At 70.1% G+C, this 53,702-nt stretch carries 60 protein-coding genes (1 of these 60 running past the window's edge); 42 read left to right on the top strand and 18 right to left on the bottom strand.

Annotation, left to right across the window (positions count from 1 at the left end; translation table 11 throughout):
- Window positions 1–1,283, top strand: the 3' portion of a protein-coding gene (locus DES41_RS15065) for an amidase family protein (protein WP_114468495.1). 304 nt of this gene lie to the left of the window's left edge; 1,283 of the gene's 1,587 nt are visible here — the last part of the coding sequence; the start codon falls outside the window, past its left edge; the stop codon is at window positions 1,281–1,283.
- 21 nt (window positions 1,284–1,304) lie between these two features.
- On the opposite strand, the gene DES41_RS15060 is transcribed toward DES41_RS15065, so the two are convergent.
- Window positions 1,305–1,928, bottom strand: coding sequence for a Crp/Fnr family transcriptional regulator (locus DES41_RS15060; protein WP_114468494.1), 624 nt, complete (start codon window positions 1,926–1,928; stop codon window positions 1,305–1,307).
- A gap of 39 nt (window positions 1,929–1,967) precedes the next feature.
- Window positions 1,968–2,576 (bottom strand): IMPACT family protein, encoded by a 609-nt coding sequence (locus tag DES41_RS15055; protein ID WP_114468493.1) that lies wholly within the window; start codon window positions 2,574–2,576, stop codon window positions 1,968–1,970.
- 171 nt (window positions 2,577–2,747) lie between these two features.
- Here DES41_RS15055 and DES41_RS15050 point away from each other — a divergent pair, with 171 nt between their 5' ends.
- The 8 genes from DES41_RS15050 (at window position 2,748) to DES41_RS15015 (ending at window position 8,534) form a co-directional block, all read left to right on the top strand.
- Window positions 2,748–3,134: a RidA family protein gene (locus DES41_RS15050; protein WP_114468492.1), complete on the top strand. Its 387-nt coding sequence runs from the start codon at window positions 2,748–2,750 to the stop codon at window positions 3,132–3,134.
- A 61-nt stretch (window positions 3,135–3,195) separates the two neighbouring features.
- Window positions 3,196–4,182 (top strand): Bug family tripartite tricarboxylate transporter substrate binding protein, encoded by a 987-nt coding sequence (locus tag DES41_RS15045; RefSeq protein WP_114468491.1) that lies wholly within the window; start codon window positions 3,196–3,198, stop codon window positions 4,180–4,182.
- Window positions 4,183–4,242: 60 nt separating this feature from the next.
- Window positions 4,243–5,043 carry an ABC transporter permease gene (locus tag DES41_RS15040; protein WP_245965720.1) on the top strand — a complete coding sequence of 267 codons (801 nt, stop codon included), beginning with the start codon at window positions 4,243–4,245 and terminating at the stop codon, window positions 5,041–5,043.
- A gap of 2 nt (window positions 5,044–5,045) precedes the next feature.
- On the top strand, window positions 5,046–5,999 hold the full coding sequence (locus DES41_RS15035; RefSeq protein ID WP_114468490.1) for an MlaD family protein: 954 nt from the start codon (window positions 5,046–5,048) through the stop codon (window positions 5,997–5,999).
- Entirely contained in the window at window positions 5,996–6,655 is a 660-nt protein-coding gene (locus DES41_RS15030; RefSeq protein WP_211332986.1) for a hypothetical protein, read from the top strand. Before DES41_RS15035 ends, DES41_RS15030 begins: the two co-directional genes overlap by 4 nt.
- A gap of 135 nt (window positions 6,656–6,790) precedes the next feature.
- Window positions 6,791–7,465 (top strand): CsgG/HfaB family protein, encoded by a 675-nt coding sequence (locus DES41_RS15025; protein ID WP_114468488.1) that lies wholly within the window; start codon window positions 6,791–6,793, stop codon window positions 7,463–7,465.
- Window positions 7,462–7,857, top strand: a complete 396-nt coding sequence (locus DES41_RS15020) for a DUF4810 domain-containing protein (RefSeq protein WP_114468487.1) — start codon at window positions 7,462–7,464, stop codon at window positions 7,855–7,857. Before DES41_RS15025 ends, DES41_RS15020 begins: the two co-directional genes overlap by 4 nt.
- Window positions 7,854–8,534, top strand: coding sequence for a DUF799 domain-containing protein (locus DES41_RS15015; protein ID WP_114468486.1), 681 nt, complete (start codon window positions 7,854–7,856; stop codon window positions 8,532–8,534). Before DES41_RS15020 ends, DES41_RS15015 begins: the two co-directional genes overlap by 4 nt.
- Before the next feature lie 8 nt (window positions 8,535–8,542).
- Here the strand turns inward: DES41_RS15015 and DES41_RS15010 are convergent, their stop codons facing one another.
- Window positions 8,543–9,304: a flagellar hook protein gene (locus DES41_RS15010; RefSeq protein ID WP_114468485.1), complete on the bottom strand. Its 762-nt coding sequence runs from the start codon at window positions 9,302–9,304 to the stop codon at window positions 8,543–8,545.
- Between the two features lie 147 nt (window positions 9,305–9,451).
- On the opposite strand from DES41_RS15010, the gene DES41_RS15005 reads away from it, so the two are divergent.
- A complete protein-coding gene (locus DES41_RS15005; protein ID WP_114468484.1) occupies window positions 9,452–9,889 on the top strand; it encodes a YciI family protein in 438 nt (145 codons plus the stop codon).
- A 187-nt stretch (window positions 9,890–10,076) separates the two neighbouring features.
- Here DES41_RS15005 and DES41_RS15000 read toward each other — a convergent pair whose 3' ends face one another.
- Entirely contained in the window at window positions 10,077–12,935 is a 2,859-nt protein-coding gene (locus DES41_RS15000; RefSeq protein ID WP_114468483.1) for an autotransporter family protein, read from the bottom strand.
- A gap of 367 nt (window positions 12,936–13,302) precedes the next feature.
- Here DES41_RS15000 and DES41_RS14995 point away from each other — a divergent pair, with 367 nt between their 5' ends.
- From DES41_RS14995 to DES41_RS14985, 3 genes are read left to right on the top strand one after another with little or no spacing between them, the layout of a single operon-like run.
- Window positions 13,303–13,758 (top strand): metallophosphoesterase family protein, encoded by a 456-nt coding sequence (locus DES41_RS14995; protein ID WP_114468482.1) that lies wholly within the window; start codon window positions 13,303–13,305, stop codon window positions 13,756–13,758.
- Window positions 13,755–14,261 (top strand): GNAT family N-acetyltransferase, encoded by a 507-nt coding sequence (locus DES41_RS14990; protein WP_114468481.1) that lies wholly within the window; start codon window positions 13,755–13,757, stop codon window positions 14,259–14,261. The genes DES41_RS14995 and DES41_RS14990 overlap by 4 nt, the downstream gene beginning before the upstream one ends.
- A gap of 1 nt (window position 14,262) precedes the next feature.
- Window positions 14,263–14,625: a YfeK family protein gene (locus tag DES41_RS14985; RefSeq protein WP_114468480.1), complete on the top strand. Its 363-nt coding sequence runs from the start codon at window positions 14,263–14,265 to the stop codon at window positions 14,623–14,625.
- Window positions 14,626–14,670: 45 nt separating this feature from the next.
- Here the strand turns inward: DES41_RS14985 and DES41_RS14980 are convergent, their stop codons facing one another.
- Window positions 14,671–16,668 carry a patatin-like phospholipase family protein gene (locus DES41_RS14980; protein ID WP_114468479.1) on the bottom strand — a complete coding sequence of 666 codons (1,998 nt, stop codon included), beginning with the start codon at window positions 16,666–16,668 and terminating at the stop codon, window positions 14,671–14,673.
- A gap of 156 nt (window positions 16,669–16,824) precedes the next feature.
- Here DES41_RS14980 and DES41_RS14975 point away from each other — a divergent pair, with 156 nt between their 5' ends.
- From DES41_RS14975 to DES41_RS14940, 8 genes are all read left to right on the top strand, one after another.
- Complete coding sequence (locus tag DES41_RS14975; protein WP_114468478.1) at window positions 16,825–18,012, top strand: GNAT family N-acetyltransferase; 1,188 nt, start codon at window positions 16,825–16,827, stop codon at window positions 18,010–18,012.
- 96 nt (window positions 18,013–18,108) lie between these two features.
- Entirely contained in the window at window positions 18,109–19,236 is a 1,128-nt protein-coding gene (locus DES41_RS14970) for an MlaE family ABC transporter permease (protein ID WP_114468477.1), read from the top strand.
- A 192-nt stretch (window positions 19,237–19,428) separates the two neighbouring features.
- Window positions 19,429–20,238: an ABC transporter ATP-binding protein gene (locus tag DES41_RS14965; RefSeq protein ID WP_245965719.1), complete on the top strand. Its 810-nt coding sequence runs from the start codon at window positions 19,429–19,431 to the stop codon at window positions 20,236–20,238.
- 1 nt (window position 20,239) lies between these two features.
- Complete coding sequence (locus tag DES41_RS14960) at window positions 20,240–21,244, top strand: MlaD family protein (protein WP_114468475.1); 1,005 nt, start codon at window positions 20,240–20,242, stop codon at window positions 21,242–21,244.
- Window positions 21,244–21,885, top strand: coding sequence for an ABC-type transport auxiliary lipoprotein family protein (locus tag DES41_RS14955; RefSeq protein ID WP_245965718.1), 642 nt, complete (start codon window positions 21,244–21,246; stop codon window positions 21,883–21,885). Before DES41_RS14960 ends, DES41_RS14955 begins: the two co-directional genes overlap by 1 nt.
- Window positions 21,886–21,937: 52 nt before the next feature.
- Entirely contained in the window at window positions 21,938–22,216 is a 279-nt protein-coding gene (locus DES41_RS14950) for a type II toxin-antitoxin system prevent-host-death family antitoxin (RefSeq protein WP_114468473.1), read from the top strand.
- Between the two features lie 2 nt (window positions 22,217–22,218).
- On the top strand, window positions 22,219–22,536 hold the full coding sequence (locus DES41_RS14945) for a CcdB family protein (RefSeq protein WP_114468472.1): 318 nt from the start codon (window positions 22,219–22,221) through the stop codon (window positions 22,534–22,536).
- A gap of 18 nt (window positions 22,537–22,554) precedes the next feature.
- A complete protein-coding gene (locus tag DES41_RS14940) occupies window positions 22,555–22,932 on the top strand; it encodes a hypothetical protein (protein WP_147282859.1) in 378 nt (125 codons plus the stop codon).
- Window positions 22,933–22,945: 13 nt separating this feature from the next.
- Here the strand turns inward: DES41_RS14940 and DES41_RS14935 are convergent, their stop codons facing one another.
- Genes DES41_RS14935 through DES41_RS14915 form a run of 5 tightly spaced genes read right to left on the bottom strand, consistent with a single transcriptional unit; the run spans window position 22,946 to window position 27,888 of the window.
- Window positions 22,946–23,368, bottom strand: coding sequence for a PPC domain-containing DNA-binding protein (locus DES41_RS14935; protein WP_425466367.1), 423 nt, complete (start codon window positions 23,366–23,368; stop codon window positions 22,946–22,948).
- A gap of 4 nt (window positions 23,369–23,372) precedes the next feature.
- On the bottom strand, window positions 23,373–23,927 hold the full coding sequence (locus DES41_RS14930) for a 3-hydroxyanthranilate 3,4-dioxygenase (protein WP_114468470.1): 555 nt from the start codon (window positions 23,925–23,927) through the stop codon (window positions 23,373–23,375).
- Between the two features lie 9 nt (window positions 23,928–23,936).
- Entirely contained in the window at window positions 23,937–24,740 is an 804-nt protein-coding gene (locus DES41_RS14925) for an aspartate dehydrogenase (RefSeq protein WP_114468469.1), read from the bottom strand.
- Window positions 24,737–25,714: a dihydrodipicolinate synthase family protein gene (locus tag DES41_RS14920; RefSeq protein WP_245965717.1), complete on the bottom strand. Its 978-nt coding sequence runs from the start codon at window positions 25,712–25,714 to the stop codon at window positions 24,737–24,739. The genes DES41_RS14925 and DES41_RS14920 overlap by 4 nt, the downstream gene beginning before the upstream one ends.
- Entirely contained in the window at window positions 25,708–27,888 is a 2,181-nt protein-coding gene (locus DES41_RS14915) for a xanthine dehydrogenase family protein molybdopterin-binding subunit (protein ID WP_114468468.1), read from the bottom strand. Before DES41_RS14915 ends, DES41_RS14920 begins: the two co-directional genes overlap by 7 nt.
- Window positions 27,889–28,021: 133 nt before the next feature.
- Between DES41_RS14915 and DES41_RS14910 the strand changes: the two genes are divergently transcribed.
- Window positions 28,022–30,547 (top strand): ATP-binding protein, encoded by a 2,526-nt coding sequence (locus DES41_RS14910; protein ID WP_114468467.1) that lies wholly within the window; start codon window positions 28,022–28,024, stop codon window positions 30,545–30,547.
- A 70-nt stretch (window positions 30,548–30,617) separates the two neighbouring features.
- Here the strand turns inward: DES41_RS14910 and DES41_RS14905 are convergent, their stop codons facing one another.
- The gene (locus DES41_RS14905; protein WP_114468466.1) at window positions 30,618–31,586 is read right to left on the bottom strand and encodes an alpha/beta hydrolase; all 969 of its coding nucleotides are present in this window, start codon (window positions 31,584–31,586) and stop codon (window positions 30,618–30,620) included.
- A gap of 222 nt (window positions 31,587–31,808) precedes the next feature.
- Here DES41_RS14905 and DES41_RS14900 point away from each other — a divergent pair, with 222 nt between their 5' ends.
- On the top strand, window positions 31,809–32,069 hold the full coding sequence (locus DES41_RS14900; RefSeq protein ID WP_114468465.1) for a hypothetical protein: 261 nt from the start codon (window positions 31,809–31,811) through the stop codon (window positions 32,067–32,069).
- Between the two features lie 3 nt (window positions 32,070–32,072).
- Here the strand turns inward: DES41_RS14900 and DES41_RS14895 are convergent, their stop codons facing one another.
- Entirely contained in the window at window positions 32,073–32,642 is a 570-nt protein-coding gene (locus DES41_RS14895; protein ID WP_114468464.1) for a GNAT family N-acetyltransferase, read from the bottom strand.
- A gap of 12 nt (window positions 32,643–32,654) precedes the next feature.
- Window positions 32,655–32,870, bottom strand: a complete 216-nt coding sequence (locus tag DES41_RS14890) for a DUF2917 domain-containing protein (RefSeq protein ID WP_147282858.1) — start codon at window positions 32,868–32,870, stop codon at window positions 32,655–32,657.
- Between the two features lie 82 nt (window positions 32,871–32,952).
- Between DES41_RS14890 and DES41_RS14885 the strand changes: the two genes are divergently transcribed.
- The 3 genes from DES41_RS14885 (at window position 32,953) to DES41_RS14875 (ending at window position 34,990) form a co-directional block, all read left to right on the top strand.
- Window positions 32,953–33,897: a LysR substrate-binding domain-containing protein gene (locus tag DES41_RS14885; RefSeq protein WP_114468462.1), complete on the top strand. Its 945-nt coding sequence runs from the start codon at window positions 32,953–32,955 to the stop codon at window positions 33,895–33,897.
- A gap of 2 nt (window positions 33,898–33,899) precedes the next feature.
- A complete protein-coding gene (locus DES41_RS14880) occupies window positions 33,900–34,400 on the top strand; it encodes a DNA-deoxyinosine glycosylase (RefSeq protein WP_114468461.1) in 501 nt (166 codons plus the stop codon).
- 68 nt (window positions 34,401–34,468) lie between these two features.
- Window positions 34,469–34,990: an Mpo1 family 2-hydroxy fatty acid dioxygenase gene (locus DES41_RS14875; RefSeq protein WP_114468460.1), complete on the top strand. Its 522-nt coding sequence runs from the start codon at window positions 34,469–34,471 to the stop codon at window positions 34,988–34,990.
- Here DES41_RS14875 and DES41_RS14870 read toward each other — a convergent pair whose 3' ends face one another.
- Window positions 34,991–35,737 carry an SDR family oxidoreductase gene (locus DES41_RS14870; RefSeq protein WP_114468459.1) on the bottom strand — a complete coding sequence of 249 codons (747 nt, stop codon included), beginning with the start codon at window positions 35,735–35,737 and terminating at the stop codon, window positions 34,991–34,993.
- A 135-nt stretch (window positions 35,738–35,872) separates the two neighbouring features.
- Between DES41_RS14870 and DES41_RS14865 the strand changes: the two genes are divergently transcribed.
- The 4 genes from DES41_RS14865 to DES41_RS14850 are packed head-to-tail and all read left to right on the top strand — an operon-like array spanning window position 35,873 to window position 38,475.
- Window positions 35,873–36,562: a dienelactone hydrolase family protein gene (locus DES41_RS14865; RefSeq protein ID WP_114468458.1), complete on the top strand. Its 690-nt coding sequence runs from the start codon at window positions 35,873–35,875 to the stop codon at window positions 36,560–36,562.
- A 2-nt stretch (window positions 36,563–36,564) separates the two neighbouring features.
- Window positions 36,565–37,437, top strand: a complete 873-nt coding sequence (locus DES41_RS14860) for an amidohydrolase family protein (protein ID WP_114468457.1) — start codon at window positions 36,565–36,567, stop codon at window positions 37,435–37,437.
- A 19-nt stretch (window positions 37,438–37,456) separates the two neighbouring features.
- Window positions 37,457–37,804 (top strand): RidA family protein, encoded by a 348-nt coding sequence (locus DES41_RS14855; protein ID WP_114468456.1) that lies wholly within the window; start codon window positions 37,457–37,459, stop codon window positions 37,802–37,804.
- Window positions 37,805–37,827: 23 nt separating this feature from the next.
- Window positions 37,828–38,475, top strand: a complete 648-nt coding sequence (locus tag DES41_RS14850) for a glutathione S-transferase family protein (protein ID WP_114468455.1) — start codon at window positions 37,828–37,830, stop codon at window positions 38,473–38,475.
- On the opposite strand, the gene DES41_RS14845 is transcribed toward DES41_RS14850, so the two are convergent.
- Together DES41_RS14845 and DES41_RS14840 are read right to left on the bottom strand one after the other, a co-directional pair.
- Window positions 38,444–39,619: a heavy metal sensor histidine kinase gene (locus DES41_RS14845; RefSeq protein ID WP_114468454.1), complete on the bottom strand. Its 1,176-nt coding sequence runs from the start codon at window positions 39,617–39,619 to the stop codon at window positions 38,444–38,446. The two genes, DES41_RS14850 and DES41_RS14845, sit on opposite strands and share 32 nt — an antisense overlap.
- Window positions 39,594–40,271: a heavy metal response regulator transcription factor gene (locus tag DES41_RS14840; protein WP_114468984.1), complete on the bottom strand. Its 678-nt coding sequence runs from the start codon at window positions 40,269–40,271 to the stop codon at window positions 39,594–39,596. The genes DES41_RS14845 and DES41_RS14840 overlap by 26 nt, the downstream gene beginning before the upstream one ends.
- Window positions 40,272–40,633: 362 nt before the next feature.
- On the opposite strand from DES41_RS14840, the gene DES41_RS14835 reads away from it, so the two are divergent.
- The 3 genes from DES41_RS14835 to DES41_RS14825 all read left to right on the top strand — a co-directional run bounded on the left by DES41_RS14835 (window position 40,634) and on the right by DES41_RS14825 (window position 43,995).
- A complete protein-coding gene (locus DES41_RS14835; protein WP_114468983.1) occupies window positions 40,634–41,674 on the top strand; it encodes a porin in 1,041 nt (346 codons plus the stop codon).
- 265 nt (window positions 41,675–41,939) lie between these two features.
- Window positions 41,940–43,490: a hypothetical protein gene (locus DES41_RS14830; protein ID WP_114468453.1), complete on the top strand. Its 1,551-nt coding sequence runs from the start codon at window positions 41,940–41,942 to the stop codon at window positions 43,488–43,490.
- Between the two features lie 94 nt (window positions 43,491–43,584).
- Window positions 43,585–43,995: a DUF2325 domain-containing protein gene (locus DES41_RS14825; protein ID WP_245965716.1), complete on the top strand. Its 411-nt coding sequence runs from the start codon at window positions 43,585–43,587 to the stop codon at window positions 43,993–43,995.
- 4 nt (window positions 43,996–43,999) lie between these two features.
- Here the strand turns inward: DES41_RS14825 and DES41_RS14820 are convergent, their stop codons facing one another.
- Window positions 44,000–45,097, bottom strand: coding sequence for a magnesium transporter CorA family protein (locus DES41_RS14820; RefSeq protein ID WP_114468451.1), 1,098 nt, complete (start codon window positions 45,095–45,097; stop codon window positions 44,000–44,002).
- Between the two features lie 8 nt (window positions 45,098–45,105).
- A complete protein-coding gene (hemB, locus tag DES41_RS14815; RefSeq protein ID WP_114468450.1) occupies window positions 45,106–46,122 on the bottom strand; it encodes a porphobilinogen synthase in 1,017 nt (338 codons plus the stop codon).
- A 245-nt stretch (window positions 46,123–46,367) separates the two neighbouring features.
- On the opposite strand from hemB, the gene DES41_RS14810 reads away from it, so the two are divergent.
- The 9 genes from DES41_RS14810 to DES41_RS14770 all read left to right on the top strand — a co-directional run.
- A complete protein-coding gene (locus tag DES41_RS14810) occupies window positions 46,368–46,796 on the top strand; it encodes a CopD family protein (RefSeq protein ID WP_114468449.1) in 429 nt (142 codons plus the stop codon).
- A gap of 21 nt (window positions 46,797–46,817) precedes the next feature.
- Window positions 46,818–47,936: a VanZ family protein gene (locus tag DES41_RS14805; RefSeq protein WP_114468448.1), complete on the top strand. Its 1,119-nt coding sequence runs from the start codon at window positions 46,818–46,820 to the stop codon at window positions 47,934–47,936.
- A complete protein-coding gene (locus tag DES41_RS14800; RefSeq protein WP_114468447.1) occupies window positions 47,933–48,271 on the top strand; it encodes a (2Fe-2S) ferredoxin domain-containing protein in 339 nt (112 codons plus the stop codon). The genes DES41_RS14805 and DES41_RS14800 overlap by 4 nt, the downstream gene beginning before the upstream one ends.
- 3 nt (window positions 48,272–48,274) lie before the next feature.
- Window positions 48,275–48,916 carry an alpha/beta hydrolase gene (locus tag DES41_RS14795; RefSeq protein WP_114468446.1) on the top strand — a complete coding sequence of 214 codons (642 nt, stop codon included), beginning with the start codon at window positions 48,275–48,277 and terminating at the stop codon, window positions 48,914–48,916.
- Window positions 48,917–48,975: 59 nt separating this feature from the next.
- Complete coding sequence (locus tag DES41_RS14790; protein ID WP_114468445.1) at window positions 48,976–50,136, top strand: D-alanyl-D-alanine carboxypeptidase family protein; 1,161 nt, start codon at window positions 48,976–48,978, stop codon at window positions 50,134–50,136.
- A 158-nt stretch (window positions 50,137–50,294) separates the two neighbouring features.
- On the top strand, window positions 50,295–50,672 hold the full coding sequence (rpsL, locus tag DES41_RS14785; RefSeq protein WP_114468444.1) for a 30S ribosomal protein S12: 378 nt from the start codon (window positions 50,295–50,297) through the stop codon (window positions 50,670–50,672).
- Between the two features lie 163 nt (window positions 50,673–50,835).
- The gene (gene rpsG / locus DES41_RS14780) at window positions 50,836–51,309 is read left to right on the top strand and encodes a 30S ribosomal protein S7 (protein ID WP_114468443.1); all 474 of its coding nucleotides are present in this window, start codon (window positions 50,836–50,838) and stop codon (window positions 51,307–51,309) included.
- An 83-nt stretch (window positions 51,310–51,392) separates the two neighbouring features.
- Window positions 51,393–53,495, top strand: a complete 2,103-nt coding sequence (fusA, locus tag DES41_RS14775; RefSeq protein ID WP_114468442.1) for an elongation factor G — start codon at window positions 51,393–51,395, stop codon at window positions 53,493–53,495.
- 112 nt (window positions 53,496–53,607) lie between these two features.
- Window positions 53,608–53,702: GTP-binding protein (locus tag DES41_RS14770; RefSeq protein WP_043579567.1), on the top strand; the 95-nt coding region annotated here is incomplete at its 3' end.

Raw genomic sequence — 53,702 nt, 5'->3', positions numbered from 1 at the left:
AAGGCAAGGGCCCGGTGGGTCCGCTGCACTGCGCGCCCATCGTGCTCAAGGACAACTTCAACACCGCCGACATGCCGACCAGCAGCGGTAACCTGGCGATGAAGGACTCGCGCCCGCGCGCCGATGCGTTCAGCGTTGCCCGCATGCGCGAGGCCGGCGCGCTGATCCTGGCCAAGTCCAACCTGCAGGAGTTCGCGCGCGGCGGCGTGTCGATCAGCAGCCTGGGCGGCCAGGTGCTCAACCCCTATGACCTGACGCGCAACCCCGGTGGCTCCAGCGGTGGCACGGGGGCGGCCATGGCGGCCAACTTCGGCCTGCTGGGAACGGGCAGCGACACGGGCCAGTCGATCCGCTCGCCGGCTTCGGCGAATGCGCTGGTCGGCGTGCGGCCCACGCGCGGCCTGGTCAGCCGCTCGGGCGTGATGCCCAACAGCGCCACGCAGGACGAGATCGGCCCCATCACGCGCACCGTGGCCGATGCCGCGCGCCTGTTGGAGGTGATGGTGGGGTTCGATCCCAAGGACCCGGTCACGGCCCTGGGCGTCGGCAAGCATCCGGCCAGCTACGTGGGCGCACTGCAGGCCGGTGCGCTGAACGGTGCGCGCATCGGCGTGATGGGCAACCTGTACGGGCGCGAGCCGCGCCATGCCGAGGTCAACGCCGTCATGGAACGGGCCATCGCGGCGATGAAATCCATGGGCGCGACCATCGTGCGCTTCGAGCTGCCGGAGTACGACAAGCTGTCGACCCTGGTGGCGACCGACCGCTACGAGGCCCGCACCGTGTTCGACCAGTACTTCGCCGACCTGGGGCCGGGCCAGCCGGTCACCAGCTTCCGCCAGCTGGTCGATTCGAAGACCGCCTCGCCGGCGATCCAGAAGACGCTGGAGGCGGAGATCGCGGTCGAGAACGGCATGGCCGATCCGGCCTACAAGGACCGCACGCTGAACCGCGAGAAGCTGCGCATCCTGGTGGCCAGCCGCATGGCCGAGCTTGGCATCGATGCCATCCTGTACCCGTTGCAGCGGGTGCTGGTGTCGGCAGCGAACCAGGGCGACCAGCCCGAGCGCAACGGCACGCTGTCCAACGGCACCGGCTTTCCCGCGGTGACGTTTCCGGCCGGCTTTTCCACCCCCACGTCGAGTGCGCCGCTGGGCGTTCCGGTCGGCGCCGAGCTGCTGGCCACCGACTACACCGAGCCGCGCCTGCTGGGCTATGCCTATGCGTTCGAGCAGGCCATGCGGGTGCGCAAGCCGCCGGCCAGCACGCCTGCGCTGAAGTAGCCGGTTCTGGCCCGAAGGGGCTCAGTCCGCGGCAATCTGCTGCAGTTGGGATGGGTCCGGCAGCAACAGCTGCTTGCCGGCCTGCAGCACCAGCCCACGCTCGCGCAGCTGGCGCAGTACGCGGGAGAAGGTCTCGGGCGCCATGCCCAGCTGCGCGGCGATCGTGCGCTTGCGCAGCTGCAGCTCGATGCCCACGCGGCCATCGTCGGCGCGCCGGGCATGTTGCAGCAGCCACTGCGCGCAACGCGCTTCGGCGTCCTGCGCCAGCAGGGCCAGCGTGGCCTCGGTCTGGCGGCGCTGCGCCTGCGCCATGTCGATCAGCATGCGGGCGGCGGCTTCGGGCAGGCCGGCGTGCCAGCGCCGCAGTGCTGCCGCCGGCAGGGTGCGCAAGGCCACGGGCCCATCGGCCACCCAGTCGCATGCAGACGGCTGCTCCAGCAATGCCGAGGCCGCGTCGAGCCAGCACGGCCCCTTGAACTCCACGAGGCGGTGGCGCAGCGCACCGCGCTGCAGCAGGCCGGCGACCACGCGGCCGCTTTGCAGGTACAGGGCGGTCTGGGGCACGGACAGGCGCGCGGCCAGCACTTCGCCGGGTGTTGCCGTGCGGATCGGTGCGTCGAGCAGGAGTGCTACGGACAGTGGCATGGCGCCACTGTGACCGAGACCTTGGACCGGCCCTTTGCGCTAGCGCAAGGAAGGCGTGATGGCGTCGGCGGGCCAGCCGATGCGGCCCTGGCCCAGCGTGGCCAGCCGCGTGCGCAGCGCGGCCTCGGCGTCGCCAGCCACCTCGAAGCGCATGTGCACCAGCGGCCCGTGGTCGACGACGAGGGCGCGTGCCCCGGCCGCGTCGAGCGCGCGGCGCACGCCGCCTTCCAGCGCATAGGGCAGCACACAGGCCAGTGTCTGCCAGCGCACCAGCGTGACCTTTTCGGCCACCAGCAGCGGCTGCGCCACGGCATCGGTGTAGGCGCGCACGAGTCCACCGGCGCCCAGCTTGATGCCGCCGAAGTAGCGCACCACGGTGGCCAGCACACCGTCCAGGTCCTGCTGGCGAAGCACGTGCAGCATGGGCCGGCCCGCAGTGCCGCCGGGCTCGCCGTCGTCCACCGCGGCCGAATCGCCGCCGGCCAGCAGCGCCCAGCAGACATGGGCGGCGCCAGGGTGCGCAGCGCGCAGGGCCGCGACCACGCCCAGCGCCCCGGCGCGGTCGGGCACGGGTTGCACGCAGCCGATGAAGCGGCTCTTCTTGATCACGAGTTCGTGGTGGACGGGGCTGGCGATCGTCTGTGGCATGGACCGAGCTTACCCAGCGCCGGTGCCTGGCCCGGGCAGCGCTGGCCATGCCGGCGCGCGGTCGCGGGTGCCGCATGGAAATGGCGCGGAACCTGCTTGGCCGGTTGCGCTGTTACGCCGACGCCGGACCCTTCCCCGTTCCCACATCCCATTGCCTGAAAGCCCGTTGCCATGCCCAAGCGCGCCATCGCCTCCGACCGGGTCTTCAAGCCCGCCCTCCCGTTCGCACAGGCCACGCTGGCCGGTGGTTTCCTGTTTGTCTGCTGTACCGGCCGCAACCTGGAGGGCCAGTTCGCCGTGGGCGACGTGCAGGCGCAGACCCAGCAGGCCATCGACAACATCCGCACGCTGGTCGAGCAAGCCGGCGGCAGCCTGAGCGACGTGGTCAAGTGCACGGTCTACGTGACCGACCGCGCGAACTGGGCGCCCATGAACGCGGTGTACTTCGCCAACTTCGCAGAAGACCCGCCGCACCGTGTGTCGGCCATCGTCAGCGGCCTGGGTTCGCCCGACTGCCTGGTGGAGATCGACGCGACCGCCTACCTGGGCGCCGACTGAGCCGCCGCGCCGACGCTGCCCGCCGCGCTCCTGATTCACCACCATCCTTGCAGGACCCACCATGCTGAGCCGCCGTTCCTTTCTGCCCCTCATGCTCGCCTTGCCCGCCGCCGCGCAGGCGCAGATCCTGCCGGGAGGCCGGCCGATGCGCTGGGTCGTGCCCTATCCGGCCGGCGGCGCCGCCGACGCCATCGGCCGCAACTGGGCCACGGCCTACACCGCGGCGACGGGACAGTCCGTCGTCATCGACAACCGCGGCGGCGCCAACGGTGCGATCGGCATGCAGGCCGTGAAGGACGGCGCGCCCGACGGCAGCGTGCTGGGCGTGTTGAACGTCTCGCTGTTCACGGCGCTGCCGCTCATGATGGCCAAGCCGCCCTACGACGGCATGCGCGACTTCACGCCGATCGCTCGCCTGGTGACCTCGACTGTGGTGTGCTGCGTGACGCCCGAGCGCGCGAAGAAGAACGGCTGGACCGATTTCCGCAGCCTGCTGCAATGGGCGAAGAAGCCCGGCAACCAGCTCACCAAGGGCTCGGCTGGCAACGGCTCGCCGGCGCACCTGCTGATCGCCACCGTGGCCAAGCGCTCGGGCGCCAACATCATGCACGTGCCCTACCGCGGCGGTGCGCCGGCGCTGACCGACCTGCTGGGCGGGCAGATCGACATGGTGTTCGACTTCATGCCCGCGCTGATGCCGCACATCGCGTCGGGCAAGCTCATCGCCCTGGCGGTCGGGAGCCGCGAGCGCAGCCCTGTCATGCCGGAGGTGCCGGGCCTGGGCGAGTTCGCAGACCTGGGCCTGGGCGATCTTGACCTGCAATCGTGGAACGCGCTGACCGGGCCGGCCAACATGGACCCGGCCGTCGTGCAGTCCATCTTCGAGGGCGTGCAGCGGGCCGCCACGCCGGAGCTCGCGACGCGGCTGAAGACAGCCGGCCTGGTGCTGGCCACCGCCGCCAGCGTGGACGCCACGCGCGCGCTGCTCGCGGCGGACGCGCCGCGCTGGAAGGAGATGGTGCAGACCTCGGGCGCGGTCATCGACTAGGAGATCCAGGCCGGGTGTAGGCGCGGCCGGGCGGGCGGGCCCGCTCGCTATCATCGTCCGATGCCCGCCAGCCTCCCGTTCCCGCCAGCGCCGCTGCTCCCGAGCGGGCGCGTGCGCCGCACGTTGGCCCAATGGTGGGCGGTGCTGCTGTTCGGTGCCGTGGCGGCGGTTTATGCGCTGTCGCCGTCCAGCCACGACGCGCGCAGCCGCGCTGCCACGGCGCGCCTGCTGCACGCCACGAGCTGGCTGGCGCTGCCCTGGTTCGCGCTGCTGAGCGCGTTGATCAGCCTGGCGCTGATCCGCACGCTGGTGGTCACCGCGCAGAGCTATGGGCTGTCGCAGTTCGCGCTCGAGATGGTGGTGCGCGTGCTGGTGCTGGAGTTCGTGCCGCTGGGCGCGGCCCTGTTCGTGCTGCTGCGCGTGGCGCTGGCCGGCGACCTGCTGCCCGCGCCCGATGCGGCGGGCGGCCTGGCGCCGCAGGCCATCGCGGCGCGGCGCTGGCGCCTGGAACTGGTGCCGCGCGTGCTGGCGCTCAGCTTTGCGGTGCTGGCCCTGGCGATCGCCAGCGGCGTGCTGGCGCTGGTGCTGGCCTACACCGTGGTCTATGGCATCTCGCCCTGGGGCTTCGAGGCCTACACGCGCATGGTGGGCCGCGTGTTCGACCCGGCGGTCGGCCTGGCGCTGAGTCTCAAGACCACGCTGTTCGCGCTGACGGTGGCCGTGGTGCCGTTGGCCAGCGCGCTGCAGGAACCGTTGGCGCAGCGTCCGGCCGGCGGCTTTGCGGTGCGCAAAGGCACGCGCCGCGTGCTGGCCGTGCTGGTGCTGCTGCAGGCGGCCTCGCTGGCGCTGAAGTTCCTGTAGCCATGGACGAACTGCACGACGCTCCGCCCCCGCGCAACGTGGGCTTCAAGGCCGGCGTGCTGCTGGCCCTGGTGCTGGTGCTGCTCTGCAGCGCTGCTGCCTACCTGCTCTACGCGCGTGGCGTGTTCGAGGAGACGCAGGAGCTGCGCCTGCTGGCCGAGGATTCGGAGGGCGTGAGCGTGGGCATGGACCTCACCTTCGCGGGCTTTCCGGTGGGCCGCGTGCGCCGCATCGAGCTGGCCGACGATGCCAAGGTGCGCATCGTCGTGGCGGTGGCCACCAAGGACGTCGGCTGGCTGCGCAGCACCAGCATCTACACGCTGGAGCGTGGCCTGGTGGGGGAGGCGCGCTTGCGTGCCTTCACCGGTGTGCTGACCGATCCGCCGCTGCCGCCGGACGCCGAGCGCCCGGTGCTGCGCGGCGACGTGAGCGCCGAGATCCCGCGCCTGGTGGCCACCATGCAGGCGCTGGTCGGCAACCTGGAACGCATGACGCAGGAGGGCGGCAACGTCGATGCCAGCCTGGCCAACCTGCGCACGCTGAGCGATGGACTGAACGGCCGCTACGGCGTGCTGGGCGCGGCCATGGGCGGCGAGGACAACGCGAAAAAGCTGGTCACGGCGCTGGACCGTGCCAATGCGCTGCTCGGCCGCACCGACCAGCTGGTGGGCAACGCCGACCGGCGCCTGTTCGGCGAGAAGGGCATGGCCGACGACGCGCAGTCCACGCTGCGCCAAGTCAACACCTTGCTGACCGAGGCCCGCGCCAGCCTGAAGAAGCTGGACGCGGTGCTCGTCGAAGCCCAGGCCGTGGGGGCCAACGCCCGCGAGGCCACGGCCGACCTGGCACCGCTGCGCGCCGAGGTGGAGCGCAGCCTGCGCCGCGTGGACACGCTGCTCGGCGAGGTCAACCGCAAATGGCCGTTCGCCCGCGAGACGGAGATCGAGCTGCCATGAGGGCGGTCAAGAGGGCGGTCAAGAGGGCGATCATGGGGGCGGCCCTGTTGGCTGTGCTGCTGGTGGCGGGTTGCGCCTCGCGCCCGGCGGTGCCCGATTGGCAGGGCAACGCGCACGGCGCCCTGCAGGCCGCTGTGGCCGCCACGCTGAACGGCGAGGCGCGCGTGGCCGACGCCGAGATGGCGCGTGCGCGCAGCGAGATCGCGCGCACCGGCCAGCCGGCGCTGCTGGCGCGGGCCGAGCTGGTGCTGTGCGCCGCCCGTGTGGCCAGCCTGGACCTGGATGGTTGCCCGGCGTATGCGGCGCTGGCTGTGGACGCTGCGCCGGCAGAGCAGGCCTATGCGGCCTTCCTCTACGGCACAGTGCCACCGGCGCAGGCCGACCTGCTGCCGCCACAGCACCGCGCGTTGGCCGTGGGCGGTTCGCTCGGGGCCGAGCCGCAGGACCCGTTGGCGCGGCTGGTCGGCACGGCGGTGCTGCTGCGCCAGGGCCGGGCGGCGCCGGCCGACGTCGCGGCGGCCGTGCAGGCCGCCTCTGGCCAGGGCTGGCGCCGGCCGCTGCTGGCCTGGCTCGGTGCCCAATTGCGCGGTGCCGAGTCCGCAGGCGATGCGGCAGCGGCGCAAGGCATCCGCCGCCGCATCCAGCTGGTGAACTGAGCGCCCAGCGGCCCGGCGATGCCGCCTGTCTGGCGGCGCATTGCATTCAAGCCGACCGTCAACTTTCCTTGTCTACAATTTATTTCACCGGTCCCTTGCTGACCGGGTTGTGTCTTCTTGAACCGGAGTTTTCCCATGCAACGACGTCTGGCCGTCTCGATGGCTGCTGTGGCCGCGCTGGCCCTGGTGGGCTGCGCCACCGAAAGTTCGCGCACCGTGCAGGTGGCCCAGGTGGCGGCCGCTGCCACGCCCTATGGCGGCCCGCGCGTGCCGGTCGCGGTCGGCAAGTTCGACAACCGCTCCAGCTTCATGCGCGGCGTGTTCTCCGATGGCGTGGACCGGCTCGGCAGCCAGGCCAAGACCACGCTGATCGCGCACCTGCAGCAGTCGCAGCGCTTCTCGGTGCTCGACCGCGACAACATGGCCGAGGCCGCCCAGGAGGCCAAGCTGCAAGGCCAGGCGCAGCAGTTGCGCGGTGCCTCCTATGTGGTCACTGGCGACATCACCGAGTTCGGCCGCAAGGACGTGGGCGACCGCCAGCTGTTCGGCATCCTGGGCCGCGGCAAGGAACAGGTGGCCTACGCCAAGATCACGCTGAACGTGGTCAACACGCTGACCTCCGAGGTGGTGTTCTCGGCCGGCGGCGCGGGCGAGTACGCGTTGTCCAACCGCGAGGTGCTGGGCTTCGGCGGCACCGCGGGTTACGACGCCACGCTCAACGGCAAGGTGCTGGACCTGGCCATGCGCGAGGCGGTCGACGCGCTGGTGACCGGCCGCGACGCCGGCCGCTGGGGCCAGGAGCGCAAGTGAACGCTGCACTGCCGATGTGGCGCGCCCTGCCGCTGGCCGGCGCGCTGTTGCTCACGGCCTGCGCGGCGCCGAACAAGCCGCTGTATTCGTGGGAGGGCTTCCCGCGCCAGCAGTACGAGGTGCTGCAGCGCTCGGGTGCCGATGCCAACGCGCAGATCCTGGCCATGCAGGCCCATGCCGAGAAGGCACGCGCCGCTGGCGCCGCGCTGCCGCCGGGCTTCCGCGCGCACCTGGGCATGCTGCAGCTGTCGGTGGGCGCGGCCGACCAGGCGCGCGCCAGCTGGCAGGCCGAGAAAGTGGCCTTCCCCGAGTCGAGCCCCTACATGGACCAATTGCTCAAGCGGCTCGACGGCGGTGCCGCGGCCCAGCCGACCCCGGGGAAACCGTCATGACCATCCGCCTTGCCAGCTTCGCCAGCGTGGCAGTCGCCGCCGGCCTGCTGCTGCTGACCGGTTGCGCCACCCAGCGCGCGCCCTACGACTACAGCGCCTTCCAGCAGGCCAAGCCGGCCACGCTGCTGGTGCTGCCGCCGCTCAACGATTCGCCCGAGGTCAACGCCACGGCCGGCCTGTGGTCGCACACCACGCTGCCGCTGGCCGAGGCCGGCTACTACGTGCTGCCCGTGGCGCTGGTCGACGAGACCTTCCACCAGAACGGAGTGCAGACCGCGCAGGACGCGCAGGCCATCCCGCCTGCCAAGCTGCGCGAGTTCTTCGGTGCCGATGCTGCGGTCTACCTCAAGATCACGCAGTACGGCACCAGCTACCAGGTGCTGGCCAGCGACACGCGGGTGACGGCGGAGGCCCGCATCGTCGACCTGCGCACCGGCACGCAGCTGTGGGCCGGCAAGGCCACGGCCTCGTCGGCCGAGCAGCAGCAGTCGCAGGGCGGGCTCATCGGCATGCTGGTGACGGCCATCGTGCACCAGATCGTCAACACCAGCACCGATGCCGCGTACAACTACGCCGGCATCGCGGGCCAGCGCCTGTTGGGCGCGCCCCGGCTGGACGGTGTGCTGCCGGGCCCGCGCTCGCCGCTGTACGGGCAGGTGCCGGGCAACCGGCGTTAAAAAAAGCCTCAGCCCGCGTTGCGGTACGCCGCCAGCGCCATGGCGCTGAGGCTGCTGCTGGCGCTGTTGATCTGCGACAGCTTGTTCGCCGTGCTCAGCACGGCGGCCTGCTGGTCCTTCAGCGCCTGCGAGCGCTTGTCCAGGCGGGCCAGGTAGTCGCTCAGGCGGCCTTCGTTGGCCAGCGCCTGGGTGCTGGCGCCGGCGAGGCTGTCGCCCAGCGTCGACAAGGCATCGACCACGCCGGCCGCGCCACCGGCCACCGCCTTGCCCAGCACGCTGCTGTCCAGCGCCAGCGTGCCGTCCGCCTGGCGGCCGATGCCCAGCTTGGCCAGGTTGCCGCGCGGCACGTCGAGCGCGTCGACGGCGTTGTCCAGTGCCCGCTCGGTGCGGCCGACGCCTGCGTCGCTGCCCACTGCGGCGGCGCCCTTCAGCGTCGCGTTGTAGGCGGAGACCAGCTTGCCCAGCGCCGACTGGATCGCCTCGGGCGTGCTGGATGGCGACAGCGCGCCCAGCCCCTTGGCGGCCGTGCCCAGGTCGACCAGGCCGGACTTGAAGCTGCCAAGCGCGGAGAGCGAGGCCGTCACCGTCTGTGCCTGCGCGGCGATGCGTTCGTGCACCTGCGCCAGCACGGGCGAGATCTTGCCCAGCGCTTCGGTGTCGGCCGACTTGGTGGTGGACTTGTCGGTGGACGTGGCCTGCTGCGCGCTGCCGGCCAGCTTGGCCTGGGCCTGCGCGAGCACGCTGTCGACGGAGATGTTGCCGGTGCGCATGGGCACGAGGATAGTCAGGCCGACGCGCCGGCAGCACCGGAAATGGCGGGGAAAGACCGGCCAGTTCCGGGCGTGTCGAAATCCACCGCCGCCGTGCGTCGTGCAGGCACAGGAACACTCCCGTTCCACCAACCCGAGGAGATCGACATGCGCTTCATGGTCATCGTCAAGGCCACGGCCGACAGCGAAGCCGGCGTGATGCCCAGCACCGAGCTGCTGGCCGAGATGGGCCGCTACAACGAGGAACTCGTCAAGGCCGGCGTGATGCAGGCCGGCGAGGGCCTGCACCCGAGTGCGCGTGGCGCCCGGGTGCGCTTCTCCGGGCCGGCGCGCACTGTGGTCGACGGCCCTTTCGCCGAGACCAAGGAACTGATCGCGGGCTTCTGGCTCTGGAAGTGCGCCTCGCTGCAGGAGGCCATCGCCTGGGCCAGGCGCTGCCCCAATCCGATGCCGGGCGAATCCGAACTCGAGATCCGCCAGGTGTTCGATGCCGAGGACTTCGGCGAGGCGCTGACGCCGGAGTTGCGCGCGCAGGAAGAGCGGCTGCGCGAGCAGGTGGCCGCGCAGCAGAAGTCCGGGGCCTAGGTCGCACTCCTTCGTTGCCGCCACACGCCGTTGCACGAACGGCCCCACGAAGGCGCACCCCGGCACCGTCGCACGCCTTCCAGCAAGCTGGGCCTGCGCCAGCGTGTCGGCCATGCCGAGTGGCGCATTCCCCCAGCAACCAGGACAGCACGCCGATCGCCGACGTGCCTGCGGCACGTCGGAGCCCTCACCAAAGGACCTGGATGCCCAGGCTGCCGTTGACGCCGCTGCGCGTGCGCGCTCCGCCACCCGCGGCCCACAGCTTGCCGAGCTCACCATAGAGGTTCACGCTGGGGCTCAATTTCCAGGTCGCACCGGCGGCCAGTTCGCTGCTCGTGCCACCGGTCCTGGTGGCGATGTCCGCGGAGCCTCCCGGGCCGATGAAGCGCGTGATGTCGGTGCCGCTGCTTCGGCGGTAGAGGTTGAACCGGGCATAGGGCTGTACGACATCGCCGGCAGCGGTATGGATCTCACCCTTCACACGCACACCCGCACGCAGCATCCAGCCACTGTGGCTGTCCTGCTGAACCAGTGCGGCGTCGATCTGCGTGTCCTGCAGCGTCTGGCTCTGGTGGACGAGCTGCAGTTGAGGCTCCACCCGCCAGTGCTGCGTGAGTTGCCAGGACTGCCCCACCTCGATGGAGGCCAGCCGGCTGTGGCCCTTGTTGCCGTTGATGGCGGCACCGGCGATGGGGCGCAGGTCATACCGAAGGCGCCCTGCCTGCAACACGGCATCGGCGTAGAAGCCGTTGTCGCCCATGTACGTGCCATAGATGCCGAGGTTCTGGCTGCGCAGGTCGCTGCTGCCGACGGCCGTGTTGGCAACGCCTGAGGCCAACCCGTGGACACGCATGTTGCTCTCCAGCATGCCCACGTAGAGGCCGGCACGCCAATGGGTGTCGACCCACAGGTCGGTGCCGGTCTGGAAACCCTTCAGGCGCCCTTCGCTGTGGGGGGCTGCGCTGCCGCCCTGGCCGATGCTGCGGTCCGCGCTGATGAACCGAGCCCAGGCCTGACGCTGGCGGGTACCGCTGCCGTTTCCGCCATCCACGCGGATGCCATCGTCCCCCACGCGCTGGTGCAAGTTGCCCAGCATGACCAGGCCAGCTTCGCGGAACTGCTCCGGCAGCGCCGTGAACAGAGGCACCTCCACACGGTAGGTGGGTACGGCCACCGGTGCCGGTGCCGGTGCTGGAGGTGCAGGGGGTGCAGGAGGTGCAGGGGGGGCCGGAGGTGCGGGAGGTGCCGGAGGTGCGGGAGGCGGCGACGGAGCAGGTGCCGGTGCCACCTCCGGGACCAGCACCGTGGATCGCAGGTACCAGCTCTCTCCCGCGCCCGTGGCATCCGCCGCGTACAACCGGTATTCGTAGGCTCCACCATGGATGCGGCCGCCGGCCAGGTTGAACGCGTCCCGGGTGGTCTGGGCCGTGGTGGTCGCACCATTGATCGCGCTGACCACTTCGATGCCGTTGCCCACGGTCAACGCGCCCAACCCGCCGAGCACGTTGACCTGCACGGTGGTGGTTCCGCTCGCAGTGACGCCAGCACCGTCGATCACCAACCGGTCGCTGATGCTGCCACTGCCCCCGAGCACGGTGCCGATGCGCAGGACCCCGTCGCGGCCGACATAGTTGCCGGTGGTGCGCAGCGTGCTGCCCAGGGCGTTGCCGAACAAGGACACCGTGCCACGGTTGTCCAGGCCCGCGACCACCTGGTTCAGGCCCGCCGTATCGAGCACGGCGCCGGGAGCCACCACATGCGCGGAGTTGGGACTGAAGGCGTTGGTCACCCCCGCCAGCAGCCGGCCCTGGGCAACGGTCGTGGTGCCCCCATAGACATTGTTCGCGGACAGGGTGAGCGTACCGGCCCCCTCCTTGGCCAGGCCGCCAGGCCCCGACAACACGCTGGCCGCCGTGACGTCGAAGCCATTGGAATCCAGGCGCATGCCACCGGCTGCCAGCTGGAAGCTGCCAGGCACGAACCTGGAGATCAGCGGCGCGAGGGTGGTGCTGCCGGCGCTTGCGCGCAAGGTGCCGTTGTCGAAGGTCACGGATGCCGTGCCCAACTGCCTGGTCAACGCTCCCGTTTCGAGGGTGCCTCCGGTGTCGACGACGAGGGCGCCCGTCGCCGCGCTGTCGCGAATCGCCATCTCCACGGAAGGCGCCACGACCAGGCCACCCTCGCGGACGGTGAGGGTCCCTGCCCCTGGCACCGTCTCGTATTCGGCACCGATTTGCAGCGTGCCCGCGTTCAACAGTAGGCGGGAGCCCGCGCCTGTCACCAGCACCGAGCCGCTTCCCCCACGGCCTATGCTGGCGATCGCACCCGGGCTCGCGAGCCGGATGGTGCCCCCGTTGGACACGGTCACGGCCGTACTGTCAGTCGCGCCGCCAATGACAAGTTCACTACCGGCATTCCACTCCGTGCCCGCACCGTCCACGGTGGCGGTGATGGTGGTCGCGACCGTGTAGTCCAGGAGCTCCCCCACGAAGGAGCGGCCGGTGGAGAGCTTGGCGCCATTGGAGAGCGCGAGCGTGACATCGCCGGCTCGGCCCAGCACCAGGTCCTTCTCGACCACGAGCGCACTGCCGTTGCCGCTGATGTCGAAGCCTCCCGAGGAAAAGAGCATGTCGCCAACGGTCTGCAGCATGGCGCCATCGGCCACGGCCAGGCTCGAAGAGCCTGCCGCGCCAGTGAATTCGATGTAGGTATAGCTCCCCGTGCCGGTGACCGAGGCCTGTGCTCCCTGGAAGCGCAGGGCGAATCCGCCGGTGTCCAGGGACAGCGTGACCGGATTGGTGGAGGCATCGAACACCCCGCCGACGGACACCGTGATGTTGTCCGTCAGCGTGATGTTCGTGTAGGTCGTGCCGTCTGAATTCGCCGCGTTGATCGCCATGCCCAGCTCGACGGGGGTGGCGACGGTGTAGTCGCCCGAATGGGCCAGGGGCACGCCGCAGGCCGCCACGACGAGGCCTGCTGTGTGGAGGCCAGGACGGTGCACCCGACTGGCCCCGTTCCATACCCATTTGAACGCCTGGTTCATGCGCACCGCCCTTCAAGAGTGAGCGACGTGGAACACGCCGAGGTTGCAAGGTTGCCGTCCCCGCACCGTACGGCTGAGAAAGTCTGCCACACCCGCGCGTCGCAGGGCGGCACATCGGAGATGTCGATGGCCAAGCCAACGGGACAGCGATCCGGCATGCCGCACGCATCCAGCACTGCACCGGCGATGCCCGGCGGCGACACCACCTCCGCTTCACCCCGCTGCTGGGCCTGGGCGCGCTGCGCTCGGCAGGGGGCATCGGGGCGCTGCTGGCGCGCCGGTCGGTCTGGCCCTCGCCACATGGCGCAGGCGCAGGACGAAGTCGGCGCCGCTGCTGCGGTGGCAGGCCTTCCTGCATACTGCGCCGATGTTCCGCATCGGCCTGCTTTCCGACACCCACGGCCTGCTGCGCCCGGAGGCCCTGGCCTTCCTGCGCGGCAGCGACCACATCGTGCACGCGGGCGACATCTGCGATCCGGCCATCCTCGACCAACTGGCCACCATCGCGCCGCTGACGGCTGTGCGCGGCAACAACGATGTCGGCGCCTGGGCCGAACGGCTGCCCGAGACCTGCACGGCCGACATCGGCGGCCTGCGCCTGTGCGTGCTGCACGACCTGGCGCAGCTGCGGCTCGATCCGGCGGCGGGCGTGCAGGTGGTCGTCACCGGCCATTCGCACAAGCCGCGCGTCGCGCGCGAGGGCGGCGTGCTCTATGTGAACCCGGGCAGCTGCGGGCCGCGCCGCTTCACGCTGCCGATCGCGGCGGCCGAGCTGCTGGTGGACGGTGGCGAGGCGACGGCGCGCATCCAGGAGTTGGTGTGAACGTCGCCGAAAGCCCGCGCCTCGCGCTGCGCCGCCTGACGCTGGACGACGCGCCGTTCTACCGGCGGCTGCTCAACGAGCCGAGCTGGCTGGCCCACATCGGCGACCGGCAGGTGCGCACGCTCGAGGACGCGCAGGCCCACATCGCGGCAAACATCCTCGTGCCCTATGCCACGCATGGCTTCGGCATGTACCTGGTGCAGCGCCGCAGCGACGGTGCGCCGCTGGGCCTGTGCGGCCTGGTGCAGCGCGAGGCGCTGCCGGCGCCGGACATCGGCTTTGCACTGCTGCAGGAACACGAAGGGTTGGGCTACGCGCGCGAGGCGGCGCAGGCCGTGCTGTGGCATGCCTTCGGTGAGCTGCAGCTGGCGCGGCTGCTGGCCATCACGGCCCCGGCGAACCTGCGCTCGACCAAACTGCTGGGCGCGCTGGGGTTCAGTTTCCAGGGCATGGTGCCGGTCGGTGACCGTTCGCTGCGCCTGTACGCCTTGGCCAAGGACTGAGATGCGTGGCTTGGCCGCTGCCCTGTCGTGCTGCTGTGCACTGGCCCAGGCCGCGCCGCCGCCCGCGCCCGTGCAGGCGGAGATCGATGCGCTGCTGGCGGGCCTGCAGGCATCGGGCTGCGAGTTCCAGCGCAACGGCCGCTGGCATGCGGGCGCCGAGGCCGTGGCCCACCTGCAGAAGAAGCGCGACTACCTGGAGAACCGCGACGCGATCCGCTCCACCGAGGATTTCATCGGCTTGGCGGCCTCCGAAAGCAGCATGAGCGACCAGCCCTACCGCGTGCGCTGCCCGGGTGCCGCGCCGGTCGACAGCCGCGCCTGGCTGCAGCAGCGGCTGCAGGAGCTGCGCCGCAAGAAGCCCTGACGAACAACAGCCGATGGAGCGCCCGGGCCCGTGTCGGGCTGGCTGTCACGCCGTCCGCGTGCCACGGCCTGGCTCAACATCGGGGCCGGCGCGACCTTCGTCGTCTCCGGCCTGTCCATCCTGGCCCTCCCCAACCGGCGCTGAGGCCATCCCGAGCTGGCGGCGCTGCGCTGCGTCGACGCTGGCGGCCACAGCCTTGCCGTGCGTGTAGCCGCGCGCCACGATCTGGTCGATGCTCTTCCACTGCAACATGCCCACGCGCTCCAGCGAGGGATGGAAGTACAGGTCGCAGCCCTGCTGGGCCTGGTCCTGGCGCGACATGCTGTACAGCCCGGTCACCGTCATCAGGTAGGTCGGCAGCGAAGGCAGGCGGTAGCGCCGGCGTGCAGACGGGCGCAGCCGGTCGCGCCACAGGCTGATGTTGCCCGGCAGCTCGCCCGGTGGCACCTGGGTTGGGCTGCGCATGTTGAGGTCCACGCCGATCACGTAACCCACCCCGCGCATGCGGCGCATCTGGTCCACGGGAAAGTTGTTGAAGGTGCCGCCGTCGCAGAGCAGCTCGCCGTCGCGCACCACGGGCGGCAACGCGCCGGGGATCGAGATGCTGGCCAGCAGCGCCTGCACCAGATTGCCGTGCGCGATGCGCTGCTCGCAGGCGCGCGAGTAGTTGGTGGCCACGCAGTGGTAATTCTTCCAGAGGTCCTCGATGTCGGCATCGAAACCCACCAGCGACTGCACGGCGCTGCGCAGCACGCCGCGCAGCCGCACGCCCTTGAACAGCGAGAGCAGCGGGAACAGATTCATGTCGCCCGTGGGATTCACGGCGAAGGCGCTGCGCGCGTTGGCCATCACCGTATCCAGGCTCTGGTCGGAGGCCACGTAGGCCGCCATCACGGCGCCGATGCTGGTGCCGCCGACCCAGTCGATCTCCACCCCCTGCTCGCGCAGCACGCGGTACACGCCCAGGTGAGCGAAACCGCGCGCGCCCCCGCCGGCCAGCACCAGGCCGACCGCCGTGCGCGTGAGCAGCCGCGCCATGCGCGCCATGTCGCGCGCCAGGGCCGGCCGCAGGTGCACATGGCCGGCGAGCGGCCGGCGTTCCAGCCAGGCCGCCGTGCCACGGGGCGCGCGCCGCTCGGCCGGATGCAGCAGCACCAGCAGTTCGGACACCTCGGTGCGCGGCGGGCGGTGCATGAGGAATTGCTGCTCGACCGCGTGCAGCGCCACGGGCTGCGCGGCGTCGGCCAGCAGCATCAGCTCGTCGCAGTGGCGGCAGCAGCGCTGCGTCCAGGCCGTGGGCCCGGCATCGGCCAGCAGCAGCACGGCGTCGTGCGTGGCCTCGATCTCGTCGAGCAGCAGCGCCACGCGGCGGCTGGCGTCGGCCTGGGCCTCGGGATCGGCATCGTCGAGCGAGACGCCGGCATCGGCCAGGGCCTGGTGCACCTGCGCGGCATCGACGATGCGCACGCGGCCCTGGCCCTGGGTCTGGGCCAGGCGCTCGCCGATCTGCTGCGCGAGGTCGGTGGCGAAGGCCACCGCATCCACGCCGGCCGTGACGGGCACGAGGCCGATCGCCACAGGCCGTTCGTGTGCCTGCTGGCGCTGCTCGCCCTTCAGGCGCTGCACGATCTGGCGCGTCAGTGCGATCGACACCTGGGCGCTGCTCTCCAGCAGCGGCACGAACTCGGACTTGCCCAGGCGCACCAGCACCGAGTCGCGCACCGCCACGACGGTGGCCGCGCGCGGCTCGCCGGTGTACAGGCTCATCTCGCCCACGGTCTGTCCGCGCGCCATCTCGCCAACCATGCGCTCGCTGCCGTCGGCGCCGCGCACGTAGGCGCGCAGCCGGCCGCTGACGATGAGGTACATGGAGTCGCCCTGTTCGCCCTGGTGCATGAGCGTCTCGCCCCCGGCGATCTCGATCCAGCGCAGGTGGCGGCGCAAGTGCGCCAGGGCGGTCGGCTCGACCTCGCCGAAGATGGTCTTCAGGTGCCGGGCGAGCAGTTCGTCGTGAAAGCGCTGGCGTGCCGTCGAAGAGTCCATGGGCCTGGAAGAAGGGGGCAGGGCAGGGCGGTTGCAAATTGTAGGCGGCAGGGGCGGCACGGCTTGGTCCCCTTGGGCATGGCACGATTGGCTCTTTGCAGCGGGCCGCTGTGCAGGTAGCTTCGGCCGCTGTCCTTTTCATTGGAACCGCCCACCATGAGCCAGCGCGTGAATGCCTTCGACCAACCCATCGGCGCCGCCCTGCCGGACTGGACGCCGCGCCCGCGCCCAGAGCGCATCGCGCTGGCCGGCCGCCTGTGCCGGCTCGAACCGCTGGACGCCGAACGCCATGCGGCCGACCTGCACGCAGCCTACGCCGACGCAGCCGATGGGCGTGCCTGGACCTACATGGCGAGCGAGCCCTTCGGCGATGCGGCGGCCTACCTGCGGCATGCCCAGGCCATGGCTGCCAGTGAAGATCCGCTGCACTTCGCCATCGTCGACCTGGCCAGCGGGCGCGCCGTGGGCACGCTGGCGCTGATGCGCATCGATGCGGCCAACGGCGTGGTCGAGGTCGGCCACGTGATGTTCTCGCCGCACCTGCAGCGCACGCCCCTGTCCACCGAGGCGCAGTACCTGCTCATGCGCCATGTGTTCGACGACCTGGGCTACCGCCGCTACGAGTGGAAGTGCGACAGCCTGAACGCGCCCTCGCGCCGCACCGCGCAGCGGCTCGGGTTCACCTTCGAGGGCGTGTTCCGCCAGGCCGTCGTGGTCAAGGGCCGCAACCGTGACACCGCCTGGTTCTCCATCATCGACAGCGACTGGCCGGCCGTGCGCGCGGCCTTCCAGGCGTGGCTGGCACCGGGCAACTTCGACGCCGACGGCCACCAGCGCCAGGGCCTGGCTGCGCTGCGCGAGGCGCACAGCGGCGATGCGCGCGCCGATGTGCAGCTGCGCCCGCTCACGGCCGCCGACCAGCCCGCCTGGTTGCCGCTGTGGCGGGGCTACCAGAGCTTCTACGAGGTGGACCTGGGCGAGGCGCTCGACGCGCGCACCTGGCAGCGCCTGCTCGACCCGGCGGAGCCCATGCACGCCATCGGCGCGTTCGACGCAGGTGGGCAACTGCTCGGCATCGTGCACTGCATCTTTCACCGCTCGACCTGGACCGAGGGGCCGTACTGCTACCTGCAGGACCTGTTCACGGTGCCGGCCGCGCGGGGCCGCGGCGTGGCACGGGCGCTGATCCAGGCGGTCTACGCGCGTGCAGCGGCCGAGGGTGCCAGCCGCGTGTGGTGGCTCACGCACGAGAGCAACGCGCCGGGCCGGCTGCTGTACGACCGCGTGGCGCAGAACGTCGGATTCATCCAGTACCGCAAGAATTTGCCAGCCGAAAAGCTGTAAGCATTTGTCGCTGCGGTCCTACGGCGGTGGCCGGAGTGCGCTTGGTACGATGCCTGCTTCGCCACTGGCCCGCTGTACTCTGCCCTTCCCGTCTGCATGGACGCTGCCTCACCGTCATCTCCGCACATCGAAGCCTCCGGGCAAGGCGACGGCCGCCAGGCCGTGCTGACAGGCCGTTGGACCGCTTCCGACCTGGCCGGGGGTGACCACCTGGGCCGCGTGCACCAGGCCCTGGCCGCGCTGCCGGCCACCGCAGGCTGGGACCTGCAACAGATCGAGCGCCTGGACCACCTGGGTGCGCAGCTGCTGTGGAACCACTGGGGCCGCCAATGGCCGGCGCAGTTGGCGCTGCTGCCCGAGCAGCGCAGCATGCTCGAGCGCGTGGCCGAGTTCAGCTGCACGCGCAAGCCCGAGCCCGATGGTGGCTTCGCGCAGTCCTTCAACGCCCTGGGTGCCAGCGTGCTGCGCGGGCTGGGCCAGCTCAAGAGCGGCGTGCGCCTGATCGGCCAACTGGCACTGGACAGCCTGCGCTTTGCGCGCCGGCCGCAGTACGGCCCGTGGCGCGACATCTCGGGCCACCTCTACCAGATGGGCGCCATGGCGCTGCCCATCACGGCCCTGGTCGGTGCGCTGATCGGCGTGGTGCTGGCCTACCTCACCGCGTTGCAGCTGCGCCAGTTCGGTGCCGAGTCCTTCATCGTCAACATCCTGGGTGTCTCGCTGGTGCGCGAGCTCGGGCCCATGCTGGCCGCCATCCTCGTGGCTGGGCGCTCCGGTTCGGCCATCACGGCGCAGATCGGCGTGATGCGTGTGACCGAGGAGCTCGACGCCATGCGCGTGATGGGCATCGCGCACGGCTTCAGGCTGGTGATGCCGCGCGCCATCGCGCTGGCCATCGCCATGCCGCTGATCGCCACCTGGACCACGCTGGCCGGCATGGCTGGCGGCATGCTCGCGGCCGACCTGGCCCTGGGCATCACACCGGCCTATTTCATCGGCGCGCTGCCCGACGCCGTGAGCGCGGCCAACCTGAGCCTGGCGGTCAGCAAGTCGGTCGTGTTCGGCATCCTGATCGCGCTGATCGGCTGCCACTACGGCCTGAAGGTCAAGCCCAACACCGAGAGCCTGGGGCAGGGCACGACGGCCTCCGTGGTGTCGGCGATCACGGCCGTGATCCTGGTGGACGCACTCTTCGCGGTCGCCTTCCGCAGCATCGGCATATGAGCAAGAGACCACCCCGTTTGGCTGGCTCACTGCGTGTAGCCATCCCATCCCCCTCAAGGGGCGCCGCCAGCGGCCGGGCAGAGCCCGTTCCGCGGCGTCTGCTGGCATGGCCTGCTCCGCGGCCTCCGGAGCCGCAGCTTGCAAGCCGGTGCCCTGGATTGCTGGCTTCGCGTTATGCGGGGGGACGCTGGCATGGCGGGTGAAGACGTCGTCTCCATCCAGGGCCTGTGGACCGCCTTCGGCACGGGCCGCGAGCAGGTCGTGATCCACAAGGACCTGGATCTGTCCATGCAGCCCGGCGAGGTGGTCTCGCTGGTCGGTGGCTCGGGCACCGGCAAGACCGTGCTGCTGCGCCAGATGCTGGGGCTGGAGAAGCCCTACCGCGGCGAGGTCACGGTGCTCGGCGAGCCGGCTGCGCAGCTGGGCCGGCGCGGGGCGGCCAGCCGCGTGGGCATGCTGTTCCAGCAGGGTGCGCTGTTCTCGGCCTTCAGCGTGCTCGACAACATCGCATTTCCGCTGCGCGAGCTGCGCAAACTGCCCGACGCGCTCGTCTACGACACCGCGCTGGTCAAGCTGCAGATGGTGGGCCTGGGCCCGCAACACGCCAGCAAGATGCCGTCGGACCTGTCGGGCGGCATGGTCAAGCGGGTGGCGCTGGCGCGCGCGCTGGCCATGGACCCACCGCTGCTGCTGCTGGACGAGCCCACCGCCGGGCTGGACCCGCACGGCTCGGACGAGTTCGTCGAGCTGCTGCGCTCGTTGCACCGCGAGCTCGGCCTGACGGTGGTGATGGTCACGCACGACCTGGACACGCTGTTCGCGCTCTCCAGCCGCGTGCTGGTGCTGGCCGAGAAGCGCGTGCTGGTGCACGGCACGCCCCAGGAAGTCGCCGCCTACGACCACCCCTTCGTGCGTGAATTCTTCCAGGGCGAACGCGGCCGCCGCGCCATGACGCCGATCGAGCGCATCGTGCCCGCACCTGCGTCCAGAACAGAGGACTGAAATGGAAAACAAAGCCCATGCCATGGCCGCCGGCATCTTCGTGCTGGTGGTGTCCGCCTTGCTGATCGCGCTGGCCGTCTGGCTCGGCCGCGAAAGCGGCAGCAGCCACACCTACGAGCTGTCCACCAGCGACACCGTCACCGGCCTGCAGCCGCAGGCGCCGGTGCGCTTCAAGGGCGTCTCGGTGGGCAAGGTCACCTTCATCGGCTTCGATCCCGATGTGCCCGGCAACATCGTGATCCGCCTGACGGTGGACGACACCACGCCGCTGTCGCCCAGCACCTTCGCCACGCTGAGCTACCAAGGCATCACGGGCCTGGCCTTCGTGCAGCTGGACGACGCCGGCGACACGCCCCAGGCCCTGCCGGCAGGCGCCAGTGGCGTGCCGCGCTTGCCGCTGAAGAACTCGCGCCTGGGCGAGCTGACCGACCAGGCCCCCGAGCTGCTGGCCAAGGTGCAGACGGCGCTGGACAGCATCAACCAGATGCTCAACGAGCAGAACCAGAAGAAGGTCGGCGCGGTGCTCGACAACACCGCCCTGGCCACCGAACGCATCGCCGCGGCCGCGCAGAACGTCAACCTCCTGACGGCCCAACTGGAGAGCACCATGCGCCTGCGCGTGGATCCGGCCCTGGCCGGCGTGCCGGCCCTGACGCAGGAGTTCACGCGCAGCCTGCAGTCGGTGCGCACCGCGGCCGACGACGTGGCCCGCATGTCCACCAACATCGACAAGACCGCCGACCGCCTGAACCAGAAGGACGGCCCGCTGGACCGCCTGGCCGAAGGCACGGCCGCGCTGTCGCGCGTGGCAGAAACCTTCGGCGCGGCCACGCTGCCACGCGTGAACCGCGTGAGCGAGGATGCCTCGCGCGCGGCGCGCCAGTTGAGCCGCACGGTCAACGGCATCAATGACAACCCGCAGTCGCTGATCTTCGGCAGCGGCAGCGTTCCACCGGGGCCGGGCGAAGCCGGCTTCGCGCCCCCCGCCGCAGCAGGAGCCAGATGATGGGCCGCACCGCTTTGCTTTCTCCCTTGTTGCTGGCGGCGCTGCTGGCCGGCTGTTCGGCACTGCCCGACAAGCCGACGCGCCCGGCGCAGTACGACTTCGGCCCCGGCCCGGTGGCCGACGCGCCCATGGACCGGCGCGCGCCGCTGGCGCCGCTGGCGCTGGACGAGATCGAGGCCAATGGCCCCCTGGAGGCCGGCACGGCCGTGCTGTACCGCCTGGGCTATGCCGATGCCCAGCAGCTGCGCCCGTACGCACAGGCCCGCTGGAGCATGCCGCCCGCGCAGCTGGTGCGCCAGCGCCTGCGCGAGCAGTTGGGCCAGCGCCGCACCATCGTGAGCGCTGGCGAAGGTGCGGCCATGCTGCGCAGCGATGGGCGCCAGCCGCTGGTGTTGCGCGTGCAGCTGCTGGAATTCAGCCAGCTGTTCACTGCGCCTGCGCAGAGCGCGGGCCTGGTGCGCCTGCGCGCCACCGTGGTGGACAACCTTCCCGCGGGCGAGCAGGTGCTGGCCCAGCGCCAGGTGATCGTGCAGCGGCCCGCCGCCACCGCCGACGCGGCCGGTGGCGTGCGCGCTCTGGCCGAGGCCACGGATGCGGCGGCGGCCGAGCTGTCGCAGTGGCTGGAGACGGTGGCGCGGTGAAGCCTTCCCGCGAAGGTGAATGGCTAAAATAGCCATTCCTGGAGGACGCGCCATGAGGATCACTGCAACGGAAGGCAAGAACCGCTTCGGCTACTACCTCGGCCATGCCGAGCGCGAGCCGGTCGAGGTGTTGAAGAACGGCCGCGTCGCGGCGGTACTGGTGTCGGCCGCGCGCTATGCCGAGCTCCAGGCGCTGGAGCGGACGACCTCGCTGGATGCCAAGCGCCGGGCATTCCGATCGCAGTACAAGCACTGGATCGACGAGCAGAACCGGCACAACGAGGCCAACGGCCTGTGGTGCGAAGGATTGGTGGCCTGGCCCCAGGACTGACGGTGGCGCAGTTCGATGTCTATGCCAATCCGCACGCCGCGTCGCGGCACAGCGTGCCTTACCTGGTCGATGTGCAGAGCCCTTTGATCGATGCGCTGAACACGCGGCTGGTCATGCCGCTGTCGCGGGTCGGCGTCGGTCAGGCCCGTCTGCCCGTCAGCCTGTGCCCGACCATCGAGATCGATGGCGAGCCCCTGTCGTTGATGCCGCATCTGGCGGCACCGCTCCCCGCCCGGATGCTGAGCGATCCCATGGCGAACGTGTCCCATCTCGCTTCGGAGATCGTGGGCGCGATGGATGCGGTCGTCAGCGGCTTCTGAATGGCGATGCATCCGGGCATGCTGTTTCGCCACCAGCGCACCCTGTTGGCACTGGCCATGGTGTGGGCTGGCCTGCCGGCCTTGGCGCAGGCACCGGTTCCCGCGCCCGCGGCCTCTGCCGCATCGGCACCCGCCGCCTCGGCCCCCATGTCCATCGTCGGCGAATGGCAGGGTCCGTTCCCCGGGACCAAGGTGGTCAAGCTGCTGGACGCCGAGGACGGCGTGGCCTGCTACTTCTATGTGCCCGTGAGCGTGCCGTCGAACACCGTCTGCAACGGCAACGAGGGCTGCAGCGTGCAATACCCGAGCGGCGTGGGCGCGGTGTCCTGCGTGAAGGTGCGCGAGGCAGTCAAGGCACCCGCGAACGCCGCGGCCAAGCCTGCGCCCAAGCGCTGAAGGGCCACGGCCTTCAGCGCCGCTGCGCCAGCAGTTCCAGGTACCCCGTCAGCGGGTCTTCCACACGGTCGAACTGGTGCGCCGGCAGCAAGCCCAGCACGATCTCGGCCGTGGTGCGCACGTTGCAGCCCGGCATCACGTGGCCGCCCAGGACCCGGCCTTCGGCGTCGGACACGCTGGCGTGCAGGTGCAGGCCGCCCGGGCCCAGCGTGCCGGCCAGGCTCAGCAGTTCCAGCGGGCCGTCGATGCGCGTGCCGGCCGCCGCGTCGGCGTAGCGCAGCATGGCCCGCGTGAGGCTGCCCACGGCCGACAGCACGCAGGCCGCTTGCACCGGTTCGGGCGCGCGCGCGGCGGCCTCGCTCCAATGCAGCAACGCGGTGCGCAGGTCGTCGCCCGGGTGCAGGCGCAGCACTTCGATGCGCAGTTCGGTCGCCATGGATTCAGGCCCCCACCGCGGCATGCCAGGCCTGCCAGTCGCGGCCCGGGTGCACCTGGCCGCAGGACGCGCAGCGGCGTGCCGCCTCATCGCTGCCATAGAAGGCGTTGAACACGCGCGGCAGGTCGGCCACGATGCTCTGCAACTGCAGCTCCGAGCGCTGCACCAGCGCCGCGCAGTGTGCGCAGTACCACTCGAAGCCGTCGACGAGGCCCGCAGGCCGCGCGCGCTCGACCACCAGGCACAGGCTGCCTTCCTCGGGCCGCTGCGGCGAATGCCGCACATGGGCGGGCAGCAGGAAGATGTCGCCTTCCTTGAGGTGGATGCGCTCGAAGCGGCCGCGGTCCAGCACCAGCAGGCTGGCGTTGCCCTTGAACTGGTGGAAGAACTCTTCCAGCGGGTCGTCGTGGAAATCGGTGCGCTGGTTGGGGCCGCCGACCACGGTCACGAGGATGTCGGCGTCCTGCCAGACCTGCTGGTTGCCCACGGGCGGCTTGAGCCGGTCGGCGTGCTCGGCGATCCATTGCGGGAAGTTGATGGGCGGGCCGTAGCGCGGCATGCGTGTCTCCTAGGCGAGGGCGATGGCGGCGCCGCGGTTGAGGATGCCGCGCGCCAGGCTGGCCGGCGCCAGCATCGAGGTCTTGGGATTGTCTGGCAGCACGCGGCCCGTCACGCTGAAGTCGAAGCTGCCGAACGCGCCCTCGGCGTGCAGCACATGGCGGTTGCCCTCGGCCGCCGGATCGGCCATCAGGCGCACGCGCGTGGCCTCGAAGCCGGCGCCGGCCAGCGCCACGGCGGCGGCCACGTTGGCGTTCTGCGGAAAGCGCAGCGCGGCCTCGCGCGCCGTGCCTTCGTAGAACACCGTGGGGGCGGTCAGCGCGTCGAGTGCGCAGAGTTGCTCGGCCGGCGTGCCTTTCCAGGCGCGCGCGGGCTTGTGCGAGAGGTAGTCCACCTGCGTGAGTCCGGCGAGCCGCGCGGCCGAGAGGATGTCCAGCGCGCCCAAGGCGCCAGCCGGCACGAGCACCTGGGCGCCGCCTGCCTGCGCAGCCGCGCGCAGGCGCTGCTCCAGTGCCGCATCGGCCAAGGCGCCGACGGCCGCCACCAGCAGGTCGTTGCCGCCGCCGAGGACTTCGGCTCCGTGCTGCTGCAAGGCCGCGTGGCCTGCGCACTCGACGACCAGGTCGGGCTGCTGCGCCAGCAGGGCGGCCACGGTCTCCACGCGCACGGCACCCGCGGGCCAGCCGCCGCCCGCGGGCGTGCCCGGCCGCTGCAGCACCGCCACGCAGCGCACGGCATCGCCATGTGCCGCCAGCATGCGCGCGAGCGATCTGCCCATGGCGCCGAAACCGATCAGGGCGATGCGCTGCGTCATGCCTTGGCTCCCAGTCCACTGGCGGCGAAGGCCGCGCGCACCTTGGCGCGCTGGGCTTCGTCCAGGTTCAGCAACGGCCGGCGCACCGGGCCGCCCACCTGGCCCAGCTGTTCCAGCCAGTGCTTCTGGAAGGCCTGCGGCGTGCCGGCCGGCCGGCACGACCTGAGGGCCTGGCGCACGGGCTCCAGGCTGTCCCGCACGCGGCGCGCGCCCACCGCGTCGCCGGCCATGGCCAGCCGGGTGTAGGCGTCGATGCGCCGGTCGCTGGCGGTCTGGTAGAGCAGCGGCGGGATCGAGCACAGGTAGACCTGCCAGTTCAGCTCGAGGATGTTGTCCAGCCACTCTTCCTCCGAGGCGGTGCTGACGATCAGCTCGCCCTCGGTCATCCGCGTGAGCTCCACGTACAGGGGGCGCGGCACGCTGTACTTGATGGCCACGATGTTGGGGATGGCGCGGGCGATGCGTGCGCACAGCGCGGGCGACATCAGGTAGCCGGCGTCCTCGTGGCTCCACATGGCGATGCCGATGTCCACCTGCGCCGCGATGTGCTGGTAGTAGGCGAACACGGTGTCGTCCACGTCGCGGCCGAAGTGCAGCAGCGGCGCGTGCACCACGATGTAGTCGGCGCCGATGGCCTGCGCGTGTCGGGCCAGTTCGACCACGGTGTCGATGTTCTGGTCCGAGCACGACAGGATGGTGCCGCTGCGGTTGCCGAGCGCGGCGGTCTCCTCCACCGCGATCTCGAACGTGCGCTTGCGCTCGGCCACCGACATCGAGAAGAACTCGCCCTGCTTGCCCGAGATGAACAGGCCGCTGATGCCCAGTTCGCCGATCCAGTGGCGCAGGTTGCGGCGCAGGCCGGCCTCGTCCAGCGCCAGGTCTTCCGCGCGGAACGGCGTGGGCGCGGCGGCCCAGACGCCGCGCAGGTGTTCGCGCGCATAGGCCTTGGCGTCGCGCGCGCGGTACTTCAGCATGGGATGTCTCCGGTGGTGGCTTGTTGGATGGCCTGCCAGACCGACGCAGGCGTCAACGGCAGGTCGAGGTGGGTGACACCCAGCGGCGCGAGTGCGTCCAGCACGGCGCCGCGCAGCGCGGCCGGCGCGGCGATGGCGCCGGACTCGCCCACGCCCTTGGCGCCCAGCGGGTTGGCATCGGTGGCGCTGGGCCGGCTCCGGTGCACCAGCGGGGGCAGGTCGTCGGCGCGCGGCACGGCGTAGTCCATCAGCGAGCCGGTCAGCAGCTGGCCCTGCGCGTCGTAGTGCATGCGCTCCATGAGCGCCTGGCCCAGGCCCTGTGCGAAGCCGCCGTGCATCTGGCCGGCGAACAGCAGCGGGTTGATGACGGTGCCCGCGTCGTCAACCCAGAAGGCGCGCTCGGTGCGCACGGCGCCCGTCGCACGGTCCACGCTGGCCAGCACGATGCAGCAGCCCGCGCTCCAGGCCTCGGCCTGGGCGGTGTGGACGGTCTCGACGCTGACCGGCCGGTCAGCAGCGGGCAGTGCGCGCAAGGCCTGCGCGGCACGCAGCACGGCGCTGCCGCCGATGGCCATGCTGCGGCTGGCCAGTGCGCCGATGCCGGCGGGCGCCAGGTCGCTGTCGCCCTCGACCACATCGATGGCCGCGGGCGCGATGCCCAGCGCGTCGGCCGCGATCTGCGCGAAGGCCGTCGCGTGGCCCTGGCCCTGGGTGCTGCTGCCACTGGCCAGGGTCACGCGGCCGTCGGGCCAGCGCGTGAGGCGCGCGCTCTCCCAGCCCGTGCCGCAGGGCTCCACGTAGAGGTTGATGCCGATGCCCACGCATTCGCCCGCCGCGCGCCGGCTGGCCTGCGCGGCGCGCAGCGCGGGCAATTCCGCCAGTGCGCAGGCCGCGGTGAGCAGGCCGGCGTAGTCGCCCGAATCCAGCCGCTGGCCTGTCGGCGTGGTCCAGGGCATGGCGCTGGCGGGCACGGCGTTGCGCAGGCGCACGGCCACCGGATCCAGGCCCAGCCGGCGCGCGGCCGCGTCCATGAGGCCTTCCATGGCGAGTGCGGCCTCGGGCCGGCCGGCGCCGCGGTAGATGCCCACTGCGGCCGTGTTGGTCGCCACGCCGCGCGCCACGATGTCGATGGCGGCGCAGCGGTAGGGGCCGGGCAGCATGCGTGCGGCGTTGAGCGCCGGCACCGGCGTGCTCCAGGTGCTGCGGCAGCCCAGGGCGTAGAGCAGGTCGGCCTGCAGGCCCAGCAACTCGCCGTCGGCCGCGAAGAACGCCTGGGCGGCGATGTGGCCGGCGCGGCCCTGGGGCGCGGAGACGAAATCTTCCTCGCGCGTGGCGACCCAGCGCACGGGCACGTCCAGCTGCAGCGCGCACGCGGCCAGCGCCACCTCCTCCGGACCCAGCGAAGCCTTGCCGCCGAAGGCGCCGCCCACGTCGGGCGCGATGGTGTGCACCTGTCCGGGCGCCAGGCCCAGCACGCGCGCCAGCTCCAGCCGCGCGCGGTGCGGCGACTGCAGCGGCGTCCAGACCGTGAGCCGGCCGCCCTGCCAATGGGCGAGCAGGCCGCGCGGCTCCAGCGCCATGGGAGCGACGGGCGGGCAGGCGATGTGCAGCTGGACCGCCACGGCCGCCTGGGCGCGGGCGCGGTCCAGGTCGCCCGCGGCATGGCGCTGCGTGAAGGCGAGGTTGTCGGGCCAGCCTGGGAGCAGCGGCGCGGCCGCCAGCGCGGCCTCGGCCTGCGTGCAGGCTGGCAGCGCGCGGTAATCCACGTCCAGGGCCTCCGCCGCGTCGCGCGCCTGTTCGGTGGTATCGGCCACGACCAGCGCGATCGGCATGCCCACGCAGAGCACGCGGCCGCGCGCCAGCACCGGCTGGTCGAAGGCGCGCACGCCGGCGAACAAGGGGTTGATGGCCAGGTGGCCCAGCGTGGCCAGGTCCTCGCCGGTCAGCACGCACCGCACGCCGGGCATGGCGCGCAGGGCCGGCAGGTTGCGCAGGGCGATGTCGGCGTGCGCGAACGTGCTGCGCGCAAAAGCCGCGTGCAGGCAGCCGGGCGCCGCCAGATCGGCCAGATAGCGGCCCTGGCCGCGCAGCAGCGCCTCGTCCTCGCGGCGTGCACAGGCGCGGCCGGTCCACGGCAGGTCGGTCGGCGGGGCGTCGGGGCGGGGGCGCAGCATGGGGCCCCAAGGGTACGGCTGTTCGGCCGCTGGCCGCAGATGTCACTATTTGTAGGGACACGCGGTCGAAAACGCTGTCACATCTGGACTGATTCCGTTACAACGAGTTCTTTCTCGGCGCCTGCCCCGCTCCATGTCCGACCCCGTGTTCCGCTTCGACCGTGCCGAGTTGCGTCCGTCCACGCGCGAACTGCGCGTGGATGGCGCGCCGGTCACGCTGGGCGCGCGCGCCTTCGACCTGCTGGAGGCCCTGGTGCGGCACCGCGACCGCATGCTCAGCAAGAACGAGCTGTTCGATCTGGTCTGGCCTCAGCTCGTGGTGGAGGACAACAACCTGCAGGTGCAGGTGAGCACGCTGCGCAAGCTGCTGGGCGCCAGGGCCATCGTCACCGTGCCCGGGCGCGGCTACCGCTTCGGGGCTGTGCTGCAGGAGGTCGCGGCCGCCCCGCCCGCCGCCGCAGCCCCGGCCCTGCCTGCGCTGCAGGAGCGGCTGGGCAACCTGACGCAGGCCGAGACGCTGCTGGGCCGCGAGGCCGACCTCATCGCCGTGCCGGCGATGGTGCGCGAGCACCGGCTGGTCAGCCTGCTCGGCGCGGGCGGCATCGGCAAGACCAGCCTGGCGCGGGCCGCCGCGCGGCAGCTCGTGGACCACTTTCCCGATGGCATCTGGCTGGTGGCCCTGGCCGACGTGAGCGATGCCGCCGCGCTGCCCGCCGCGGTGGCGCGAGCGCTGGAGATGAACCTGCCGGCCGGGGGCGATCCGCAGGCCGAACTGGCTGCGCGCCTGCACGGGCGCGAGTTGCTGGTGCTGGACAACTGCGAACACCTGGTCTGGGCCGTGGCCGCGCTGGTGGAGCAACTGCTGCAGGCCCGGCCCGGCCTGCATGTGCTGGTCACGAGCCAGGAGCCACTGCGCCTGAAGGACGAACGCCAGCTGCGCCTGGAGGCGCTGGCGGTGCCTGCGCCCGATGCCCTGGACGAGGCCCACAGCCATGGTGCCGTGGCCTTGTTCGTGGCGCGTGTGCAGGCCTTGCTGCCCGGCTTCGTGCTGGACGCCGCCAACCGCGCGGGCGTGGTGGAGATCTGCCGCGCGCTGGACGGCATGCCGCTGGCGCTGGAGTTCGCGGCAGCACGCGTGCCCCTGCTGGGCGTGGACGGCGTGCGCCAGCACCTCGCGCAGCGGCTGCGCATGCTCAAGAGCGGCTCGCGCGATGCGCCCACGCGCCAGCGCACGCTGCGCGCCACGCTGGACTGGAGCCACGCGCTGCTGAGCGTGGAGGAGAAGAAGGTGTTCCGCCGGCTCGGCGTCTTCGTCGGTGGTTTCGGGCTTGATCTGGCACAGCAGGTCGCGGCCGACGAAGAGACCGACGTCTGGGATGTGCTGGACCTGCTCAGCAACCTGGTCGACAAGTCCATGGTGGTGCTGGAGCCCGGCGCGGTGCCGCGCTACCGGCTGCAGGAGACGGCCCGCGTCTACGCCTGCGAGCAGCTGGAGCAGGCTGGCGAATGGCGTGCCATGCAGCTCGCCCATGCGCGCTGCCTGCTGGACATCTTCAACCGCCGCGCGCGCATGGCCCGCACGGGCTTCGAGTCGCTGGACCACTGGGTGCTGGCCTACCAGCCCGAGGTCGAGAACCTGCGCTGCGCCATCGAATGGGCCACCGACGCCGGCGAGCGCGCGCTGGCGTTGGAGCTGGCCAACCTGGCGGCTGAGTTCATGTACCAGATCGGCCGCTACGCCGAATGCGTGTCGTGGATGCGGCGCGTGGAGCCGCTCCTGGACGCACACACGCCCGAACTCGTGGCGGCGCGCTTCCGGCTGGGTCTGGCCATGGTCGGCCTGCATGGCGGCATCGACGGGCCGACGCGGCTTGCGCTGCTCGAAGAGGCGCGCGCCGTGTTCGAGCGGCATCCGCCGCACGTGGTGCTGGTCTACACCCTGTGCATGCGGGCCTACGTGGCCGGCATCTGCGGCGAACTGGGCGTGGCCCGGCAGAGCCTGCAGCGTGTGGCCGAACTCGTGCAGCGGCCCGAGCTCGCGCTGCTGCGCGGTGTCTGGCAGTACGTCGAAGGCATGGTTTGCCGCTCCGAGGGGCGGCCCGAGGCGGCCTTCGCGGCCTTCACCGAGGCGCTGCCGTTCGCGCGCCAGGCCGGCGACGGCCGCACGCTGTTCTACCTGCAGAACAACCTGGCGGCCGTGCACCACGAGCTGGGCCGGTTGGACGAGGCGGTGCGGCAGTACCGCGCCACGCTGCAGCTGCTGCAGGCGTCGCCGCGCACCGACGCCGAGATGATGGCCTTCGCGCTGAACTGGTTTGCCCATGCGCTGACGGCCCAGGGCGCACTCGACGAGGCACTGGCCCAGGTCGAGCGCAGCCTGCCGTACTGCCGGCGCTCGCTGGGGCTGCGGCATTTCTCCGGCATGCTGAGCCTGCTGGCGGCGCGCCGCGGCAAGCTGCGCGAGGCGGTGCAGCTGCTGGGCTGCGACGATGCCGCGCGCCAGCGCCGCGGCGAGGTGCGCACGCCGCTGGACACGCGCACCATGGAGGCCACGCTGGCGCTCGCCGCGCAGGCCCATGCGCCCGAGCGCATCGCCGTCTGGCGCCTGCACGGCAGTGCGCTGGACGAAGAGCAGGCGCAGGCGCTGGTCTTCGGTTGAAGCGCTCCGCCCGGGCGCGCCGCCGGGGCGCGGGCGCTTGGGGGCGCGGTGGCCGTCGCGCATGCCGGGCTCAGGCGGCCAGCAGTTCGGGGCGGGACGGGGCAGGTGCCGCCAGCGTGCGCCTGGAAGGTAGCACGTCCAGGTGCCGCGCGAAGAAGGTGACGACGCGTTCCTCATAGGCCTGCGTCAGCGCGCGGTAGGAGCCGATGTGGCCGTCCGTCGCGGTGCACCAGCATTCGGCACCGCAGGCCGCGGCCAGCGCGTCGGCGTCGCACGCGGGCACGAAACGGTCGCCCTGGCTGTGGATCACGAGCACGGGGCGGCCACGCAGCCGCGGCATGAGGGCCAGCGGGCGCACCTTGCGCACGTCCACGCCCAGCAGCAGCCGGCCGATGGCCAGCGCGCCGGGCAGGAAGCAATGCGGCAGGTGCGCGAGCTTGGCGTACTGGCGCTCGATCATGTCCTCGAAGCTGGCGTAGGCGCTGTCGGTCACGACGGCGCCGATGGCCGGTTCCTCGGCCGCGGCCAGCACCGAGGTGGCGCCGCCCAGCGATGCGCCCAGCACGCCGATGCGGCCCGGCGCGTAGCCGCGTTCGAGCAGGTAGTCCACCGCGCCCAGCACGTCGTGGCGCTCGTGCCAGCCGTAGCTCAGGCGCGCGGGGCTGCTCGTGCCATGGCCGCGCAGGTCGATCATGAGCACCGAGATGCCGGCCGCGTGAAAGCGCTGCGCCAGCGTGAAGGTGGGCGACTTGAGCTCGTCGCCGCGGCAGGCGTCCTTGCCGTGCACGAGGATCACCGCGCCCTGGCGCGGCGTGGCCGGCAGGTACCAGGCGTCGATGCTGGCGCGGCCGTCGCGGGCACGAAAGCGCACCTGGCTGCGGTCCAGTTCGGGGTGGTCGTTCTGCAGCCGGGGCCGCCTGCGCCGGATGTGCGTGAAGCGGTGCGCGATGAAGCCGCAGACCAGCAGGTAGGCCGTGGCGAGCAAGGCCGCGAGCAGGAGGGCGGCCCAGGGCAGATGGAGGGAAGGCAGGTGGTGCATGGTGCGGTTCGCATCCGGCGAGGCCGGGTGCGGTGCACTGTGGACGCCGTGCGCCCGCCCGTCCTGAACCGCGGCTGAGCGCGGGCTGAAACATGCTGAAGCCGGTTCTGCAGGCGCGTTTTCACGGGAACTTCAGCCCGCGCTCAGCCGCGGTTCAGGACGGCAGCGGCGGGCGCGGCGAAGCTGGCGGCCCCTGCATCCCATCCTCTCCAGGAGACCGCCATGAAGACCGCCACACCGCATTTCGCCGACGCCTTCAGCCCCTTCGAGCCCGCCACGGCACAGCCGCATGGCGTGGCCCAGCTGGCCGCGTGGCTGCGCCAGAGCATGGCCCGCACGGGCCAGCGGCGGCGCCCCAGCGATCCCGAGTCGGCGCGCCATGCCTACCTGGCCGAAGCCAGCGACGCGGCCGACCTGGAGCGCCGGGCCCAGGCCTGGGACAGCGCGCAGGCCGTCTGGCGCCTGCTGCCACCCGCGCTCTGAGGCTCAGTGCGGCGCCGCCAGCGGTGCCGTCTCCAGCGTGCGCGCCATGCGCACCAGCCGCGCATCGCCCTGGCGCTCGGGCACGAAGCCGTTCGAGCGGGCCAGCGCCACCATGGCCTGGTTGGTGCGCAGCACATCGCCGTAGAGCCGCTGCACGCCGTGCCGGCGCGCCAGCCGCACGAGCTGGCGCAGCAGGCGACCGCCCAGCCCGCAGCCCTGCCATGCGTCGGCCACGGCGAGCGCGAACTCGGCCTGTTCCGGGTGCCCGCCGTCGCAGACATAACGCGCCTCGCCGACCTGGTGCTCGCGCCCGTCCTGCAGGGCAACGGCCGCCAGCGCGACATGCCCGCGGTAGTCGATCTGCGTGAGGTACGCCGCCATGCCGGGTGCCAGTTCACGCAGGCCGGTCTGGAAGCGCTGGTAGCGCGATTGCTGCGACAGGGCGCGCGCCACGAACTCCGAGGCCAGCGCCATGTCCTCGGGCAGCACGGCGCGCACCGTCACGGCGCGGCCGTCGGTGAAATCCCAGCGCGCGCTGCAGCTGCGCAGCGGGCAATCGAGGGCGCTGTCCATGGCCGGCCCCGGCTATTGCAGGCGGTGCAGCCGCGCGGGCGACAGCGCGTAGACCAGCAGCGCGCCGCGCGCCACCGGTGCGAACTGCTCGCCCGGCTCGAGCACCGTGTCCAGCATCTGGTCGTCCTCGGTGATCCACAGGCTGCCGCTGTCGCAGGCCACGCGGCTTCCGGGCGGCAGCCGCAGCAGGCCGCGCAGGGGCAGTTCGTATTCGGTCAGAGCTTCCATGTCGATCTCCATCGCATGCTTGGGTGGAATGAATGTAGGATCTGGAAGGCGATCGTTCCACCGGTCGTTTTGAATGCCTTGCATGCGAAATGAGAATGCGAAAGACGATGACGCGGGCATCTCCCGCGCCGACCTGCCGCGGCTGGACCTGTTGCGCAGCTTCGCCGTGGCCGCACGCACGCTGAGCTTCACGCGCGCCGGCGAAGAGCTCGCGCTCACGCAGTCGGCCGTGAGCCGGCAGATCCAGCAGATGGAGGAGGGCCTGGGCGTGGCGCTGTTCGAGCGGCGCCACCGCGCGCTGGCGCTGACCCCTGCCGGCGAGACCATGTACCGCGCCGTGCAGGACTGCCTGGAGCGCCTGCGCGACGCCACGGCCAGCGTGCGCGCCGTGACGCGGCACCGCCAGGTGGCCGTGACCACCACGCCGGGCTTCGCATCGCTGTGGCTGATCCCGCGGCTGGCCCGCTTCTCGGCCGACCATCCGCTGGTCGACGTGCGGGTGTCGGCCACCAACGACCTGTTGAATCTGGAGCGCGCCGGCATCGACGTGGCGGTGCGTTTTTGCGCGATCGCCCAGGGCATGGGCCGGCCGCTGTTCGAGGAGACGGTGCTGCCGGTCTGCGCGCCGCGCCTGCTGCAGGACCCGGCGCGCCCGCTGCGCCGGCCGGCCGACCTGGTGCGGCACACGCTCTTGGTCATGGAGGGCCACCACGGCATGGCGCCGATGGAGGACTGGGCGCCCTGGCTGCAGGTGATGGGCCTGGCGGGCATCCGCGGCACCAACCAGCTGCGCTTTTCCAACTACAACGACGCCGTGGCCGCGGCACTGGCCGGCCAGGGCGTGGCCATCGGCCGGCTGCCGCTGGCTGCGGCGCTGCTGCACGCGGGCCAGCTGGTCGCGCCGTTCGAGGGCAGCGGGCATTCGCAGCGCGGCTACTTCGTCGCTGCCGGGCCGCAGGCCGAGGCCAACCCCGATGCGCGCGACTTCATCGCCTGGCTGCATGCCGAGGCACAGCGGCCGCTGTGAACATGTCGCAGGTCGAGAGCTTTCCCCCCGTCGCGCGGCCCGATGCGCGGGTGCTGGTGCTGGGCAGCATGCCGGGCGCGATGTCGCTGCGCCTGCAGCAGTACTACGGCCATCCGCAGAACGCGTTCTGGAAGATCATGGGCGCGCTGTTCGGCTTCGACCCGCTGCACACGGCCTATGGCGAGCGCCTGGCGGCGCTGCAGGCCGGCGGCGTGGCGCTGTGGGACGTGCTGGCCAGCTGCGAGCGCCCGGGCAGCCTGGACAGCGCCATCGTGCCGGCCAGCATCGTGCCGAACGACTTCGCGGCCTTCTTCCTGGCGCATCCGCGGGTGCACCGCGTGTGCTTCAACGGCGCCAAGGCCGAGGCCGTGTTCCGCCGGCAGGTGCTGCCCATGCTCGGGCACGGGCTAGAGCTGGTGCGCCTGCCCTCGACCAGCCCGGCCCATGCCGGGATGCCGCTGGCGGCCAAGACGGCGGCCTGGCGCGCAGCGCTGCTGGCTTGAGCGGCCGGCGCCGCAGGTGTACAAGCGCGCCAGAACCACGCGCCTGACCGCGCGCCAAGGAGACTGCGATGCGCACCCTCGTCGACCAGCTGAGCCAGTACGCGGCCTACCACCGCGACCGCCGCAACATCGCCACGCATTTCATCGGCATTCCCATGATCGTGCAGGCCGTGGCCGTGCTGCTGGCCCGGCCGGTGCTGGCCGATCTGGGGCCGCTGGCCATCTCGGCGGCCACGCTGGTCACGCTGGCCACCGCGCTGTACTACCTGCGGCTGGACGGGCGGCTCGGCGCCGCGATGGTGCTGCTGCTCGGCCTCGCGCTGTGGTGCGCGCAGTGGCTCGCGGCGCAGCCCACACCGGTCTGGCTGGGCTGGGGGCTCGGCCTGTTCTTGGTCGGCTGGCTGTTCCAGTTCGTCGGCCACTATTGGGAGGGGCGCAAGCCAGCCTTCGTCGACGACCTGGTGGGCCTGGTCATCGGCCCGCTGTTCGTGCTGGCGGAGGCCGCATTCCTGATGGGCCTGCGGCGGGATCTGCAGCAGCAGATCGAGGCCCGCGTGGGGCCGGTGCGCGGCGCGGCCGCGGCGGCCTGATCAGCGCCCGCCCGAGACGTCCAGGAAGCTCATGGTGGTGTAGCTGGCGCCTTCGCCCATGAGCCAGACGGTGGCCTCGGCCACCTCGTCGGCGCTGCCGCCGCGCTGCATCGGCACCTGGTGGGCCAGCTGCTGGACGCGGTCGGGCTGGCCGCCCGAGGCGTGGATGTCGGTTTCGATCAGGCCGGGCCGCACGGCGTTCACGCGGATGCCCTCGGCCGCCACCTCCTTGGCCAGGCCGATGGTGAAGCTGTCGAGCGCGCCCTTGCTGGCGGCGTAGTCCACGTACTGGCCGGCGCCGCCCAGGCGCGATGCCGCGCTGGACATGTTGACGATGGAGCCGCCGCTGCCGCCATGGCGCGTGCTCATGCGGCGCACGGCCTCGCGCGCGCAGAGCAGGCAGCCGATCAGGTTGACATCGAACATGCGGCGCCAGCGCGCCACGTCCATCTGGTCCAGGCGCTGGCTGGTGTCGACGATGCCGGCATTGTTGACGAGGGCCGTGAGCCGGCCGAGCTGGGCGTCGACCTCTTCGAACATGCGCAGCACCTGGGCCTCGTCCGCCACATCGGCCTGCACGGCGATGGCGCGGCCACCCTGGTCCGTGATCTGGCGCACCACGCCCTGCGCGGCCTGTGCGTTGTGCGTGTAGTTCACGGCCACGGCCCAGCCCTGGCGGGCCGCCAGCAGCGCGGTGGCGGCACCGATGCCGCGGCTGCCGCCGGTGACGAGTGCGATCTTGTCCATGCGGTGTGTCTCCATGCAATGGGGGAGGGCGGATGGTAGTGCGCGTCACCCCCAAGACGGCGTGCGGTGGAGGGGCAAGTGGATTCCTGCTACAACCGCCCGTTTCGCCAACACGCAACGAAGGAGCATCGCACCATGGGCCAGTTCATCGACCTGAAGTCTGCAGACGGTTTCAGCTTTCCCGCCTACGTGGCCCAGCCGGCCGGCGCGCCCAAGGGCGCCATCGTGGTGCTGCAGGAGATCTTTGGCGTCAACTCGCACATCCGCAGCGTGGCCGATGGCTACGCGGCCCAGGGCTACCTGGCGGTCGCACCGTCCACCTTCCACCGCGTCAAGCAGGGTGTGGATCTGGGCTACACCAACGAGGACATGCAGGCCGGCTTCGCGCTCAAGACCGCCGTGGAGGAGCTGCCAGCACCCGGCGTGCTGGCCGACATCCAGGCCGCCATCGACCATGCTGGCAAGGAAAGTGGCAAGAAGGTCGGCATCGTCGGCTTCTGCTGGGGCGGCCTGCTGACCTGGCGCAGCGCGGCGGAGTTGAATGGCCTGGCCGCCGCCGTGCCCTACTACGGCGGCGGCGTGACGACCGAGGCCGAGGTGGCGCGCGCGCCGAAGGTGCCGGTGCTCGCGCACTTCGGCGAGCGCGACCACTGGATTCCGGTGGACACCGTGGAAGCCTTCAAGAAGGCACACCCCGAGGTGGAAGTGCATGTGTACGCGGCCGACCACGGCTTCAACTGCGACCAGCGCGGCTCCTACGACGCGGCCGCGGCCAAGCTGGCGCTGGAGCGCACGCTGGCCTTCTTCGCCAAGCACGTCGGCTGACGATGCGCAGCCGGCTGCTGGCGAGCGTGGTGTGGCTGCTGGCGCTTCCCGCGCTGGCGGCCGACTACGCCGGCCCGCTGTTCGACACGCACCTGCACTACAACGTCGAGGCCTGGAACGGCGCGCAGGGCCCGCATCCGCTGGCCGACGTGCTGGCGCGCATGCAGCGCAACGGCGTGCGGGCCATCGTTGCCAATTCGCGCACCAACGACGGCACCAAGCTGCTGGCCGCGAGCCCGGCCACGCGTGCGGCCGGCGTGGCCGTGGTGCCCTTCATCCGCCTGTACCGCAACCGCGACGACTACACGAACTGGTTCCGCGACCCCAGCATCTACGCGATGGTCGAGGATGAGTTCGCACGCGGCACGCAGGGCGGGCCGTACCGCGGCATCGGCGAGTTCCATCTCTACGACAGCGCCAACGCCGACGAGCCGGTGGCGCGCCAGCTCATGCAGTTCGCCGAGAAGCATGGCCTGGCGGTGCTGGCCCATGTGGACGACGTGGCCGTGGACAAGCTCATGGCCCACGCGCCCGGCGCACGGCTGGTCTGGGCCCACACCGGCATCGGCGGCGCCCCCGTGGCGCGCGTGCAGGCCATGCTGGAGCGCTATCCGCGCCTCATCGGCGAACTGTCTTACCGCCCGGGCCTTGCCTGCGACAACGGCATGCTGTGTCCCGAATGGGATGCGCTGCTGCGCAAGCACCCCACGCGCTTCGTGATCGGCTCGGACACCTGGGTCAACCAGCGCTGGAGCGCCTACGACCTGCTCATGCAGGACTACCGCCGCTGGCTGGGCGCGCTGCCGGAGCCGCTGGCCCGGCGCATCGCCTGGGACAATGCGGCCGAACTGTTCGGTGTTGCGACACCACCCTGACACCTTGGAGAAAACCACCATGACCATCCAGCGCCACGAGCCCACGCCCATCCTGTCCAACGCCGTCGAGCACGGCAACACGGTCTACCTGGCCGGCATCGTCGCCGACGACCCGAGCGCCGACGTCAAGGGCCAGACGCAGCAGATCCTCCAACGCATCGATGCGCTGCTGGCGCGCTGCGGCAGCGACAAGTCGCGCATCCTCTCGGCCCAGATCTGGCTGACCGACATCGGCAACCGCGCGGCCATGAACGAGGTCTGGTCGGCCTGGGTCGACCCCAAGAACCTGCCGGTGCGCGCCTGCGTCGAGTCCAAGCTGGCCGATCCGCGCCTGCTGGTCGAGATCATGGTGACGGCCGCCAAGTAAGCCACTGCACCAGAGCGCTCGCCATGCTGCAGCTGCACTACCACCCGACCGACGCCAGCATGGCGCCGCACATGCTGCTGCAAGAGCTGGGCGTGCCGTTCGAGCTGCTGCTGGTGGACCGCGCCAACCAGGCGCACAAGTCCGAGGCCTACCTGCGGCTCAATCCCAACGGCCTGATCCCGGTGCTGGTGGACGGCGACACCGTGCTGTACGAGACGGCGGCCATCCTGCTGCACCTGGCCGACACGCACCCGGCCGCGGGCCTGGCGCCGCCGCTGGGCTCGGCCGAGCGGGCGCACTACTACAAGTGGATGCTGTGGCTGAGCAACACGCTGCATGCCACGCTGGGCCTGTATTTCTACCCCGAACGCTGGGCGTCGCCAGACCATGTGCACGGCGCCACCACGGTGAAGGCGCGCGCCGAGGCGCGTGCCGGCCAGCTGCTCGAACTGCTGGACCAGGAACTGGCACGCCATGGCGGCCCCTGGCTGCTGGGCGAGCGCTTCACGGCGCTCGACCCGTACACGCTGATGCTGGCGCGCTGGACCCGGCATTTCGGCCGGCCGGCGCGCGAACTGCCGCAGCTGGGCCCCTACCTGCAGCGCGTGCTGGCGCGGCCCGCCGTGCAGCGCGCCTATGTCACCGAGCAGATCGGCGCGCCGCCGGTCTGAAGTCCACACGCCGCCGTGCCGGCGGCGGGAAGTCCAGCGTGAACGCGGTCGGCAGGCCTGGCGCGCTGCGCACGCCGACGCGGCCATGGTGCAGGTCCATCACGCTCTTGACGATGGCCAGCCCCAGGCCTGAGCCCGTCTCCGCGGCCGGGCTCTCGATGCGGTAGCGCCGCTGGAAGATGTCGGCCTGGTGCGCCGGGTCGATGGGGTCGCCTTCGTTGGCCACGGTGATGCGGGCGAAACCGGGTGCCATGGCATGGGCTGACACCACCACCGTGCTGCCCGGCCGCGCATGGCGCAGCGCATTGGTCAGCAGGTTGCCCACCGCGCGGGCGAACAGCACTTCGTCGGCCCAGGCGCGCAGCCCGGGCTGCACGTCCAGCGCGAGCGCGAGCCCACGGTCTTCGGCCAGCAGTTCGAAGAACTCCACCATGCCGGTCAGGCGCTCGCGCATGCTCTGCCAGTCCGCCTTGAGCAGCGTCTGGGCATGGTCGGCGCGGGCGAGGAACAGGATGTTCTCGATCAGGCGGCCGATGCGTTCGTAGTCGGTCACCGCGTCCTCCAGCACGGCACGGTATTCGTCGGCGCTGCGCGGTTGCGACAAGGTGACCTGCGTGGCCGTCAGCAGGCGGTGGATGGGGGCGCGCAGGTCGTGCGCGAGGTCGGACGAGAAGCCCGACAGGCGCGAGAACGCGTCCTGCAGCCGGTCCAGCATGCCGTTGAAGGCCTGGGCCACTGGCGCCAGCTCGGCCGGTACGGCATCGGCGGGCAGGCGTTCTCCCAGCGCCTGGGCGCCGATGCGGTTGGCTGTGTCGCCCAGTTGCCGCACCGAGGTCAGGATGCGCCGCGTGATGCACCAGGCCAGCAGGCTGGTGGCCAGGGCGCCGGCTGCCAGCGTCCAGAACATCACGCGCCAGGCGCGCTCGATGAAGGCATCGCGCTGCTGCTCGGGGATGGCCATGGGCAGGGCGGTGAACTCGTGCTCCAGCAGGCGCCCGACCATCCAGCAGCCCACCAGCATCAGCAGCACGGTGGCGAGCGAGATCGCCAGCGCGATCTGCACCGCCATCGAATTGCGCAGCGGCAGCCCGTGCCCCGGGGGCTGCGGCGGGGGGACTTCAGGCAGGACGGGAATCGAGGACATAGCCGACGCCCCGGATGGTGTGGATGAGCTTTTCCACGAACGGGTCGTCGACCTTGGCGCGCAGGCGCCGCACGGCCACGTCGATCACATTGGTGTCGCTGTCGAAATGCATGTCCCAGCAGTTCTCGGCGATCAGCGTGCGCGAAACCACCTGGCCCAGGTGGCGCGCCAGGTAGTCCAGCAGCGCAAACTCCTTGGTGGTCAGGGCGAGGTGCTTGCCCGCACGGCGCACGAGGCGGCGCGCGCTGTCCACTTCCAGGTCGGCCACCTGCACCACCGAGGGGGTGGCCGGCTGCGCGGCCCGGCGCGCCACCACCTGGATGCGGGCCAGCAGTTCGGCGAAGGCGAAGGGCTTGACGAGGTAATCGTCGGCGCCCAGCTGCAGACCGCGCACGCGGTCTTCGACCTGGTCGTGGCCACTGAGCATGAACACAGGTGTGTGCTGGCGCGCGCGCAGGCTTTCCAGCACCTGCCAGCCATTGGCGCCGGGCAGGCTGACATCCAGCAGGATCAGGTCGTAGCGGCCCGAGGTGGCCAGGTGCAGGCCTTCGATGCCGTCCTGGGCGGTATCGACCACATGGCCGTGTTCGGTCAGCCCCTTGTGCAGGTAGGCGGCCGTGGTGGGTTCGTCTTCGATCGAAAGCAGGCGCATGGTCAATACAGTCCTCGGCCGAGGCAACTGCAACGTCGCGCCCAACCTTACCGGGAGATGACAGGACTGTAGGCGTCGGTTCTGACGCCATCAAGACGGGTGACGGCAACGCACTGTTGCCGAACTGGAAATAGACAAGGGGGTTTTGGTGACCGTGGCGCGCCGGCAGCGGTGCCATGGCGTTGTGTGGTGGCTGAGGAACAGCTTGGGCCAAAAGTGTGGGGGTCTTGCGAACGACCCCCCCGGTTTTGCGACACCGGGCCTGTCGGCGCGCACTGCCGGTCCCTACGCTCACGGTCATGTTCTCTGCGAAGAGTCGCGGGACATGACCCGATCACGCTAAACCTCACTCAAGGATGACCATGAAAAAGATCGCAACGCTGGCCGTGTTGGCAGCAGCCGCTTCCGCTTCCTACGCCCAATCGTCTGTCACGCTGTTCGGCATCGCCGACGCGACGGTCCAAGTCGGCCGCGGCAGCGTTGACAACAACGTTGGCCTGGGCAGTGGTGGCCTGTCGACCAGCCGCATCGGCTTCCGCGGTGTGGAAGACCTGGGTGGCGGCCTGAAGGCTGGCTTCTGGCTCGAAGCTGGTTACACGCTGAACAACGGCAACGGCCAGAACAGCAACGCGCTGGCATTCACGCGCCGTTCGACCGTCAGCCTGATGGGCGACAGCTGGGGCGAAATCCGCCTGGGCCGCGACTTCACGGCACCTTACAACAACCTGTATGACGCCTTCGGCGACAACGGCGTTGGCAACATCCTGGAAACGCAAGACCTGGGCATCACCTACGGTCTGCAGACCCGCACCAGCAACGCTGTCTCGTACTTCACGCCCAAGACCCTGGGTGGCTTCTTCGGTCAAGTCCAGTACTACCGCAATGGCCGCGATGCCAGCCCCGCTGCCAACCGCGACCAGTTCGGCAACGGCTACGGCGTTCGCGTCGGCTACGAAAACGGCCCGGTGAGCGTGGGTGTTGCTTACGGCGAAACCGACTTCAACGACGCTGGTCTCGGCGCGAAGGTCGACACGAAGAACATCAACTTCGGTGGCTCCTACGACTTCGGCGTTGCCAAGCTGCTGGTGTCGGTTGGCCAAGACAAGGGTGAAGCACTGGGCGAAAGCGCCAAGACCCGCCTGTACACCGTCGGCACGACCGTGCCGGTCGGCGCTGGCCTGATCCGCGCTTCCTGGACCCGTGCCAGCGAGAAGGACAGCGAAGTCCGCGCTGACAAGTTCGCACTGGGCTACGTGCACAACCTGTCCAAGCGTACTGCTCTGTACACCACGTTCGCCTACCTGAAGAACAAGGACGCATCGAGCCTCGCTCTGAACGGTTCCGTGACCGGCGCTGGCGACAGCTCCAAGGGTCTGGACATCGGCCTGCGCCACGCCTTCTAAGGTTCACCGCTTCGCCATTTGATTGGCGAGCTTCTCCAAGGTGACTTTTTCGCCCGCCTCTCCCAGGAGAGGCGGGCTTTTTGTTGTTTGTGTGTAACGTTCGGGTTACCACTATTGATCATTACAGAGATGTAATCTAGGAGAAATGCTGCTGTCAGGTTCGCAGCTTTATTCTTCCCGGCATCCCAAACCGCGGGGGGCGCACTGCAAAGGAGTGCCCCAGGCGCTGCAAACGTAGCGCTCTCGCAACACAGGAGCCGAAGACATGCGCAGACAAGACATCCAGCTGCTGGCACTGGCCCGCCAGGGCGACGCCGCAGCGCGCAGCGAGGCCGGACGCCGCTATCTGGTGGGGGGCGATGGCTTCCCCCGCCATGTCGCCACCGGCATGGAATACCTCAGCCACCCCAGCGTGCGCGACCGCATCGAGACGGCGCGCACCATCGCCGAAAGCCTGCCGCTGCAGGACCTGCTGCAACTGCAGCAGGACGAGGCCTTGCGCAAGGCCGCCGGAGCCGGCAGCCTGCTGGCCCAGTTCAAGCTCGGTGTGTGGCTTTGCCTGCAGCACAGCCGTGTCGATGCCGGCCTGTCGTGGCTGGAGGCTGCTGCCACCGGCGGCCATGTGGAGGCGCGCCAGGCCGTGGCGGCGCTGCGCCAGGCGCGTGCGGCGGACGCCTTGCCGGCCATGCTGCGTGGCGTGTCCGGCAGCGCGGCCGTGGATGTGGCACAGGTCGCCACCATGGCCGCACGCCAGGCCCGCGAAGGTGGCTCGCTGGATCTGCTGCTCGATTGCGTCCACGCCGCGCTGCTGCTGGCGCCGCGCCTCACGCATGGCCTGTCCGACCTGGTCGTGGCCGCCGTGCTGCTGGCCGAGCGCGAAGGGCGCGAGTTGCGTGGCCTGTTGCCCGAACAGGTGGAGGCCAGTTTGGAGATGGCGATTGCCCGCGGTGAACGCGACGCGGCCTGCCTGCTCGGCCGCGCGCTGTGCGGCATCACGCACAGCGGCCTGAGCCCGGCGCGGCTGGCCACCGGCAGCAACATGCGCAAGGGCGTGGCGCTGCTGCTGCGTGCGGCCGACGGCGGCCGCGACGATGCGTGGCTGGATCTGTATGCCATGCATTCGGACCACCGGCTGTCGGTCTCCAACCCCCAGCTGGCCCGCTTCTTCCTCGAGAAGGCCGCCACGCTGGGCCAGGCCGAGGCCCAGCGCAAGCTCGGCGCGCTGGCCCTGCGGGCCGCCACCACGCTGGCCGAGAGCGAGCAGGCCATTGGCTGGCTGCATGCCGCTGCGGCGCAGGACGACGCCCATGCCCGGCGGCTGCTGCACTCTCTGGTGCTGCCCGTGGCCGGCGACGAGGCGACGGCGCGCAGCGCCATCGAGCAATTGCGCCAGAGCGATCCCTGGCTGGCGATGCGGCTGACGCTGGCGCGTGATTTCGGCTTGACCAAGCTCGAGGCGCTCAGCGTGGACCCGGCCGAAGGCCGCCGGCCCTGGGGCCTGCTGGTGGGGCGCAATCCCTTCATCACCCAGGCCCGCCTGTCCGCGCCGCGCGCGGTGCCGGCGCTGACCGAGCAAGCGGCCCAGAACCTCGCACGCGCGGCGTCTTTTTTCGAGCAGTCGCGCGGCGACAGCAATGCCTTCGAAGGCGATCTGCGTCGCCGCTCGGTGCGCCAGCGCCGCGCATTCGAGCGCCTGGGCTTGACCGAGGACCTGTTCTTCGCAGAAGCCAGCTCGACCCAGCTGGAATCGTTCCGCCTGGGGCCGAAGTGGGCCTTCCGCGCCAAGAAGCCCCTGGAGCTGGCGTTGGCCAGCTGAACGGCGCAAGCCATTCCCTGGCCGTCGAAGGGGCGGTCATGTTGTTGAGAATTGCTCTCAATTAAGATCGGCCATCTCGAAGCAAAGGATGGCCATGGCGGCACAGATCGAAGAGCGTGGTTGGGCTGCGGAGCATCTGGTGTCGCTGCGGCAGCTGGGTGCGGCGCAACAGCGCTGCAGCGCCGTGATCGCTGCGCAGCACCGGCGCATCGAGCAGCTGGAAGCGCAGCTGCTGCGCACCCGCGCGGCGCTGGTGGTGCGCACCACGGCGCTGGGCTGGGCGCGCCAGCAGGATGTGGCGGCCATCGATGAGCACGACCCGGCCACGCTGGACGAAAGCCTGCAGGCCGCCGACCTCGTGATCTGCCAGACCGGCTGCCTGAGCCATGGTGACTACTGGCGCGTGCGCGACCACTGCCGGCGCACCGGCAAGACCTGTGTGATGGTGGAGCAGCCCGAGGCGCTGCGCATCGTGCGGCTGCAGCGCGAGGCCGCAGCCGGCTGAGCGCTCAGCGCGCGCTGCGGGCCAGGTAGCGCTTGCGCCGGAACAGCACGATCAGCAACGTGGCGATGACGCCCATGGCACCCATTGCCCACCAGAAGCCGTCCTGCTGGTGGATCAGCGGGATGAATTCGAAGTTCATGCCGAAGATGCCGGCGATCAGGTTCAGCGGCAGGAACACGGCGGTCAGCGCGGTCAGGATGCGCATGATGTCGTTGGTGCGATTGCTCTGCGCCGAGAAATGGATCTGCACCACGGTTTCCGCGTTTTGCTCCAGGCGGCGCACATGGTGGACGACGCGCTGGATGTGCTCGATCACGTCGCGCGAGCGTGCGACCAGGCCGTCGCGCTCGGCCTGCGGCATCGCGCCGGCCGGTTGCTCGCGCAGCGTGTCCAGCCATTCCTGCATGGCGTCGTGCTGTTCCTCGCAGAGGTCTTCCAGCATGTGCAGCTCGTTGCGGGCCGCCATCAGCGCATTCCAGTTCGAAAAGCGCGAGCCGGGCCGCAGCAGCTCCTGCTGCCAATGGTCCAGCTGTTGGCTCAGCACCTTGCGCAGCTCCAGGTAGCTGTCCACCATCACGTTGACCATGCGCAGCATGAGGTCGGCCGGGGTCGTCGGCAGGCGCGAGCGCACGGTGGTCGTGAGGCCGTCGCTGTGCACGGCATCGGACAGATAGCGCTGCAGGAAGGAGCGGGCCGTGAAGCAGCCGGCAGGGTGCACGCTGACCAGCAGGCGGTCGAACACCGCAAAGCCGACCGCACGTGTGCTGATGCGCCGGAACGCGGCCGGCATGGAGCGTGCCTGGCCGTTCGCCTCGGTGTCCCTGCCGCCTTCTTCCTGCGTCGCGAGCCGGCGGAACACGATCAGGTCATAGACCGAGGTGTAGTCGTAGTGCGAGGGGTGGGCCGCGTTGATGAGGTCGGCGCAGTGCAGATCCAGCAGCTGCGAGCCACCCAGGCGCTGGGCAGCGCGCTGCACCGTCGGCAGTTCCTGCTCCAGGTTCTCGCGCTCGAGGAACAGCCAGATGAAGCCGTTCTCGGGCGCGTGCTCGGGCAGTTCCTCGGCGAAGCGCAGCGTGCCGGGGCTGAACGCGACGGTCTGCATCGGTGGTTTCAGCCGCGCAGCTTGCGCGCCGCGTCCAGTGCGAAGTAGGTCAGCACGCCGTTCGCGCCAGCGCGTTTGAAGGCCAGCAGGCTCTCCAGCATCACGGCGTCGTGGTCCAGCCAGCCGTTCTGCGCGGCGGCCTTGAGCATGGCGTATTCGCCGCTGACCTGGTAGGCGAAGGTCGGCACGCCGAACTGGTCCTTCACACGGCGCACCACGTCCAGGTAGGGCATGCCGGGCTTGACCATGACCATGTCCGCGCCTTCGGCCAGGTCCATGGCGACTTCGCGCAGCGCTTCGTCGGTGTTGCCGGGGTCCATCTGGTAGACCTTCTTGTTGCTCTTGCCCAGGTTGGCGGCCGAGCCCACGGCGTCGCGGAACGGGCCGTAGAAGGCCGACGCGTACTTGGCGCTGTAGGCCATGATGCGCGTGTGGACCAGGTTCCCGGCTTCGAGCGCCTGGCGGATCGCGCCGATGCGGCCGTCCATCATGTCGCTGGGCGCCACGATGTCCACACCGGCCGCGGCCTGGGTCAGCGCCTGGCGCACCAGCACGGCGGTGGTGGCGTCGTTGAGGATGTAGCCTCTGTCGTCGAGCAGGCCGTCCTGCCCGTGGCTGGTGTAAGGGTCCAGCGCCACGTCGGTCATCACGCCGAGTTCGGGGAAGCGGTCCTTGAGCGCGCGCACCACGCGCGGGATCAGCCCGTCGGGATTGGCGGCTTCGGCGCCGTCGGCGGTCTTGAGTCCGGTGTCGATCACCGGGAACAGTGCCATCACGGGAATCTGCAGGCGCACGCATTCCTCGGCGACGGGCAGCAGCAGGTCCAGGCTCAGCCGCTCCACGCCGGGCATTGACGGCACGGCATGGCGCTGGCCGCTGCCGTCCTGCACGAACACCGGGTAGATCAGGTCGTGCGCGGACAGGTTGTGCTCGCGCACCAGGTCGCGCGTGAACGCGTCGTAGCGCAGTCGGCGGGGGCGGGCAGCGGGGAAGGCGGCAAGGGGAGAGAGATCGGGGCGGCTCATGGCCGAAGTGTGCCCCAAGCCCGGCGCCGGCTGGCGCGGCCCCCCGGGATTCGCCCTCTTGCTGGCCCTGGCGGCGTTTGCTAGATTGGCCGCGGGCGGTCCGCCGCCTACCCGCTTCACCTCCCTGAGCGGGGGCCTCGACGTTTCACAACCAACAGGCTTGCCACCCCGGCCCGCTGCGCTTGCACTGGCCGGGGTATTTTTTTGTCTCGGGCCACACCGAGAGGCTCACCTACACTTTGCCGATGCTGTGGGTCAAGGCCTTTCATATCGTTTTCGTGGCCAGCTGGTTCGCTGGCCTGTTCTATCTGCCGCGCATCTTCGTGAACCTGGCCATGGTGCCGCCGGGCTCGGACGCCGAGCGCGAGCGCCTGCTGCTGATGGCGCGCAAGCTGCTGCGCTTCACCACGCTGCTGGCCGTGCCGGCGCTGGCACTGGGGCTGGTGCTCTGGCTGCACTATGGCATCGGCCGCGGGCCGGGCAGCGGCTGGATGCACGCCAAGCTGGCGGTGGTGCTGCTGGTGCTGATCTACCACCATGCCTGTGCGGCGCAGCTGCGCCGCCTGCGTGACGGCCAGTCATCGCGCAGCCATGTCTGGTACCGCTGGTTCAACGAACTGCCTGTGCTGATGCTGGTGGCGGCCGTGGTGCTGGTCGTCGTCAAGCCGTTCTGACGCCGCAGGCAGGGCGCCGCCATGCACAAGACTTCGGCCTGGCCGCTGGCGCTGGTCTACCTGGCGCTGGTGGTGTATGCCAGCCTGTTTCCATTCGAGGGCTGGCGTGACCAGGGCATCGCGCCCTGGGCTTTCATGGCAGCGCCGCTGCCGCGCTGGTGGACCTGGTTCGATGTGCAGGTGAATGTGCTTGGCTATGCGCCACTGGGCTTTCTGCTGGCCCTGGCGGGGCTGCGTTCGCAGCGCACGCGTTCGCCGGTGATGCTGACCCTGCTTGCCGGTGCCGCTGTGTCCTTCCTGATGGAGACCACGCAGGGCTACCTGCCGCGGCGCGTGCCCTCCAACGTCGATTTCGCGCTGAACGCAGCGGGCACCTGGCTGGGCGCGCTGCTGGCCTGGCTGCTGCAGCGCACCGGCACCATCGACCGCTGGAGCCGTTTCCGCGCCGGCTGGTTGACCCCGGATGCGCGCGGCGCACTGGTGCTGCTGGCGCTGTGGCCGCTGGCCCTGCTGTTTCCGGCTTCCGTGCCGTTGGGCCTGGGCCAGGTCTTCGAACGCTTGGAAGAGGCGCTGGCGGAATTCCTGGAAGACACGCCCTTTCTCGACTGGCTGCCGGTGCGGGATGTGGAACTGCAGCCGCTGGTGCCGGGCACCGAGATGTTCTGCGTGCTGCTGGGTGCGCTGGTGCCCTGCCTGATCGGCTACGGCGTGATCAGCGGTGTGCGGCGCCGGGCCTGGTTCCTGCTGGCCTTGACCGCTGTGGGCGTCTGCGCCACCGCGCTGTCGGCTGCTCTGAGCTACGGCCCGGCCCATGCCTGGGCCTGGTGGACGCTGCCGGTGCGCGTGGGGTGGGCGGCCGCGCTGCTGGTGTCGGTGCTGCTGCTGCGGGCGCGGCCGCGCGGCTGCGCCGCCCTGGCCCTGCTGGCGCTGGTGTTGCACCTGAGCCTGCTGAACCAGGCGCCCACCAGTGCGTACTTCGCGCAGACGTTGCAGACCTGGGAGCAGGGCCGCTTCATCCGCTTCCACGGCCTGGCGCAATGGCTGGGCTGGGGCTGGCCCTATGTGGCCGCCATCTACCTGCTGCTGCGGCTTTCGGGGCCGGACACGGCGCCGCGCCAGCTTCCTAAAATGCCGCGATGAGCACGCCCCCCACGTATTACGAGCGCCACATCTTCTTCTGCCTGAACGAGCGCACCAACGGTGAAGACTGCTGCGCGCACCACGGCGCCAAGGAGGCCTTCGACCGCTGCAAGGCACAGGTCAAGGCCGCCGGCCTGGCGGGCCCTGGCCAGGTCCGCGTGAACAAGGCGGGCTGCCTGGACCGCTGCGCAGCTGGCCCGGTGGCCGTGGTCTATCCCGAGGCGGTCTGGTACAGCTTCGTGGACCAGGACGACATCGACGAGATCGTCGAATCGCACCTGAAGAACGGGCAGGTCGTCGAGCGCCTGCTGACGCCGGCACACCTGGGGCGCTGAGCCATGAACGCATCCACGGAGCGGCTCACGCTGCAAGGTCCGGCCGGCGCCATCGAGGTGCTGCGCGACACACCCGATGCGGCGGCCGCTGCGCGCGGTGTCGCCGTGATCGCCCATCCGCACCCGTTGTTCGGCGGCACCATGGACAACAAGGTCGTGCAGACGCTGGCGCGCGCCTTTGTGCAGTGCGGCTGGACTGCCGTGCGCTTCAACTTCCGTGGGGTTGGCGCGAGCGCTGGCACGCACGACAAAGGCCGGGGCGAGGCCGATGACTTCGGCGCCGTGCTGGCGCAGCTGGCCGGCGATGGGCCACTGGCGCTGGCGGGGTTCTCGTTCGGTGCCTTCGTCACCAGCCACGCGCTGGCTGCCCTGCCGCCCGGGCGTGCCGTCGAGCAAGTGGTGCTGGTGGGCACCGCGGCATCGCGCTTCGAGGTCGCCACCATCCCGCCCGACCTGCACGCCCGCACCCTGGTCGTGCACGGCGAGCAGGACGACACCGTGCCCCTGTCGGCCGTGCTGGATTGGGCGCGCCCGCAGTCACTGCCTGTTACCGTCGTGCCGGGTGGCGGGCATTTCTTTCACGGACAATTGCCCCTGCTCAAGGGCCTGGTGGTCCGCCACTTGCAGGCCGCCGCTTCCCCCTGACGCTCCGCTGCTCCCGGCCCGACCGCGCACGCAGCCGCTTTTTTTCCTTGCTGATTCCCATGAACCGTTTTCTGAAGTTGCTGGTGGCGCCGCTGCTGGCTGTTGCCGTTTCCCTGGCCGCGGCCCAGGCGCCCCAAGGCCCCGAAGTGGCCGCCAAGGCCTATCTGCTGGTGGACGTGACCGCCAACCAGGTGCTGCTCGAGAAGGATGCCGATGCCCCCGTCGAGCCCGCATCCCTGACCAAGCTCATGACCGCCTACCTGGTGTTCGACGCGCTGAAGTCCAAGAAACTCACGCTGGCGCAGACGCTGCCGGTCAGCGAGCGCGCCTGGAAGATGCCGGGGTCGCGCATGTTCATCGATCCCAAGATGCAGGTGCCGGTGGAAGACCTGATCAAGGGCTTGATCGTGCAATCCGGCAACGATGCCACCATGGCGCTGGCAGAGGGTGTGGGCGGAACGGCCGAGCGCTTCGTGCAGCTCATGAACGACCAGGCCAAGGCCATGGGCCTGAAGAACACCACCTACAAGAATCCCGAGGGGCTGACCGAGGCCGGCCACACGACGACGGCGCGTGACCTGTCGATCCTGTCGATGCGCCTGATGCACGACTTCCCCGAGTACGTGCACTACTACAGCATCAAGAAGTACCGCTACCAGGGCACGCCGGTGACCAACGACAGCAACCGCAACCTGCTGCTGTTCCGCGATCCCACCGTCGATGGCCTGAAGACCGGCCACACCAACGCAGCCGGCTACTGCATGATCACCACGGCCAAGCGCGACTTCCCGAACCTGGCCGGTGGCCGCCGCCTGCTGTCCATCGTGCTCGGTGCCTCCAGCGAGAACGCGCGCGCCAACGAATCGCAGAAGCTGCTGAACTGGGGCTACACGGCCTTCGAGGCCGTCAAGCTGTTCGATGCCAACCAGGCCGTGGTCACGCCCGCCGTCTGGAAGGGCAAGGAGAACACGCTGAAGCTGGGCCGAACCGAGGCCGTGGTCGTTGCTGTGCCGGCCGGCGGTGCCAGCCGCATCAAGACCGACGTGGCGCGGCCGGACCCGCTGGTCGCCCCCTTCACCAAGGGCCAGTCCGTGGGCTCGCTGAAGGTCGTGCTGGACGACAAGGAGCTCGTCGCCGTGCCGCTGCAGGTGCTCGAATCCGTGGAGCAGGCCGGCGTGCTGGGCCGCGCCTGGGATGCGGTGCGGCTCTGGATCAAATAAGCGCAGTCTTGCAGCGCAGCGCCCGCAACGCTATACTCGCGGGCTTTTCGGAAAATTCCGAGGGATTCACGTTTGCCGTTCTAAACGGTTGTCGGCGTGTTAAGTGGGCCTGCGTTGTTGGGATGCAGGTCTGAGCGCCATCACAAGGAGAGGCTTGAGTGCCAACCATCAATCAACTCGTGCGTCAGGGCCGGGAAGTCGAGACCATCAACTCGAAGAGCCCCGCGATGCAAAACTCCCCGCAGCGCCGTGGCGTCTGCACCCGGGTGTACACCACGACCCCGAAGAAGCCGAACTCGGCCCTTCGTAAAGTTGCCAAGGTCCGTCTGACCAATGGCTTCGAAGTCATTTCCTACATCGGCGGCGAAGGCCACAACCTGCAGGAACACAGCGTCGTGCTGGTTCGCGGCGGTCGTGTCAAGGACTTGCCCGGTGTGCGTTACCACATCGTGCGCGGTTCGCTGGACCTGCAAGGTGTGAAGGACCGCAAGCAGTCGCGCTCCAAGTACGGCGCGAAGAAGCCCAAGTCCAAGTAAGAAACCTTCGGTTTCAAGAGATAGCAGGTGCTGTTTTCCGCGTGGCGCGGCGAAGCAGCGAAGTGACCCGAATTCCGGATGTTCCGGAGGGGTCGAGTAAGTGGGTGTCCAGATGGCGCCCGCGGCTTTCGCAAGAAGGCCAACTGAAGCAAAGAGGTGAAAAATGCCACGTCGTCGCGAAGTTCCCAAACGTGAAATCCTGCCGGATCCCAAGTTCGGCAATGTCGAGCTGTCCAAGTTCATGAACGTCATCATGGAAGGCGGCAAGAAGGCGGTTGCCGAGCGCATCATTTACGGCGCGCTCGACTTCATCGAGAAGAAGAACCCGGGCAAGGACCCGGTCGAAGCCTTCACGATGGCCATCAACAACGTCAAGCCGATGGTGGAAGTGAAGTCCCGCCGCGTCGGTGGCGCCAACTACCAGGTGCCCGTCGAAGTGCGCCCGGTGCGCCGCCTGGCCCTGTCGATGCGCTGGATCAAGGAAGCCGCCCGCAAGCGCGGCGAGAAGTCCATGTCGCTGCGCCTGGCCAACGAGCTGATGGAAGCGACCGAAGGCCGTGGTGGTGCCATGAAGCGTCGTGACGAAGTGCACCGCATGGCAGAGGCCAACAAGGCCTTCAGCCACTTCCGTTTCTGATCCCCACCCTGTCGTTCTAAAGGCCTGGAGCCCGACCTGCCCACGAGGCGGGCGGGCTCTACGCCGTTCAAGGAGTTTCTTTCATGGCCCGCAAAACCCCCATCGAGCGATACCGCAACATCGGTATCTCGGCGCACATCGACGCCGGCAAGACCACCACGACCGAACGCATCCTGTTCTACACCGGCGTGAACCACAAGATCGGCGAAGTGCACGATGGCGCGGCCACGATGGACTGGATGGAGCAGGAGCAAGAGCGCGGCATCACGATCACCTCGGCGGCCGTGACCTGCTTCTGGAAGGGCATGGACCTGTCCTACCCTGAGCACCGCTTCAACATCATCGACACCCCCGGCCACGTGGACTTCACGATTGAGGTCGAGCGTTCCATGCGCGTGCTGGACGGCGCCTGCATGGTCTATTGCGCCGTGGGCGGTGTGCAGCCCCAGTCGGAAACCGTCTGGCGCCAGGCCAACAAGTACAAGGTGCCGCGTCTGGCCTTCGTGAACAAGATGGACCGTACCGGCGCCAACTTCTTCAAGGTCTACGACCAGATGAAGCTGCGCCTGAAGGCCAACCCCGTGCCCGTGGTGATCCCGATCGGTGCCGAAGAAGGCTTCAAGGGCGTCGTCGACCTGCTCAAGATGAAGGCCATCCTGTGGGATGAGGCGTCGCAAGGCATGAAGTTCGACTACGCCGCGATTCCCGCCGATCTGCAGGCCCTGGCCGAAGAGTGGCGCGAGAAGATGGTCGAAGCTGCGGCCGAAGCTTCCGAAGAGCTCATGAACAAGTACCTCGAAGAGGGTGAGCTGACGGAAGACGAGATCAAGGCTGGCCTGCGCAGCCGCACGATCGCCACGGAAATCCATCCGATGCTGTGCGGCACCGCGTTCAAGAACAAGGGTGTGCAGCGCATGCTGGACGCCGTGATCGACTACCTGCCGTCGCCCGTGGACATTCCCGACGTGACCGGCACGGACGAGGACGAGCAGCCCGTCACCCGCAAGGCCGACGATGGCGAGAAGTTCTCGGCCCTGGCATTCAAGCTGATGACCGACCCGTTCGTGGGCCAGTTGACCTTCGTGCGCGTCTACTCCGGCGTGCTGGCCAAGGGCGACACGGTCTTCAACTCGGTCAAGGGCAAGAAGGAACGCATCGGCCGCATCGTGCAGATGATGGCCAACGACCGCGTGGAAGTCGAAGAAATCCGCGCTGGCGACATCGCCGCCTGCGTGGGCCTCAAGGACGTGACCACCGGTGAGACGCTGGCCGACGTGAACTCGCCCATCATCCTGGAGCGCATGGTGTTCCCCGAGCCCGTGATCACGCAGGCCGTCGAACCCAAGACCAAGACCGACCAGGAAAAGATGGGCATCGCCCTGCAGCGCCTGGCTGCCGAAGATCCGTCCTTCCGCGTGAAGACCGACGAAGAATCCGGCCAGACCCTGATCGCCGGCATGGGCGAGCTGCACCTGGAAATCATCGTCGACCGCATGAAGCGCGAGTTCGGCGTCGAAGCCAACGTCGGCAAGCCGCAGGTGGCCTACCGCGAGACCATCCGCAAGACCGTCGACGAAGCCGAAGGCAAGTTCGTTCGCCAGTCTGGCGGCAAGGGCCAGTACGGCCATGTGGTCCTGAAGATCGAGCCGAACGAAGCCGGCAAGGGCATCGAGTTCGTCGACGCGATCAAGGGTGGTGTGGTTCCGCGCGAATTCATTCCCGCGGTCGAAAAGGGCATCAACGAAGCCGTCACCCAAGGCGTGCTGGCCGGCTATCCGGTGGTCGACGTCAAGGTCACGCTGCACTTCGGTTCGTACCATGACGTGGACTCGAACGAACTGGCGTTCAAGATGGCTGCCATCTTCGGTTTCAAGGAAGGCTGCCGCAAGGCCGGCCCCGTCATCCTCGAGCCCATGATGGCCGTGGAAGTCGAGACGCCCGAAGACTACGCCGGTACCGTGATGGGCGACCTGTCCTCGCGCCGCGGCATGGTGCAAGGCATGGACGACATGGTCGGCGGCGGCAAGGCCATCAAGGCCGAAGTTCCGCTGTCGGAAATGTTCGGCTACTCGACCTCGCTGCGTTCGGCCACGCAAGGCCGTGCCACCTACACGATGGAATTCAAGCACTACGCGGAAGCCCCGCGCAATGTGTCCGAAGCCATCATGGCGTCGCGCGCAAAGTAAGTTTCAGTCGGTCTGCGACGGTATGCCGCCATGTGCCCGTGCATGGCGAATCAGCAATACCGTGCAGACCTAAAACCTCATCACGGGACATGCTCTTTCGGAGATTTGATATATGGCAAAAGAGAAATTCGCGCGGACCAAGCCGCACGTGAACGTCGGCACCATCGGCCACGTGGACCACGGCAAGACCACGCTGACGGCAGCGAT

Origin of the sequence: Pseudorhodoferax soli (assembly GCF_003337555.1) — a bacterium.
Classification (GTDB): domain Bacteria; phylum Pseudomonadota; class Gammaproteobacteria; order Burkholderiales; family Burkholderiaceae_C; genus Pseudorhodoferax; species Pseudorhodoferax soli.
The sequence above is the reverse complement of the archived record's forward strand: the minus strand, read 5'-3'. Positions and strand labels throughout refer to the sequence as shown.

Bases quoted from the DNA above. Each gene is read 5' to 3' on its own strand.
- DES41_RS15060 (WP_114468494.1), bottom strand. From the start codon at position 1,928: ATGCCACTGTCCGTAGCACTCCTGCTCGACGCACCGATCCGCACGGCA.
- DES41_RS15055 (WP_114468493.1), bottom strand. From the start codon at position 2,576: ATGCCACAGACGATCGCCAGCCCCGTCCACCACGAACTCGTGATCAAG.
- DES41_RS15050 (WP_114468492.1), top strand. From the start codon at position 2,748: ATGCCCAAGCGCGCCATCGCCTCCGACCGGGTCTTCAAGCCCGCCCTC.
- DES41_RS15045 (WP_114468491.1), top strand. From the start codon at position 3,196: ATGCTGAGCCGCCGTTCCTTTCTGCCCCTCATGCTCGCCTTGCCCGCC.
- DES41_RS15040 (WP_245965720.1), top strand. From the start codon at position 4,243: ATGCCCGCCAGCCTCCCGTTCCCGCCAGCGCCGCTGCTCCCGAGCGGG.
- DES41_RS15035 (WP_114468490.1), top strand. From the start codon at position 5,046: ATGGACGAACTGCACGACGCTCCGCCCCCGCGCAACGTGGGCTTCAAG.
- DES41_RS15030 (WP_211332986.1), top strand. From the start codon at position 5,996: ATGAGGGCGGTCAAGAGGGCGGTCAAGAGGGCGATCATGGGGGCGGCC.
- DES41_RS15025 (WP_114468488.1), top strand. From the start codon at position 6,791: ATGCAACGACGTCTGGCCGTCTCGATGGCTGCTGTGGCCGCGCTGGCC.
- DES41_RS15015 (WP_114468486.1), top strand. From the start codon at position 7,854: ATGACCATCCGCCTTGCCAGCTTCGCCAGCGTGGCAGTCGCCGCCGGC.
- DES41_RS15010 (WP_114468485.1), bottom strand. From the start codon at position 9,304: ATGCGCACCGGCAACATCTCCGTCGACAGCGTGCTCGCGCAGGCCCAG.
- DES41_RS15005 (WP_114468484.1), top strand. From the start codon at position 9,452: ATGCGCTTCATGGTCATCGTCAAGGCCACGGCCGACAGCGAAGCCGGC.
- DES41_RS15000 (WP_114468483.1), bottom strand. From the start codon at position 12,935: ATGAACCAGGCGTTCAAATGGGTATGGAACGGGGCCAGTCGGGTGCAC.
- DES41_RS14995 (WP_114468482.1), top strand. From the start codon at position 13,303: ATGTTCCGCATCGGCCTGCTTTCCGACACCCACGGCCTGCTGCGCCCG.
- DES41_RS14985 (WP_114468480.1), top strand. From the start codon at position 14,263: ATGCGTGGCTTGGCCGCTGCCCTGTCGTGCTGCTGTGCACTGGCCCAG.
- DES41_RS14980 (WP_114468479.1), bottom strand. From the start codon at position 16,668: ATGGACTCTTCGACGGCACGCCAGCGCTTTCACGACGAACTGCTCGCC.
- DES41_RS14975 (WP_114468478.1), top strand. From the start codon at position 16,825: ATGAGCCAGCGCGTGAATGCCTTCGACCAACCCATCGGCGCCGCCCTG.
- DES41_RS14970 (WP_114468477.1), top strand. From the start codon at position 18,109: ATGGACGCTGCCTCACCGTCATCTCCGCACATCGAAGCCTCCGGGCAA.
- DES41_RS14965 (WP_245965719.1), top strand. From the start codon at position 19,429: ATGGCGGGTGAAGACGTCGTCTCCATCCAGGGCCTGTGGACCGCCTTC.
- DES41_RS14960 (WP_114468475.1), top strand. From the start codon at position 20,240: ATGGAAAACAAAGCCCATGCCATGGCCGCCGGCATCTTCGTGCTGGTG.
- DES41_RS14955 (WP_245965718.1), top strand. From the start codon at position 21,244: ATGGGCCGCACCGCTTTGCTTTCTCCCTTGTTGCTGGCGGCGCTGCTG.
- DES41_RS14950 (WP_114468473.1), top strand. From the start codon at position 21,938: ATGAGGATCACTGCAACGGAAGGCAAGAACCGCTTCGGCTACTACCTC.
- DES41_RS14940 (WP_147282859.1), top strand. From the start codon at position 22,555: ATGCTGTTTCGCCACCAGCGCACCCTGTTGGCACTGGCCATGGTGTGG.
- DES41_RS14935 (WP_425466367.1), bottom strand. From the start codon at position 23,368: ATGGCGACCGAACTGCGCATCGAAGTGCTGCGCCTGCACCCGGGCGAC.
- DES41_RS14930 (WP_114468470.1), bottom strand. From the start codon at position 23,927: ATGCCGCGCTACGGCCCGCCCATCAACTTCCCGCAATGGATCGCCGAG.
- DES41_RS14925 (WP_114468469.1), bottom strand. From the start codon at position 24,740: ATGACGCAGCGCATCGCCCTGATCGGTTTCGGCGCCATGGGCAGATCG.
- DES41_RS14920 (WP_245965717.1), bottom strand. From the start codon at position 25,714: ATGCTGAAGTACCGCGCGCGCGACGCCAAGGCCTATGCGCGCGAACAC.
- DES41_RS14915 (WP_114468468.1), bottom strand. From the start codon at position 27,888: ATGCTGCGCCCCCGCCCCGACGCCCCGCCGACCGACCTGCCGTGGACC.
- DES41_RS14910 (WP_114468467.1), top strand. From the start codon at position 28,022: ATGTCCGACCCCGTGTTCCGCTTCGACCGTGCCGAGTTGCGTCCGTCC.
- DES41_RS14905 (WP_114468466.1), bottom strand. From the start codon at position 31,586: ATGCACCACCTGCCTTCCCTCCATCTGCCCTGGGCCGCCCTCCTGCTC.
- DES41_RS14900 (WP_114468465.1), top strand. From the start codon at position 31,809: ATGAAGACCGCCACACCGCATTTCGCCGACGCCTTCAGCCCCTTCGAG.
- DES41_RS14895 (WP_114468464.1), bottom strand. From the start codon at position 32,642: ATGGACAGCGCCCTCGATTGCCCGCTGCGCAGCTGCAGCGCGCGCTGG.
- DES41_RS14890 (WP_147282858.1), bottom strand. From the start codon at position 32,870: ATGGAAGCTCTGACCGAATACGAACTGCCCCTGCGCGGCCTGCTGCGG.
- DES41_RS14885 (WP_114468462.1), top strand. From the start codon at position 32,953: ATGCGAAATGAGAATGCGAAAGACGATGACGCGGGCATCTCCCGCGCC.
- DES41_RS14880 (WP_114468461.1), top strand. From the start codon at position 33,900: ATGTCGCAGGTCGAGAGCTTTCCCCCCGTCGCGCGGCCCGATGCGCGG.
- DES41_RS14875 (WP_114468460.1), top strand. From the start codon at position 34,469: ATGCGCACCCTCGTCGACCAGCTGAGCCAGTACGCGGCCTACCACCGC.
- DES41_RS14870 (WP_114468459.1), bottom strand. From the start codon at position 35,737: ATGGACAAGATCGCACTCGTCACCGGCGGCAGCCGCGGCATCGGTGCC.
- DES41_RS14865 (WP_114468458.1), top strand. From the start codon at position 35,873: ATGGGCCAGTTCATCGACCTGAAGTCTGCAGACGGTTTCAGCTTTCCC.
- DES41_RS14860 (WP_114468457.1), top strand. From the start codon at position 36,565: ATGCGCAGCCGGCTGCTGGCGAGCGTGGTGTGGCTGCTGGCGCTTCCC.
- DES41_RS14855 (WP_114468456.1), top strand. From the start codon at position 37,457: ATGACCATCCAGCGCCACGAGCCCACGCCCATCCTGTCCAACGCCGTC.
- DES41_RS14850 (WP_114468455.1), top strand. From the start codon at position 37,828: ATGCTGCAGCTGCACTACCACCCGACCGACGCCAGCATGGCGCCGCAC.
- DES41_RS14845 (WP_114468454.1), bottom strand. From the start codon at position 39,619: ATGTCCTCGATTCCCGTCCTGCCTGAAGTCCCCCCGCCGCAGCCCCCG.
- DES41_RS14840 (WP_114468984.1), bottom strand. From the start codon at position 40,271: ATGCGCCTGCTTTCGATCGAAGACGAACCCACCACGGCCGCCTACCTG.
- DES41_RS14835 (WP_114468983.1), top strand. From the start codon at position 40,634: ATGAAAAAGATCGCAACGCTGGCCGTGTTGGCAGCAGCCGCTTCCGCT.
- DES41_RS14830 (WP_114468453.1), top strand. From the start codon at position 41,940: ATGCGCAGACAAGACATCCAGCTGCTGGCACTGGCCCGCCAGGGCGAC.
- DES41_RS14825 (WP_245965716.1), top strand. From the start codon at position 43,585: ATGGCGGCACAGATCGAAGAGCGTGGTTGGGCTGCGGAGCATCTGGTG.
- DES41_RS14820 (WP_114468451.1), bottom strand. From the start codon at position 45,097: ATGCAGACCGTCGCGTTCAGCCCCGGCACGCTGCGCTTCGCCGAGGAA.
- hemB (WP_114468450.1), bottom strand. From the start codon at position 46,122: ATGAGCCGCCCCGATCTCTCTCCCCTTGCCGCCTTCCCCGCTGCCCGC.
- DES41_RS14810 (WP_114468449.1), top strand. From the start codon at position 46,368: ATGCTGTGGGTCAAGGCCTTTCATATCGTTTTCGTGGCCAGCTGGTTC.
- DES41_RS14805 (WP_114468448.1), top strand. From the start codon at position 46,818: ATGCACAAGACTTCGGCCTGGCCGCTGGCGCTGGTCTACCTGGCGCTG.
- DES41_RS14800 (WP_114468447.1), top strand. From the start codon at position 47,933: ATGAGCACGCCCCCCACGTATTACGAGCGCCACATCTTCTTCTGCCTG.
- DES41_RS14795 (WP_114468446.1), top strand. From the start codon at position 48,275: ATGAACGCATCCACGGAGCGGCTCACGCTGCAAGGTCCGGCCGGCGCC.
- DES41_RS14790 (WP_114468445.1), top strand. From the start codon at position 48,976: ATGAACCGTTTTCTGAAGTTGCTGGTGGCGCCGCTGCTGGCTGTTGCC.
- rpsG (WP_114468443.1), top strand. From the start codon at position 50,836: ATGCCACGTCGTCGCGAAGTTCCCAAACGTGAAATCCTGCCGGATCCC.
- fusA (WP_114468442.1), top strand. From the start codon at position 51,393: ATGGCCCGCAAAACCCCCATCGAGCGATACCGCAACATCGGTATCTCG.